Origin of the sequence: Clostridium sp. 1001271st1 H5, assembly GCF_005845215.1 — a bacterium.
Classification (GTDB): Bacteria; Bacillota; Clostridia; order Lachnospirales; family Lachnospiraceae; genus Enterocloster.
The window spans coordinates 57,672-115,342 of sequence record NZ_SPHO01000005.1; the positions used below are offsets into that span (position 1 = coordinate 57,672).

Here is a 57,671-nt window from a genome sequence, read left to right on the forward strand (position 1 = left end):
GCAGATTGCGAATCAGGAAAATAACTATTTGTTATAATCATGGCAGTGGTGGCGGAGTACTGAATATAGAAGCAAATACAGCCTGGGTGAAAAAAACTGTTTTACAGGGAATGAGCAGATTTCCAGGGCAGAGGATGAGGGGAGACTAAATTGTATGAGAGCGAGAGATAATGCACAGAACGGAGCAAAAAAGGGAGATAGAACTTCCAGAGAAAAATTGATCACAGCTATCGTGGCGCTGTTGGTCATTATAGGGGTAGGCACATATTCCAAGCTTCCCGTTTCAACAGGAGAGCCTTTTAAGATAGCAGCGGGGAATGCAGTTTTAGACCCACGAACCAGCCATGGCAAGGACTTTTTTGATAATGGGTTTGAGGTGAAGGAATTTAAGCCGATGGATCAGGGCGATGTCCTGGAACCGGACGACAAGATTGGAACGAAACAGGCAGTTGTTTCCTGCACGCTCAGTTTAGACGGCGTAAAGATGGGAACGGCAGTTTTCAGCCGGACATCGGATTATGGAACCGCTGCCGGGAAATGTTCAGTAAAAAGCATAACCATACATGCAAATAATGAAAACAAGGACATGGTTTATGTAGAAGGGATTGAGGAAGACGCGGTGCGGCTCTCCGAACTGACGATGGAACGCCTGACGGCTGCACTGGGCCAATATACAGATGCCACAGAGGGTCTGGGCAGCAATGATGTCATGGATTATACATGGAAGAGGAAGCATTATTCGTTGACCGTATCTTTTAATGCAGATGATACATTGGACGGAATGAAGGTTGCGTATAAGTAAGCAGACAGTGGGGAGTTTTGTAATGAAAAGAATTGTGTGCTGCTTTTCTCAGTATTTTTCAGAAAGCTTTTCTACGGTTATATAATAGATGTTTTATAACAATCATTAATTGATAGTCTCACCTGTTATGAAATGATATCGTTAGGGTAATGAGCTGGAGCCCTGGGGGCGGCCGTCTACTGTATAATAAAGATGTATATTATACATAAAACAGCAGGAGCAAAATGCTTCTGCTAAGGGGGAGAAATCAAAATGAAACATAACAGATTAAAAAAGGCGGTATCCCTTGCGGCGGCGCTGACACTGTGCGCGGGGCTGCTTGCCGGCTGCCAGAGCAAGGGGCCGGAGGAGACCGCCACCGAATTCTTGACTGCCATGCAGTCTGAGGATTTTGCCAAGGCCAGCACCTATCTTGCGGAGAACAACCATCTCACCCGCGTGTTCACTGCTGTGGGTGGAGAGAGTGTCCCAGAGTTGGACGAGGTCTACCGCGCGTATGCTGAACGAATGGACGAGATGTCTTTTGAGATCTTGGGGGCTTCCGAAGCAGACTCCAACGTACTGAACGTCAGGGTTCAAAATCTGGACTAGGATGCCGCCATCCAGGAAGCCATGAACGCTGCCATTCAGTCTCAGGTCGCCGGTGATAGCGACACCTTTTCCAACTACGCCGGGTGGCTGGGCCAGGGCGTCCAGCAGGCAGTCATGGGTGACGCTGGGGAACGTGAACTGACTATGGGACAGAAAGATGGGATCGACGGGATTGAAAACATGAGGTTTATGAACCTGCTGACCGGCGGCTTTTATGACTACACCGACCTCACCATGTCCACCTGTACCCTCTCTGCTGAGGAGCAGGAGAGTGTATATTATATCGCGGCCCGCGGCGACATCGTGATTGGCTGCCTCATGATCGATTCCCTGTCCTTCGATACCTCTGCACTTTCCGAGGAGCAGCTCGCCCTGTTGATGGCGGAGACTGAGAAGAAGATGCGGGCAAAGGGCATCTATGACAGGCTCGAGGTCGGGGACGGTAAACTTACGACTTACACCGGCATCGATTTAAACCAGGCCGAATCGGTGGACTTACTGGAGCTGGGCCTTATCGATGGCAGCCGTGGCTACAGAGAGTACCCCAGTCTGAGAAAAACCCTCCAGAACTTTGAAGACAGCGGTATGACTGTGGAAACCGTTCCGCAATATAAATAAAAACAAGGAAGCATACGAAACTTGCGATAGGAGGTTGGTTATGCTAATCGTTGTTGTTTTGCTGATGACTGCATATGAGGTTCTAATGGTTGAGGTCGTTAGATTAAATCAAGCTGGGCCTGAATGGGAAGTTCCTATTTCAATAGTAATGAAACTGGCATCACTTGAACCTATTCTAACAGTACTATTTTGTGCGAGTATTGTTTTGGTTTTTATTTTTCGCAAAAGAATGTTGGTAAATCGAACCGGGTGTGTTTTACTATTTATACAACTAACTCTATGCATAATAGGAACAATATTCCTGTGTGCCACGAATGCATTTAAAGGCCAATTTTACAATCCCAGTTTGCTTGTTCAAAACGTATTTTATTGCGTCTATGCTGTAATAGCGATACTTTCCATTATCACATTGGTAATCATTGTGTTACGGAAATAAAAAACGCTGGCTAAGTAAGAAAATGGAAGTGATTCCTGTTAGTAATGAATAAGATTAAGCGATATAGAATTTGGAGCAGGAGGAAGATTGCCATGTCGGCTAATTTAAGAAAATGGACGGGTGTTTTTTTGACGGTTGTCTGCTACTATCTCGTCCATGAGGGAGCCCATTTGATTACTGCACTTTGTATGGGAACATTTGAGCGTGTAAAGCTCGTTTTTCCTGGTGTACAGGTGGCAGCAGATATAGATGCTATGTCGGAACTGCAAGTTGCTGCTTTTTCTATCGCTGGCGGGCTGGCTACCTTCATTGTTGGCTATATGTTGATTTTTTTAACGGGGCGCATCCTGCAGTTAAAAAGCAAAGTTGCAAAAGCAGCATTTTATTATATTACATTGGGCATGCTCCTTTGTGATCCTATCTATCTGTCGGTGTTATGTGGTTCCTTTGGCGGCGGTGATATGAATGGAATTGTCCTGTTCGGCGTACCAGAACTTGCTGCCAGAATTGTTTTTGGTGTGATTGGGGCTGTGAACTTGCGCATGTTTGTGAAGAATGTTTATCCGCTTTATAAAGCGGATTTTTCTAAGAACAGTTAATCAATCATTATGTGCACATTTGAATTTGTGAGGAGAAAAACTTGATGAGTAAATATGATGCTTTATGGAAATATGTACAGGATAATGGAAGCCAGACTTTCACATTGACTTTTGATGAAATTGCAAAAATAGCAGGGATAGCGATAGACCATTCCTTTTTGAAATACAAAAAGGAGCTTACGGAATATGGTTATCAAGTCGGAAAAATATCCATGAAAGAGCAAACGGTTATATTTAATAAAGTTGAGAGCTAAATTTCAGGTTGTCGAGGAGATAGTGCTTGAAAAATCCAAAAACCAAAGGTCAAAAAAGAAAACTAAATAGATTGTTAAATGATGAAGATGGATGTTATAAGTGTGAAATTTGGTTTTATGGCGAAATATAAGTAACGGCCGCATCCAAAGTAACATCGTTGGAATTGACAAGGAACTCATATTTATACATGAAAGGGAGGCTTCAATATGTGTACAAGTTTTGCAGTATACCATCAGGAAAAAGCTATTTATGGTATGAATTTCGATACGAATGAAATTGATTTAAAACTAAAAATCAATACTTCTAATGAAAGGAACCTGTTTTATTTTTCAGCCTTATTAAATAACAGATACAGAGATATCGCTTATTTTAATAGTGAGGGTCTTTTTATCTGCACTCAGGCAGTAGAATATGGTCCAGGTTTTAAATCGGGTTGTGACGAAAATGATTGGGGTGCCTTTGATATTTTTGATGAGGCACTAAAGAAAACAAGAAAATCATCTGAATTTTTTGAAATTTTTGGTAAAAGGGTAATCTCATATCCCAGAAATCCGTTATTCCCGGATTTAGGATTACATACTATGATTGCTGATAAAACTGGTGATGCGTTTATTCTGGAAGAAGGAAATGGTATCAATACAGTAAGCCCTATTCAGAATGATTTTATTATTATGACAAATTTTCCAAATGGAAAGTTTAAGGAAGTAAATTATAATGAAGTATCTGGTGTAGGTGCCGATAGATATATTTGTGCTTATGAATATATTCAAAATAATATCCGCAGCTTTGGAATAAACGAAGCCTTTGATATTTTAAGCAAAACCAGTCAGAAAAATACGCTGTGTTCCATCGTATATGAGCCATTAAAAAATGAAATTTATATCAGCTTAAAAAAAGAATTAAGCAAAAGATGGAAAATTTCTATTAACGAAAAAACAATACAATCATTGGATGGATTTTTAAGCAATAATAAAATTCAATTTACAAATGATGAAATACTAGTGAATGATCTTATACGCTTATATAAGTGAAAAGGAGTTTATAACAAAAAATAAGCATTTCTCATAAGGAATTGTTTTTGAAAAATTGGAATATGCGGAGGAGGTATACAATGTTTAAGGTGATAAAGGAAGAATTTATTGTCATTGGCAAAGAGGGCTCAACATTAGATGGCGAAGGATTTATTCAGAAATTGTGGAATGATGCAAATAGTCATTTTAGTGAAGTAGCACATCTGGCGAAGAAAGACGCAAACGGGAGTATTGTGGGAATATGGGGTGCTATGTCTGATATTTCTCACTCATTTAAGCCCTGGGAAGATGGCTTTCGTAAAGGCTTATATCTGGCTGGAGTGGAATGTATTGATCATGCAGAAGCACCTGATGGATGGACAAAATGGACAATACCAAGTTATGAATATATAGTTGTTGAAAACCATAATGGAGTGTTTGAAGAAACCATTGGTCAAATGAATGAGGAGGGTATTTCTCTGGTCGGAGCAGTTCACGATTATACCGACCCAGCAACCGGAAAGGGCTATATGTATTTTCCGATAAGAGAAGTTTAATAAATCCCAGCTTGGCAGGTAGAAAAATTTAATGGAAAATGTTTTATTAATGTCTGTACTCCAGTGCAGAGGAAAGGAATGATAACATGGATACGCTTTTGATACAATCCGTCCCCCTTCTGGAGAAGTCCGAATCATCCGATATTCCGGAAACCACCGGCTCTCTGCTGGTGCCTGACCCGGATTCGGAATATGGCTATAAGGTGGAGGAGATGCCAGAATCCTATGGTACGACTTTGACGCAAGAGGAGTTTACTGAAGAATTTGGCTCCTATCATGCAATCAATAATGTGGCGCTCTCTAATTATATATCGTTCCTGCTTCCATTTACAGCAAGTATTTGTCTTGTATACCTGCTAAAACGGTTTCTGAAACCCAGACTGGAACGGTTTCACTGGGGGAACCATTTCCTGCTGGCGGTACTTTTTTTTACATTATTCAAGTATCGGTGGTGGATTCAGCTGCCGCGCGGTCTATACTATTTATTCCCTGTTATGGAAATGATTTTCTTACTGGCAGTTATCTGTCTTGCCTGCAAGGGGAAATTCAGCAAAAAGGTATATATTGCGGTTACATTCGAGGCTGTTTTCGGATTGTGCCAGACACTTTACACCTATGGACAATTATTTTTTAAGGAGATCAGCAGTTACCTGGAACTTCCCCAAAATTCAGAGATGCTTTGTCTGTATTCCTACATGAAAGATCAAGCGGCTTCCATAAATGCGTCAGAAATCGTAAACATTTATTTAGATTGGGAGAAATGTCTGATGCTGTTTGTTTCCTGCGCAGTGATAGTCCTCTCTGTCAGAAAACTGGCGCACACAGTCAATCAGAATACAGAAGGAATTCCCCGAAGCGAGTTGTATTTTTTGCTGACGCCGGCATTTGCAGCGATTGTCTATTCTATCTTTACAGGAGCAGCTTATTTCCTGGTGTGGAATTCCGTATTTGTTGACTGGGCAACATGGGACGACCCGCTTCAAAGCATGACGTTATATTTTATGATTCCGCTAATGGCGGTGGCCTCCCTCCTTTGTATCCTGTACGCTTATACAATTTATCAGAAGCTTGTCGGCTATGTGGAGGAAAAGCAGCGGGCGGTTATCCTGGAAAACCAGGTAAATCAGATGCAGGGCCATATCAAAGAGATTGAGGAACTTTACACGGGTATCCGATCCATGCGGCACGATATGCAGAATTGTCTCTTTGATATCAAGAGCTTACTGGCGGCGCAGGGAATTGACGTGGAGGAGAAAGACAGCGAATTGGCAGGCTATTTTTCCGGGATCGGCACCGCGCTGGACACATTGAATTATTCCATCCATACAGGCAATCCAGTGACGGATGTGGTGCTCAACGGGAAAGCCAGACGGGCAAAGGACCGGGGGATACAGTTTGACAGTGAATTCCGCTTCCCGAAAGATTTTGGCATCGATGCGTTTGACCTGAGCATCATTCTGAACAATAGTCTGGATAATGCCCTGGAGGCCTGTGAGATCTTGCTGGAGAAGGATTCAGAGGCCAGGACATATATAAAAATAAGATCTTTCTGTAAAAATAACATGTTCTTAATGAATGTGGAAAATAGCTGCGATGGCGTTTTACTCGAGGCGGAGAGCAGCTCAGGTCCACGTACCAGAAAAAAAGATACAGTTCAACATGGACTCGGGTTTCAGAATATTCTGCGATGCTCGGAAAAGTATTATGGAACTGCGAAATATGTATGCAGCGGGGAGACATTTCAGCTTAATGTTATGCTTCAGAAGGCCGAGGGAGCGAGCGTAGATTGAAATAATAAAGCCAGGGAGTGATAAGTTTGAAAATCCTGATTATAGAGGACGAAGAGATGATCGCAGATATCATATCACGAGGGCTGACCAGAGCGGGATATCAATGTGAATGTGTTTACGACGGAACTGACGCCGCCGGGCTTCTGGAAGAAAAGCGGTATGATTTAATTCTTCTTGATATTATGCTTCCCGGTGTGGTTGGCTATGAACTGATGGAGTATATAAAGAATTTAGGAATTCCTGTTATTTTTATTACGGCGAAGGCCCGTTTGGAGGACAAGATAAAGGGATTTAAGCTGGGCGCAGATGATTATATTACGAAACCGTTTGAACTGGCCGAACTGACAGCACGTGTGGAAGCTGTTTTAAAACGGTACTATAAAACGCAGTCCCGGATTTCGGTGGCAGGAATGGAAATTGATACGTTGTCGAGAACAGTTAAAAAAAACGGGCGGTTAGTGGAACTCACTGCAAAAGAATATGATTTGTTTCTGGTATTTTTAAGAAACCGTAATATTGCCCTTTACAGGGAACGTATTTATGAGGAGGTATGGGGAGGAGAATATGATCCGGACAGCCGGACGGTGGATATTCATGTACAGCGTCTGAAACGGAAGATGGGGTTAGAGGATTATATCATATCTGTAAGAGGGATTGGATACAGATTTGAGGTGTCAGAGACATGAAACTGTGGCAGAAGTTCTGTCTGTGGCCGCTTCTCTTTTTCTTATCTGTATACATGGGGACCGGTATTCTGCTGATTGAGAAGAATGCGCGGGAAGTGTTTCAAATTAATTTAACGCAGCTGCTGGAGGAGCAGAAAAGTATTTCAGAAGGATTAAACTGGTATCTTTACATCAGCAGTTTACGCGATTCCAGGAGAGGGATGGGAAAAGCGAACGCCTATATGAGAGAATATATGGAAAACCGCCCGTCCATTCAGGGAGTTTATTATGAGATTACAGATTATAGAAGGGTGGAACAGCCTGTGTACAGTAATCTGGATTTTGAACTTCCGGTGATGGAGATGCGGGATGTTGTCTATGCTCCTCAATATAAGGTTTTGAAATATAGAGAGAAATATTTTCTCCGTCTGACCAGTCTGTTTTCCGCTCAAGATAACTCATACAGGAATACCAGCTTTATGGATATTACAGTGTTTATCAGGAATCGCAGTCGGCAGTACCAGTACTTTTTTACCCTTTTTTTGCTGTCTATCATTGTTCTGTCCACCGGGATGTACGGTATATCCAGACATTTAACAAAATCAATCCGCCTTTTGACAGATTCAGTCAGAAAAATGGGCAATAGCAATTTTACAGGTCATGTAGCGGTTCAGGGAAAGGATGAGATCAGTGAACTGGCAGAACGTTATAATGAGATGGCGCGGGTCATTGAGGATAAAATAACAGAGCTCCAACAGACGGCAGAGGAACAGAGGCGTTTTATAGACAATTTTTCTCATGAACTGAGGACACCGCTCACAGCCATTGTTGGCTATGCGGATTTACTGCGGTCCTCGGATAATGATGGGGCAGACACACAGGAATTGGCAGAGCGAATTTTCAGGCAGGGAAAGCGGATTGAAAAATTATCGGAGATGATGCTCCAGCTCGTATTTCTGGAACGCCACAATTTTAAGTTGATACCTTTTGATTTGAGGGAGGTGCTGTTGGAGGCAGAAGCTGTGTTAAAACCATCCATAAAGCGGGCACGGATGAGACTGGTATTTGATACACCAGATGAGCCGGTTTATGTGGCGGGGGAGAAAGATCTCCTTTTAAATCTCATCGGGAATTTGGCAGATAATGCAAGGAAAGCTTCCATGTCCGGTGATACAATACGAATTTCCACATGGAAAGAAGAAAATCGTGTGGTGTTGGAGGTTGAAGACGAAGGAACAGGAATACCCGAGGAGGAACAGTCGAAGATTTTTGAGACTTTTTATATGGTGGATAAGGTAAGAAGCAGGCGGAATAATGGGGTAGGGCTTGGACTCTCCATCTGCGCGGATATTGTAAAAGTCCACCATGCTGAAATTATGCTGGAAAGCAGAGAAAATGAGGGAACTAAAGTTAAAATCCTTTTCCCATGTTACAAACATGAAACAATTCCCGGATAAAATAGCGCCATACCAAATAAATGGTTGAAAGAGAAAAGGAGATTGACTATGAGAAGAGAGAAAAAAATGATAGGCGTATTTTGTGCGGGAGTTCTTGTATTCAGTATGTCGGGCTGTGGGACCGTTTCTGCTCAGACACCTCAAACGCAGCAAGTGAATACCGTTACGTCAGAGCGGAATTCAAATGAGGAAGCCAGAAACAGGGAGGAAACCGGTCAAGTGAAATCAGATGATGTTTTTATTGCTTCGGCAAAGGAGGCGTTGAGTAAATATTTCGACGTCAATCTGGTAGATACAACCGGATATTCTGTTGATGTGCAGCATATGGAGGCACTGCCGGAATACGATGTAGAGCAGCAGGTAGCGGTAACTTTCCTTCCAGATGAACTTAATATGGGGACAGTTGACGAAACTACAGTGATTGACATGGAGAATATTGCTACAAAACCTATGTACGATGTGTCCTTTACAGAAGAGGGAACCGTAAAAGGTATCCATCTAAGTTATACGGACTGGAAAAACAGCGAGAAGCCGGTTACAGTTGAATTGGCAAAGGAACTTGCAAAGGAATTTGTGATTTCCCATGGGCTGGCAGAGGAAGGCAGCTTAAACATTTTGGGTGGTTCAGCTACCTCGGCCGATACGATAACGGTAGTAATCAGGCACAAGGAAGGACGTGCTCTGGTGATTGGGGTAGATTCTCAGGCGGGAAGAGTAAGGTTTTTTGAAGATATGCTTGAAAAGGCAGCAGTTAAGTCGGTTACGCCGTTAGAGGAAGGAAAAGGTTTAGGCTGATTATCATAGGTATGAAAGAAGGGAGGTTAGTATATCCGTATTATAATTAAGGGAAAATAGCAAGCAACAATCAGGTAGAGAAGGTGATTTAAACGATCTTCTCTACCTTGATTTGCTACTTGATTGGCTCCTGCTATTAAGATAAGTTATTTTAAATCAAGCATTGTCTGCATTGTGGAAAGTATAATGTTTTTATCTCTGTCACTTAAAAGATGAAACAAACGGGTAAATTGTTGTTCACTTTCAACGAGCAGTTACCCCAATATGTTTAGCTAACTGTTCTTGTGTCATTTCTAGTTTTTGGCGTGCTTCTTTTATAAGAGGACCGATATATTTAAATTGTTTTTCCATCACTGATAGAATAACCGCTCCTCTACCTCCAGCTCATCCAGCGCTTAACCGATATGTATTCAGCAGGCGGATTGTCTGCGGAGAGTGCGCAACAAACTTCCGCAGGCAGAAAATATACATTGGAAAGCCGTATGAGAAGATTCAGTGGTGCTGCTATCAGCATATCAAGGACAGCAAAAAATGCAGTCAAAAAGCGGTTCGAGAGGATTTAATCCAGGCCGCCTTCGTCCGCCTTTGGAACCGCCTGTCCAGCAACTACGAAGAGATACTGATTCCCATGCTGGCCGCCTTAAAAGCGATTCAGACTAATCCGGAGCAGGAGCGGGAAATCGAACAAATCGAAAATCAAATACAGGGAATTAAAATGCAGAAGTCATATGCTGAGTAAGGTACTTACAGAGGGAGGCATAGGCTCTGCTATTTTTATAGAAAAACAAAACCGGCTGGGTGAGCAGTTGGAAAACGCCAGGAAGAGGCTGCGGTAGCTGCAAAATCAAAAAGCCTTTGAAAAGGAAATTTCCCAGACAGAGTATTTAGTGACCATACTCCGCAAGCGGCCAACAATTCTGGACGTCTATGATGAAGAATTTAAGAATTTTACGGCATCCTGGTATCAACGCCTTTCTTCAACAAAAAAGCTCTATACCACAGCCTCTGTTCCTCAAAAAATTCACTCCATCCCACAAGTATCCCTTCTCTATCCATACATTCGGCACATTGAATCGTCTGGAGAATCCGAGTGGAGTATAATCGTTTGTAATTGTCTCCCTTCATTTTTAAAAGTATGAAGGGATATCCAGTGGCGAGGCATTCCGCCAGTTTACAGTAACATTCGCAGACTATGGTACATGGACAATGCTTTGTTATGAATGTTAAAAAAAACATCCACAATAAGATAGTCCTTTTTCTCTTTATAGATTTGATTCAAAGTCTGGAGAAATTCGTATAATGCTTCTTCAGAAACCTGTTCAAAGGTAAAACGGCTAACGTTACTAACTGTTAATGACAGAAACTGGAGACTTTCTAAAAGGCGTTTCAGACCAAACTGAACAGAAACTCGGCTTATATCCACATTTTCATGTCCAAGGCATACCTGTGTTCCCCTCCCCTGATAGGACTTTACCACACCAAAGTCAGACAGAGAGGCCAGGGTACGGCGTATGGTGATGAGTGGGATTTGGTAACGTTTTACCATCTGGCTTAGGGAGGGAAGAAAGCTTCCAACGGGATAGGCTCCATACAAAATTTCCAATATAATCTTCGCTCCCAATGTATAACGGATTTGAGAATGTCTGGGGTAAAAATCCCATTCAAATGGAATCTGGGTAAACTCACCTTCCAGAAATTGTGGGGAGAGCGTTTGGATGATTTTAAGGATATATGCAAAAGCATCTATGTAAACTGTTCCCAATTTATTGGTAAGATAGGCTCCAACTTCATCTTTTGTGAGCGTATCAACCGTTTCTATTATTCCTTTCATAATGTCATGCTCACTGCGCAGATATGGTATACGGGCATGGAAGTTTATTTTTCGGTAGAATGTAAGAATTAAATCATTATAAAGGGAGGATAAGGCGGCCGTGTACAGCCGTATCGAAAGGGACATTCCGTCAAAGTCAATGTTTTTAATTTCACTCCATTGTTTCTCCCAGGTTGCTTCATCCCATTGCTTTATGCCGGCCTCCAGTAAAGGACACAAAAGTAACGGATTCATCTGTCTCATGTCCAGAATGCCGTCCCTATAGGTTGACAGATGAACAGCGATATTGCGCAGATAATCATCGGCGGTAGCCATGTAGGTTACCATAGCTGCTTTTGGAGCCCCAATTTTAATGTAGTTCTTGTCCTCCAGGAGTGCCAGCGCTTTCCTGACAGTCGGTATGGACAGATGGAAATAGGCGCTTATGTTCTACTGTTTTGATAATACCCATAAAAAATAAATGAATTGCGAATATAGACGTATTATGGTAGACTACAGTTAGCACATGAGCAGAGTTAAAGGGCCGAGGCAGGAATGATGGGGAACACAATGGAGGGGTAGCATGAAAAGGTTTACTATAGGTAGGAAACTGTTTGTTTCATTTGCAACGATTCTGATGTTGATGATTATTGGTTTTTGTATCAGCATCATAAGTTTAGTTAATCTGAATTCAAAAATAAAAGCCTTTTATGATGGACCATTTATTGTCAATGAAAGTGCCAACAAAATCCACTCAAATTTTGAAAGAATGCAGAAGGCAACCTACCGTGCCATTGTAAATACAGATGAGGAGATAATTGGGGAGGCAACTGCCAATGCCTTTGATTCGGCAAGTATAATCAGGGACGAACTTCCAATCGTTAAAGAACATTTTTTGGGAGATTCACAAATTGTAGTACGGCTGGAAGACTGCCTGGCCAGGCTTGCGCCAATGCGGGAACATGTTCTCTCATTGGCGAAGGAAAATAAAAATGAAGAAGCGGCAGCTTTTATGGAAAGCAACAATATCCTGGTAATCCAAGAGGCTCAAAAGGAATTGGATGGGCTGATTGTAAGCGGCAACAGAACAGGACTGCAGTTGATGACACAACTGCAGGAACGGCAGGCCAGTGCTGTTACGATGCTGGTAATTTTGGGATGTGTGAGCGTAATCATTAGCATTGGTTTCTGTGTGTATATTACCAGGGGAATCTCGGCAGGGATAGTGGAATTGGAACAGGCAGCGCAGAACATAGCGGCCGGACAGCTTTCAACTACCCGAATTACCTTTCAGTCCGGAGATGAGATGGGAAAATTGGCCGATGATATGCGGAGTATGATTGCCGTACTTACAGCGGTAATCCAGGATGAGACATATCTGTTAAATGAAATGGCAGAGGGGAACTTTGATATCCATAGCCGGGCAAAAGACAGCTACGTGGGTGAGTTGGATTCCGTGCGGTCTTCTCTGGTCAGGATTATAAATAATTTAAAAGATACCTTATTACAAATTAATCAGTCTACTCTGCAAGTGGCAGCGGGGTCGGAACAGGTATCATCCGGAGCACAGATTCAGGCCCAGGGGGCGACAGAGCAGGCTGCCTCTATAGAATTATTGTCAAGTGCAATCAGCGACATATCGGAACAGGTAGAGCACAATGTGAAGAATGCCCAAGCAGTGAATGAACAAACAAAGACAGTGCAGATGGATGCGGAAGACAGCCGCAGACAGATGCAGGATATGCTGGCAGCAATGGCAGAAATACGCCACAGTTCACAATCAATCGGACGAATCATTAAGACCATTGAGGACATCGCTTTTCAGACCAATATCCTTGCTTTAAATGCGGGGATAGAGGCTGCCCGGGCAGGGAATATGGGAAGCGGTTTCGCGGTTGTGGCGAATGAAGTACGTAATCTGGCAAACAAATCATCTGAGGCATCCAAAAGCACGGCTGATTTGATAAAAAAGTCCCTGGAAAAAGTAGAACAGGGTGACCGGATTGCAGACCGCACGGCAGAAGCGCTGATGGACGTAGTAAATGGAGTGGAGGATATAACGAAGTCGATTCATTCCATAACGGAAGCTTCTGTTAGGCAGGAACTATCGGTACGACAAATTACGCAGGAAATAAGCCGCATATCAGGTGTGATTCAGTCCAGTTCCGCTACGGCGGAGGAAATTGCGGCTGCCAGCGAGGAATTATCTTATCAGGCTCAGGTATTAAGCAGAATGGCTAGCCGTTTCCGGCTGGGAAAAAATGTGGAAGAGGGCAATTAGAGTTCCTGATGTTTAAGAAATTTTTTCAGGTATTCATTTTATGGCAAGAGGAGTCAGCGTCATGAATGTTCAAAAAAAGAATAAGAGTGTAAAAGATATTGGATTGGCCCTGGTCTGTGTGTGTGCAATCGGCTTATCAATCTTCAGCATTTTTTCCACTTATCAATTACGTAAAACAGCCACAATGATTTATGAGCACCCCTATACAGTTTCCAACGAATCCAGGGCCATGAGGTCGCGGCTTCTGGACATGAAGGGTTTTTTGCTGAATTTAGTTGCGGATCCGGAATCCGATATAGTCGAGGTAGGGCAGACACTGAATAACCGGTACGACATGCAGTATGCTTCTATTAAAATTATTACCAGCCAATACCTCGGACCGGTTGAAGATACCGAACAGCTGTTATCGGCCATGCAGGATTTGGAACATACGCAGAGTGAGGCATTACCAATCATTGTCCCCATGGGCAGAGAAGAAACTGCTCAATATGTGTCGGAATATTTATATCCTAAATATAATGCGGTAGGGGAGGCTCTGGATACCATTATTTCTTTTGCAGACAGTAAAATTCGAAATTTGGAGCAGAATGCGGCGGATACATCTGCGATTGCTATCATTTCATCAGTGGTGCTTACAACTTTTCTTCCTGCCTTCTTTCTGTTTGTATTTTGGCAGGAACGTAGAAATATCAGAGAGATTCAATACAGGGAACATTTATTTGATATCCTCTCCTCTAATGTGGATGAGGTTTTTCTGATTTATAATCAGGAGAAAGACGTATTGGAGTATGTCAGCGCTAACTGTGAGCATATTCTTGGAATAAAAGATTCCGCCATCATGGAGAAGGCGGAGTTGCTGATGCACCTGGTTATCGAAGAAGACCAGGATGCTTTTGCAGAGTTTATCCGGCGTACAGATACGGAGGACAGCAAGAGCATAGATTTACGGATGTACCTTACAACAGAACAAATACGATGGGTTAAGATTCGGTGCTATCCTGAGATTGCAGGGGGAAAGATAACACGCTATATTGTATCCATTTCTGACCAGACAGAGGAAATACAGAGAGAGCAGGCCCTCAGGGATGCACTGGTTAATGCGCAGAATGCGAACGCGGCTAAGCAGAACTTTCTTTCCCGTATGAGCCATGAAATCCGTACGCCCATGAATGCAATAATTGGTATGACAACCATCGCCGGAGCTTATATAGAAGATCGCAAACGAGTGGAAGATTGCCTGAAAAAAATTGCCTATTCTTCCAAGCATTTGATGACACTCATCAATGATGTTTTGGACATGTCAAAAATTGATGAGGGAAAGATGACCATTGCCTGCGAAAGTTTTAATTTGGAGAGCGTGGCCGAATCTCTCACCTCCATTTTCTATCCTCAGGCGACTGAGAAAGATATTAATTTTTCCATGAACTTGATTTATCTTACCGATACGGTATTGATTGGTGATTCGTTGCGTCTGAACCAGGTTTTAATTAATCTCCTTTCCAACGCTATCAAATTTACACCGGCCAACGGTACTGTCCGTCTGGAAATACGCCAGATACAAAAGAAGGACCAACGGGTACGCCTTCGCTTTATGATAACAGATACCGGAATTGGTATGAGTGAGGAATTTTTGAACAGAATTTTTCTGCCTTTTGAGCAGGAAAATGTATCTACAAGCCGGAAATATGGTGGCACAGGTTTGGGATTGTCTATTACTAAGAATCTGGTCACCTTAATGGGCGGTACTATAGCGGTAAAAAGTGAATTGGAAAAGGGTACTACCTTCACTGTAGAATTAGACTTTGATGTAGATAGAACAAGCGAAAATGCTTTTACCTGCAATCATCAGGAATTAAAAGCACTCAAGGTTCTTGTGTCCGATGATGACCAGGACTGCTGTATCCATACCGCGCTATTGCTGAAGAATCTGGGGATTCTGTCACACTGGGTGCAGACAGGGGCTGAATGTGTGGAAGAGGTTTTATCTGCCCATAGAACCGGAGAAGTATACGATGTGTGCCTCATCGACTGGAAGATGCCGGACATGGATGGGATAGAAGTAACCCGGAGGATTCGGGAGTTCGTGGGTCCAGATACCACGATTATTATTATGACCGCCTATGACTGGACCTCTATAGAACAAAACGCACGGGAAGCAGGTGCTAATGCATTTTTATCTAAGCCTATTTTTGCCTCAACTTTGTACAATATGCTTCTCACAGTGACTGGTATCGAACGTGCGACTGAAAATATCGGGAGCAAAAGAAAGAGCGATATTTTGGAAGGACACCATGTGTTACTGGTAGAGGATAATGAAATCAATCAGGAAATAGCGGTGGAGTTGCTCAAAATGGTTGGGTTAGAGATCGATTGTGTTTGTAATGGGCAAGAAGCGCTGGATTTATTCCTCAGGAAAGGGGAGACTTATGATTTAATACTGATGGATATGCAGATGCCGGTTATGGACGGTTATCAGGCGGCAAGGGCAATTCGCCAGTCCAGCCATCCGTTAGCAAAGACGATTCCGATTATCGCCATGACAGCTGATGCCTTCCATGAGGATATTGTGAAGGCGGGTGAGGCTGGAATGAATGGGCACTTGGCAAAACCGATAGACCCAGCTCGCCTGTACCAGATGATTGAATCGTTTATCGTTGTGCCGGTACCGAGTACATAGTAGAGTCAGTTGGGGCAAAAGATACGAGCTCATGAAAGGGTCAAAGTTGAAGCGGGTTTAGATTTAATTAAATATTCTTGACCATATTTACTATCAGCAGAATGATTTCTGTGTTTAGAGTAGGCCTGGACCGCTGATTCTATTCAAGTTACAGTATATAGTCCGTACCGATACTTCAAATTTTTTGTTAATTCGAATAACATGTCTTTTCAGGATACAGTACACTATTTTAGAGAATCTGCTTTTCAAACCATCAACGCTGATGCCATTATAGCACATAAACCTTAACATTTATTGTCAGGGTTTATGTGCTTTTTTAATACACTTAACTATTCAAAGCCGTTATTTTTTACAATTCCCTTATCTTTTGTGCCACTAATAAAGTACTGTAATATCGTTCCTGTTCTTCAAAAAAAGTTCCCCATTGTTCAATCATTCCGTCGATATCATGGCATTCTATACGTTTGATAACCTTAAGCACCATATTAGGATACATCTGCCTATAGTCTTCCGCTCTCCAATGCTGAAGGGAAAAGGGGAAACCAACCGCCAGGCATTTTCCTAGTTTATGGTAACAATGGCTGACTGCGGCCGCTGGGCAATATTTTGTAATGAAAGTCAGAAAGGCGTCAGTTATCATATAATCCATCTCTTTTTCATGTATCTGGTTTAAGGTCTGGCTAAACGCAAGAAATGTGTTTGCACTAATTTCGCGAAATGTGTATCGACAGACTGAACGAATTGTCAAGGCGAGAAATTGGATACTCTCTAAAAAATATTTTAGGGCAATATGGACATTATCATGAGATAAATTCATTTCTCCCTGTCCAAGACAAACTTGCGTTCCTTTTCCATGATAGGATTTCACCACACCAAAATCTGCTAAGAAGACCAGCGTACGCCGTATGGTAATTAAAGATACCCTGTAATATTTTGCCATCTGGGGAAGGGATGGAAGATAACTTCCCACCGGATAGCGTCCGCTCAAAATTTCCTGAATAATCTGCGCCCCTAGCGAATAACGAATTTGAGAACGCTTGTGATAAAATTTCCACTCAAAGGGTATCTGCTCAACCTCATCTTGGGAAGCTTTCGTTTTTATTATCTGCCTTGTCAAAACCAAATAGGTATTCGCATGTTCATAAGCCAGCCCCAATTCCTCACAAAGATATGCTGCAATTTTTTCTTTGGGAAGTATGTCTATTTTCTTAATCATTTCTTCCATGATTTCATTCCTGTTTATTTCTTTCATAATCTCATGTTCACTGTGTAGATAGGGAACACGCGTGTAGCGGTTTACTTCCCAGAAAAAATTAAGAATCAAATCATTTTTTAATGAGGACAGCGCGGCTATATACAACCGTATGGAAAAAGACAATTCATCAGAATTATTATTTTTGATTTCCTGCCAAAATGTATTCCAGGCCTCTTTATCCCATCGGCTGATGCCCGCTTCTAATAAAGGACCAAAAATCAAAAAATTTACTTGTTTAATATCTGATAGCCCTTCTTTCCGGGCTTGTAAATAATCAGAAATATTTTGAATAAGATTATCCTGAGACGCTTTATAGATAACCTTGGCGGCCTTAGGGGCCATATTTTTTATATACCTGTCTTTTTCCAGAAGTGTAAGCGCTGTTCTGACGGTTGGTATGGAAAGTTGAAATAATTCACTGATTTTTGATATGGTGGGAAAGGTATCACCAAATTTGTAATATCCAAAGAGAATTCTGGTAACGTAGTAATCGTAAATAATCTGATATAATTTATTTTTAGGCTCCATTTAGCTACCTCCTAGTTCCATTTTAACATAAATAACATGTACATTCCATTACTTTCACCCTATGCCGGAATTGTACAATAAAGGAATGGATAGAGGGGATTAATGGATTATTAAAAGAAGAAGGTATCTTAATAGGTGACTCAAAGTTTCATTGGGGTATGAGTCTTTGAACACGAAGGGCTTACAAACTTACTATTTACTTTTGATGGTGTGTGCATAGATGTAGGAAGACTTGCTATGTGGCGAATACGGACACGTACGCAGTTTGGCAGTACATGGCTGTCAGATGATGTCGAGAATCAAATTTATATCTGTGCGGCCATCTGCGGACATATATCATGATACACTCTATCAGGCCATTGGGAATCAATTTTGTGATTCTTTTTTTACTTTATAGGAAAGTGCCTGTTTTGATTTTAGAAAATATAAGTCGATTTTATAAATAGCTGTTCGCCACACATCATAAAGCTGGTTCTCTTCCTTTCTGGTGCGCGTTATAACAGTTCATATATCCCCACATTCTACCAGAGAACCAAGACTCTGTTATATTCTGGAATCAAGGTGCAGGCTAAGCCGGGTCAGGCTGGCTACAGGGAAGTTGTATATATGGATATGTATATATGGATACTGATTCCTTGGATAACTATTTAAGTTATGGTTTGATGAACGGAATATTGGATTTTAAAGATAATCCGCCTGAAGCCTGTAAGTATGTGGAGGATGGACTTTCAAAAACTTACTGTATAATCCTATGAAGATATGCTATAATTTCTATATCCGATGTTGAAAATACTACCGAAAGGAAGATAAGTGATGACCGTAAAAAGATGGATAGCTATGATTACATTTTCAATGCTCTTTTCAAGTGTTTTAATACGGGAAGCAGCAGCCGGTACATGGAAACAAGGAATCAATGGGGATTTGTCTGCATGGTGGTATGATAATGGAGATGGAACATTTCCGTTATCCACATGGATGTGGATTGACGGTAATGGGGATGGGATTGCCGAGTGTTATTATTTTGATGATACAGGACGTATGCTGAGCGATACACTTACCCCTGATGGTTATACGGTTGATGAAAACGGCGCATGGAAGCTGGGATTTGTGCGCCGGAAGTATGTGTTGAATTCATATCAGGAAGAGATTTTTAAAGATGCAGCTGAGGGACTTCTAAACCTATATGAAGATCAGTTTAATGTTCCATCTTTTACATATAAGCAGCTTAGGGATTTAATGTATGAAGACAGACAGAGTTTGATGAATTCCCTTCTGGCTGCGGATACAGAGAAGCATCTGAAGAATTCTTATACAACTACAATGTTCGTTCCGTTGCGTATAGAAGATGGAATTGGATATTATGACCGTGAAAAGACGCTTGATAAATATTATGCGGTGTTTAATATAGGCCTGAATCCTGAAAACATACCACAATCAAGTCAGGGAGAATTAAAAGGAATACCCACTGAAAAAGGAAGTAAGTATAGGATTACTGACTGTGAACAGAGTTCTGATGGAACCTTTTTGTATATGAAATTGAATTATGAAAAAATTGACGCTGAGACAAATGCTGTATTGCGGACCGGAACGCTCTATATGAAACTTTACAAGAATAATTCAGAGGATGTTGGCTATTACATTGACGAAATCAGTAATCAGGAGTCATTTGGCTAATTTGAAAAATAGGCAATTTAAGAGAAGTAAAAAGGCTGGGGAATGTCCCTGGCCTTTTTCGTTCCCATGCCAGCAAAATGAGAAGAATAAAAATGGCGGATGCGAAATTAGCGGAAATTGCACCGGGAACATGGTCGTGGGGATTGAGCGCCGTGAAGCGGAAATCAGTGAATGAGTACAGAGGTAATATGAATATAAGTGAAATCCTTTTGTGCAAAAGAACCAATTCATATTGTGATAATTCAATAAAATTATATAATATGGAAATTGAGTCTTGACTTTTCAAACGTTTTAAATTACACTTTACTTAAGAAAAACAAGAAGGAAAAAAGCAAACATGACAATAAAAGATATCGCCAAAAATTTAAATGTGAGCTATTCCACTGTCTCTCTATCCCTAAATAACGACCCGAGGGTTGCAGAAAAAACAAAAAAACGTGTCATAGAGGAGGCGGAGCGTCTTGGGTTTACATTCAATTCCAATGCACGCAGTCTGGTGACGAAAAAGACAAACCGTATTGGCATTGTTTTTTCAGATAATTTCAATGCACCAGATTACAGATGGTTTTTTAATGAGATTGAAACATATTCTACCAGAGCAGTTGAAAATTGCGGATATGATTTTTTTATACAGCCCAATAAAAATATCCATTCACAGAGCAACATCCTGAGAATGGTCAACGGAAAAATGGTGGATGGTCTGGTTATTTTTTCAAAGACCCTCACAGAGGCTGAATACAGATTTCTTTGTAATGCTGATATTCCTTATGTATATGTTTATTTTAAACCGCCCTACTCTGCAGATATACCGGATAACTTTTTTTGGGATGATAACAGGAAGGGAGGATACTGGGCTACGAAGCACCTTTTGGAACATGGACACAGGAAAATTTTGACGATTCGTTCCAGTGACCCGGAACTGAAGATGTATGATGACCGCACGGCCGGATACATGGACGCCATGGAGGAATACAGTGCAGAGCCGGCTATATTGACAGCCCGGATGGACTTTGAATCCCAGAGGGAGTTTGTAAGTCAGAATATTGAGTATTTACGTGAATTTACCGGAATTTTTTCCCAGCAGGACCTTCCTGCGTTATCCATTGTCCAGCAGTTGAAAAAATACTACGGGATGGATGTCCCGGGGGACATATCAATCGTAGGTTATAACGATATCGAATTGATTTCCTATCTGGATATTCCTCTGGACACCATCGCAGACCCCAGGGAGGAGGTTATAACCAATGCGGTCAACTCCCTTATCTGCCGCATTGAAAATAAGGAGGATTTAAATCCGCGTAAAATCTATCCCCGTTTAATGATACGGGGGTCTGTACAGGATTTGATATAGCCCGGCCCTGTGAAATGGGTGGTCTTTATCGTTTCATACTTAGCCTTGTAAAAGGCTTTGTTTTTGATAATAATTTCAAACGTTTGAAAAGGAGAAGGACGTTATGGCAGTGCAAGAAAAAGAATCTGCTGCGAAAGAAAAAACTGGTGTTGAGGACCAGGTGATTCTGAAAATGGCAGATACAAAAAAGGAAGAGGAGAAAGGAACGCAGATGATGGAAAGACAGCAAATCAATGACAAGATTTATTATGGTGAGACGGAGGAGGTGAATCCGGTCAGACATGCGGATTACAATGATTACCTGAAGCTGGCCGAATCTAAGCAGCAGCTGCCTGGTTTTGATGGGGAGTACCGCGATATTGTGGATTATGTGCTTAAGATAACCCATCGGATATGGGAGGAGAAGGGAATCGGGGTCATTTACGATACGTACCATAACGATGTGACCATGCACTGTGCTTCCACGAATCTGGTGGGAATTAAGGATGTGGTTGCCAACACATTGATGACATTGCATTCATTTCCGGACCGCCGTCTGATTGGTGAGCAGGTTATCTGGTCAAAGCATGATACAAAGGGATATCTTTCCTCCCACAGGGTCCTGTCCACGGCTACGAATCTCGGTGACAGTGACTTTGGCAGGGCAACAGGAAAGAAGGTGAATTTCCGTACGGTCATTGACTGTGCCATTGAGAATAACCGCATTTACGAAGAGTGGCTGGTGAGAGATAACCTGTGGCTGGTGAAACAGCTGGGATTCGATGTCCATGAGGTTGCAAAGAATATGGCCAGAGGGGCAAAGGGAAAAACCCCAGCCCTACAGTCCAGATACGGCCTGGGAGAATCCATGGAGGGACAATTCTTTCCTGAGAAATACAGAGCCAAGGATGACAGTGTCGGGGAAATGATGCTGGAGATGCACAGCCACGTATTTAACTACAAAATGATTAATGAAATCAGGACATACTATGCAAAGGATGCTGTAACCCATTATATATGCGGGAAGGACCTGGTTGGCTATGAGGAAATTCAGGGCATGGTCATCAGCCTCTTAGCTTCCTTCCCCAATGCACACCATAGCGTGGACCGTATTACCTGCAATAGACGGGCAGGTGAGGATGAATGGGATGTGGCTGTCAGGTGGAGGCTGCGTGGACTGCATGAAGGCCGCGGCATGTTTGGCGCGCCATCCATGAAGCCGGTGGAAATGTTGGGAATTAACCATTACCGGATTGCAGGAAACCGAATTCAGGAAGAGTGGGTTACATTCGATGGCTTAGATGTATTGAAGCAGATTTACCTGGAGACAGATGATGCTTATATAAAAACAGATGATAGCATGATAGAGGGGGAGAGATAAATGTCTGCAATAGCACAAGAAGCATTTGGAGCAGAAAATGATATCATTTTAGGGAAAAATATATCGGCTGCACGCAGAAGCCTTGCATTCCTGTCCATCGTCATTGTATACTTTTTTTATTGCTACAATTTCATGGTGGGAACCTTTGTTAAGCCTACCATGATAGCGGAAGCAGCCGCTGGAGGGTTTGGATTTACACTGCAGCAGTCAGAAACAATTTTTGCGGTTATGTCCTTTGGAACGATTCCGGGGACCATTGTATTCGGAATCCTAAATGCTAAGATAGGGAAAAAGTACACATTAATTGTGGTGGCATCTCTGATTGCATTGACCACGTTCCTTCCCATGATGGCACCTGGCAGCTATACGGTGTGGCTGGTGGCCAGGCTGGTTACAGGCGGTACCCTGGGAGGCGTGTTTGGATGTGCAATGCCTTTAGTGACGGAACTGTTTCCGCAGAAATACCGCGGTAAATTAGCCGCAGTTCTGACCAGTCTTTTTTCCTTAGCCATGATATTCGGGGGCCAGCTGTACTCTCTTATGGGAGATTCCAACTGGCAGGTGCTGATGTATACTGCAATTATACCGCCGGCTGTGGGTGCGGTGATGATATTTCTATTTGTGCCAAACGATTATCAGAATACGAAGCAATTAAATGAGACATCAAAGAAACAGAATGAGAAAATCAGCTATCTAAATATGTACAAAGGCAAGTTCCTGTGGATTGGATTGGGCGTCATCCTTCTTTCCGGTGCAAACTTTACAGCCTATTCGGCCTTTTCCAATAATGCCACTACATATCTGCGTAACTCCTTGGGACTGAGTGCAGCAGTTGCCGGAGGCATATACAGCCTTCAGGGAATCGGACAATTAATCGGTTATAACATATGGGGATTTATTTCTGACAAATTCGGACGTAAAAAACCTCTGATTGGAATGGCGCTCAGTGCTGTGTTCGTGTTCCTCTTCATGCGATTAGGAGCCGGGAACATTGTCCAGCTTAAAATAGTATCCGTATTTCTCGGGTTTGCAGTTGGCTTTTCCGGTGCCTGGGGTGCCTATTATACAGAATTGTTCCCGCAAAAGTTCAGCGCCCTGTCTTCAGGGATTTCATTTAATGGAGGAAGAATCATATCCACATTCGCCATTCCGGCCATTGCAGGTCTTGGTTCCACAGCAATGGGGATGCAGGGGATTTTCATGGTCTCCATGGCAGTATTTGTGGCAGGCGCGGCTATATGGATGTTCCTGCCGGAAACATATCAGAAAAAAGAAACAACAGCAGATAAGGAATAATACACAGGAGGTTATAAGATGGGAAAGTATCAGAAAACAAAAGGAGTAGTACTGTCATATTTTGATGCATTGGAAAAGGCCGGCCCGGAACAGGTGCCGCAGGTTCTCCGGGAATTTATGACGGAGGATTACAATTGGAAAGGGGTATATCCATTCCGTGAACAGAATGGCAGGGAAACGGTGGCGGAAGTATTCTGGATACCTTTAAAAAAAGCGCTTCGCCATATGCAGAGGAGGCAGGACATCTTCATCGCAGGTACAAATGAAATCAGCGGCGAGGAATGGGCTATGAGCATGGGGCATCTGATGGGATTGTTTGATGAGGATTTTCTGGGGATTCGCCATACCAGAAAGATGGCAAGTCTCCGTTATGCGGAATTCAGCTGTGTTAAGGATGGTAAAATCTGCAAGAGCGGTATGTTCGTAGATTTAATCGGTCTGATGATTCAGGCAGGTGAAAATCCGCTTCCGCCATCAACAGGAAATTATTTTATCTATCCTGGTCCCAGGTACCATGATGGAATCCTGTTAGAGGACGCGCCGGAAGAGGAAGGGATAAAGACCCTTGCTCTGGTGAATAAGATGGTAGATGACCTGGATGAGCTGAATAAGAGCGGGGCAATGGGATGCCCGCCGGAAGTCCTGGAAAAGGCATGGGCATCGGACATGATTTGGTACGGCCCAGGGGGAATCGGAGCTTCTTATACCATTCCGCGCTACCAGGAACAGCATCAGCTCCCATTCCGCAATAATTTGAAGGATAAAACCTTTAACGGACATGTCTGCCGGTTTGCAGAAGGAAACTTTGCCTGTTTCTTTGGCTGGCCGAATCTGACCAATACACCAATTGGGGGATTCTTGGGATTACCCGGAGGCGGCCGTGGAGATATGCAGGTGGTGGATGTTTACTGCCGCAGGGGTGACAAGCTATCTGAAAACTGGGTTTTAATTGACCTTCCTTATTGGCTGAAACAGCAGGGGCTGGATATCTTTGAGAGGACACGCCAGATTCTGAACCATGACTGATTAAAATTACCCGGGCCATCAGGCCGGACCATATAAAATTACAACAGAAAGGCAGGCATGACAATGACATTTACAATCATAGATGCTGCAATCATTCTCATTTATCTTTTAGGGATGCTTGTGTTAGGATTTATCATGGGAAAGAGCAACAAGACCCAGGAAGATTATTTTGTTGCAAAGCGTTCATTGCCATGGCTGCCGATTGGTCTGTCCATAGCAGCCACCATGATTAGCTGCAACAGTTTTGTGGGAGGACCAGGATGGGGGTATAACAGCGGCCTGCTGCCATTCATGCAGAATATCACAGTACCATTGGCATTGTTCATCAGCACAACTGTTTTTGTCCCTATGCTATATGATTTAAAGCTGACATCTGTATACGAGTATATTGAACTCCGCCTGGGCCCTAAAACCCGCATGGTAGCAGTACTGGGTTTCATTCTGAATTCTCTGATTCAGGTCAGCTCCATGGTATTTGTTCCTTCCCTGGTCCTGCAAAGGTTTATGGGTGTCAGTATCAATACCATAATACCGGTCATCGTGGTGATTGCGGTGGTTTATACGATGGCTGGCGGAATCAAGGCGGTCATTTGGACAGATGCCATTCAGCTGGTGGTAATATGGGGAGGCCTGATAGGCGGGATGATTTTTCTGTTCGCAAAGAGCGATATTGGATTCCTGGATACCGTCCGTATGGCTGGAGCTGCCGGGAAGCTGAAGGCATTGGACACCAGCTGGCAGTTTTCCCTGACTAACGAGAACGGTTTCTGGGCAGCATTGGTGGGGGGACTGTTTATGTGGTCGCGTTATTTTTCCTTTGACCAGGCCCAGGTACAAAGGATGTTTACCGCAAAATCCATTCGGGAATTAAAGCGCTCATTTGTTGTAAGCGGTATTATGATGAATGTCCTCTATTTCCTTTTTATCTTTCTGGGGACATTACTATTCATCCAGTTTGGAGGAACTGCTTTTGAAAATGCCAATGATGTGATGATTCGTTTCATCGGCGGACTGCCGGTGGGACTGGTGGGCCTGCTTCTGGCAAGCCTGTTCGCAGCAGCCATGTCCAGTGTGGATTCCCTGCTGAATTCCATGTCCACGGTATTTACTAAGGATATTTATGAGAGATACATAAAAAAGGGAAAAGAGGCATCCCTGAAGACCTCCATGCTGGTATCAGCCCTTTGGGGTATTTTGATATATATTATTACCATGCTGGCCTTTTCAGGCACTTCAAAATCCATTCTGGCGGTTATCGGCAGTTATATATCCTATATAAGCGGTCCGACCTGCGGTATTTTTCTTTTGGCCATGCTTACAAAAAAAGCCAATGATAAAGGAACGGTATGGGGGGCTGTAATTGGTTTTATCATGACGCTGCTGTTTGGAAGATTAGCTGGGTTTACCTGGATGTGGAATTCTGCATTTGGCACCGTAATAACCTTTTTGTCAGGGTATGTATTCAGTTGTCTGCTGGGAGAACCAGTGACAGGGCAAACGGAGCGCTATACGGTCCAGGGACACAGGGCCTTTTTGAGGGGAGAGGGGCGTACCGAAGAGAATGGCATCAGCCTTTTGCCGTTTACGGTTGATAGGTATAGCATGATTTTGTTTGTGTTCTTTTTATTGCAGCTGGCGGGTGTACTGTTATTAGAGCGGCTTTGATTTTCCAAAGCCGCTGTGTTCATAAAAGGAATGAATATACCGGGTTTCTATTTCAAATCAGTGCTTAAAGGAATAAGGAAACAGCACAATAAATAAGCAGAAGAGCCATGATTGCATTTACCAGTTTGGTATGTTTGGAGAAAAACTTACAAAATGCTGCTCCGAATAACGCCCATGCGAAAGAGCCGGAAGCACCAATTAGAGATAGTATGGCAGTAAACCCTATCAATGGAGCAGCAGAATGATAAACAGGTAAAATATAAAGGGACATAGCCGTAATTGCATAGATATAAATTTTAGGATTGGCAAATTGCAATACCATACCTGAAAGGAAGCTGGCTTCTTTCCCGCCGTCAGCACTTAATTCATTAGAGCTTTTCCAGACTTTCCATGCAAGATGCAACATATAGGCAGCACCCAATATCTGCATGACAATTTTTACTTTCGGAAGAAACGAATAAAGCGTTGCACTAAAGGCGGTACAAATAGACATAACCACTGTAAATCCCGCCAGTATGCCGAGATTAAATCGGACGCTCCGGCGGAATCCCAAGCGTATTGCATTGCTCATGGACAGAAGATTATTAGCGCCCGGCGTATAAGCCGTAATAAAACAATAAATCAGGAAATCATATAAACGGAACATATTAACCTCTTTCTATTTCAACAGTGATAAATAGCCACTTATGAAAATTATAAGTACGATAATTGGCAGTATATAGCTGATGTACTTTCTTGCACAGCCGGGATACGGCAAGCCTTTTCCAATGGACGTTTCTTTGTAAAAATCAGCCCAGCCCCACCCATAACCGCGGGTACAAAACAAAAGGAAAACAAGACTGCCCAATGGAAGCAGATTATTACTTAAAATAAAATCTTCTAAGTCAAGGACACTTGTGCCAGTTCCCAACGGTTCAAACTCTTTCCAGATGTTAAATCCAAACACGCAAGGTAATGACAGCAACAGCAGCAGTAAAAGATTTACAGAAACTGATTTTTTTCTGCTGCAGCCTGTTAAATCCATTCCATAGGTGACTATATTTTCAATTACCGCAATAACGGTGGAAATAGCGGCAAACACCATGAACAGGAAAAATAGACTTCCCCAAAGGCGTCCTCCATTCATTGTATTAAAAATATTCGGCAATGTAATAAACAGAAGATTGGGCCCGCTGTCCGGTTTTACACCAAAGCTGAAGCAGGCTGGAAAGATAATCAGTCCTGCAAGAAGTGCAACCACAGTGTCAAGAACACCCATATACAGCGCGTCACTGGTTAAAGAATGACTTTTATCAATTCGGCTTCCGAATACGGATAACGTACCAATTCCGATACTCAATGTGAAAAACGCCTGCCCCATTGCTGCAAAAATACATTCAGGCAATCCGATTTTCTGCATGGTTCCAAAGTCCGGATAGAGGTAGTAGCGCAATCCTATTTCCGCATGGGGAAGCATGACAGACCTGACAGCTAAAACAATTAATAGGCAAAATAATAGTGACATCATGATTTTTGTAACGCGCTCCACGCCCTTTTGCAAGCCGATTGCACAAATGCCAAAGGAAACAACAATCACAACAAAGGAGCATGCAATCATGGCAATGGGGTTTCCAAGCAAATCAGAAAATAGATAGGAAATATCGTTTGAAGTAAGTCCCTCAAATCTGCCCTTTACCATTTCTAAAAAGTAGTAAAGCAGCCAGCCGCTGATTACCGTATAAAACATCATCAGCAGATAGTTTCCAATGATGGTTGCATATTTAAACCAATGCCATTTTGTTCCTTCCGGCTCCAAAATATTAAATGACAATGCGGTGCTTCGTTGACTTGCCCGCCCCACCGCAAATTCCATTACTACAATCGGCAGGCCCAATATTACTAAAAAAATCAAGTAAAAAATGACAAAGGACGCGCCGCCATACTTTCCGATTATATAGGGAAATCTCCAAATGTTTCCCAAACCGATGGAACAGGCTGCGGTAATTAAAATAAATCCCAGCCGTGATGAAAAATGTTCTCGTTTCATAGTTTCAATCTGCCTTTCTTCTTTACAAATCCAAGTTAAAATTGTATAATGGTACAAAAAGATTATTATATCGCACTAGTACGATATAATAATACATCTAGTACATTATAATGTCAAGAGAGGGAGTGATTTTTTTGGATTCAATGAATATGATAGTCGCTAAAAATATTAAACGGCTGCGTGAAGAAAAAAAATTGAGCATGGACGAGCTTGTAAGGTTGAGTGGCGTCAGCAAGAGTATGCTTGCACAAATTGAACGGGGTGACGGGAATCCGACGATTTCCACATTGTGGAAAATTTCAAATGGAATGAAGGTGCCGTTTGACGCTTTGACTGTTCGCCCAAAAAGTCCGTATGAGATTGTAAGAACATCAGAAATTCAACCCCTGCTTGAAGATGGCGGAAAAGTAAAAAATTTTTCTCTTTTCCCGGATAACGAAAACCGTAGATTTGCAGTCTATTATCTGGAATTAGACGAAGGGAGTTATTGGGAATCCGAACCCCATTTAAAGGGAACCACTGAGTTTATTACAATCTTTACGGGTAAAATTGAAATTCAGGCGGGCAGTCAAAGTTTTATAGTTGAAAAGGGCGAAAGTATACGATTTGGGGCCGATACCGTACATTCATACAAAAATGCCGGCAGCGGAACTGTAATCTTGCACATGATTCTTTTTAACCCCTGATGGGGCGTTTTGTAAAACATAACAGCCACAGGCCCCGTAAGTTGCAGGACCTGTGTAATTTATGGCATAATGTACGCAGTCAAAATATACAAAGGAGGGTACAGCAGGTTGGATATATTATTTGTAGTCCCATATCCGGAGTTGGAACCGGTAGTGCAGGAAGTATATGAGGAATATCCTGAAAAGGACAAGGTCACGGTAGAGTTTAAAGTGATGACGGTTGACAGGGTCCGTGAGTACAAAATGGAGCGGGAATATGATGTTCTTGTGGGGCGTAATTTTACACTTGAGGAGCTAAAACGCCAGTATCCCACAAAGCCCGTTATTAATATCCCAATAACAGGTTACGATATAGTTCAGGCTCTCTATGAAGCAAAGAGGATATATCACTGCAGAAAGGTGGGAATAGTGGGACGGTTCTTTCATATGTATCAATATGAACATATGGAGGGGATTGCCGGAGTGGAAACTTCGTATCATCCGGTTGGCCAGGAGCATGATTTGGAATACTGTGTTGCCGAAGCAATGAAGCAGGGATGTGACTGCATTATAGGGGGATATTCCACCTATCTGTATCTGAAAGACAGTCCGATTCCGGTAGTGACGATAAAGGTCAGCCGGGAAACGATTTACAATGTGCTGGATGAAGTGGTTCACATTGCGGAAGAGGTGAAAAGGGAAAGGGAGCGGTCTGAACTTTTCAGAATCATTACCCAGATTTCAAATGCAGGTATTTTTTATGTTAATACGAAAGGCCGGATTGAAATAGCAAACAGCGAGGCAAGAAGGTTGTTTCCAACCGTACAGGTATCAAATGGGGGGGGGGGTGGCTTATCTGAGGCAGACTGCTCCATTCATGCAGGAGGATGCAGAGCGTTGTTTTGAGTCTGGCGAACGTATTTCGGACAAAGTGTACCTAAGGGAGGGGACCTCGCTTTCGACCGATTTCATTCCTGTGAAAATAGGAGATTCCATGCCGGGACTGGTGATAAGTTTTATGAACGCAACCAGGATACAGCAAATGGAGAATCATATACGCCGCCAGATGAGTGATAAGGGGCTGGCTGCGCGGTATACATTTCAGGATATTATTCATAAAAGTGATATTATGGACAAGACCATTGAAAATGGCAGGAGATATGCGGGAGTAGCCTCCAATGTCCTGCTGGTAGGAGAGACTGGTACCGGAAAGGAACTGTTTGCCCAGAGCATACATAATGCAAGCAAGAGAGCAGGGAACGCTTTTGTGGCAGTAAATTGTGCGGCTCTGACGGAAAGCCTGCTGGAGAGCGAATTATTCGGCTATGTGGAGGGGGCCTTTACCGGCTCAAAAAAGGGCGGAAAAATGGGATTGTTTGAGATGGCCCACAAAGGCACTCTCTTTTTGGATGAAATATCAGAGATTCCTTTGACATTTCAGAGCAAACTGCTTCGTGTGCTGCAGGAGCGGGAAGTGCGCCGTGTGGGAGGTAATTCAGTTATATCCGTGGATGTACGAATTATTGCGGCTACTAATAAAAGTTTGCAAAGACAGGTGAGCGAGGGAAAGTTCCGGCAGGATCTTCTTTATCGCCTGAATGTGCTTAGGCTATACATTCCGCCGCTGCGGAAACGGAGCGAGGACATTCCGCTTCTCTTCCATTACTATCTTCAATATTATAGCAATCAATTTGGCTATGAGCTGCCAATCCTGTCTGAAGGGGCAGAGGAGCTTTTGAAACAGTATGCCTTTACAGGCAATATAAGGGAGCTTAGAAATATAGCTGAACGGTTAAGCGTGGTGCATAGTGGATTTATGATAACAGGGGAAGAAATGGAGGAAGCACTGGGACAGGATGATATTGAAATAACAGAAATCCCGGAACGGGCAGCGGGCGCCAGCCTTTCCTATATGATGTATGCGGAGGGGAAAAGAGAGCAGGAGAAACGATACATACAGCGTCTTCTGGGTGAACACGGATATAATAGGAGTGAGACAGCAAGGGCCATGGGAGTTGACCGTTCAACCTTATGGCGAAAAATGAAAAAGTATGGGTTGCAGTGATGATGCGTTGTAAAAAACAACATAAGCAACAAAATAGTACTACATTTGAAGAAAAATTAACAAATCAAAAAAAGATGCTCATTTTATTGAAATGGGCATCTTTTTTGAGTTGCGCCTGGCGGTGCATGTCGTTAATGGCTGTTGGGACGCAACTGAAATAAAGAAGAAACATTTTAAAACACATATATAACAAAATAATACAAAATGAAAAGAATATTTGCCTCAAACAGGAAGCGTCATATGTTTTTGTTAAAACCAAAAATATAAATTATTAAATAAGCCTGGAAATAGTATATAGATTGGCGTGTTTTTTGCTTCAAAATATATAAGAAAGATATAAATATAAGACAGGAGGAGAGATTCTTGAATATTGCAGTTTTGATGGGAGTATTTTTTTTATTACTGTTTCTGGGAGTTCCGATTGCATATTCGCTGTGTCTGTCTGCGGTGCTTTATATGGCACTTTTTATGGACGTACCTATGATAATCATAGGGCAGCAGATGCTCAAAGGGGTGGATTCATTTACACTGATGGCCATACCGTTTTTTGTAATTGCAGGCGGGCTCATGGAATCCGGCGGTATTTCAAAACGGATTGTAAATTTTGCCAGAACAATAGTCGGCCATTTGCCTGGAGGGCTGGCTATTGTTACGGTTGTGGCCAGTATGATTTTTGCCGCCATGACAGGTGCGGGAGCAGCAACCACCGCGGCTGTAGGCGGAATCATGATTCCGTCCATGCAGGAGGAAGGGTATGACGGCGGCTATGCCAGTGCAGTCCAGGCCGTGGGAGGAATATTCGGCCCTCTCATTCCGCCAAGTATACTTATGGTTTTATACGGAGTTGCTTCCGGGGAGTCAGTAGGGGATATGCTGCTGGCGGGACTTGTGCTGGGACTCTTTCTTGGAGTAATTGTCATAGCGGTAGTGGTGTGGCAATGCATCAAAAAAGGTTACAAGGGAGTAGGGCATTTTAGTTTGAAGCGTGCAGCAAAATCTTTTTTGGATGCCACCTGGGCCATACTTGCGCCAATCATTATTTTAGGGGGGATATACTCCGGATTGTTTACCCCCACGGAAGCTTCTGCCGTTGCCTGCTTTTACTGTCTGATTATCGGGCTGTTTGTTTACAGGGAGCTTGATTATAAAACGTTAGGTTCGGTGGTATTCAAATCAGTCAGGACAGCAGCCGGTATTATGCTGATTGTAGCAGCTACCCAGGCATTTGGATGGGTTCTGACAAGAGCAGGAATTCCCCAGATGGTAGCGGAAGGGTTTACCTCTGTAATATCAAGTCCGACCATGTTTATGTTTGCTGTTGTTTTAATTCTGATTGTGGCAGGCTGTTTCATAGATGCGGTACCGGCATTGCTGATTTTTGCACCTATATTGATTCCTACAGCAACCCAGTACGGAATTTCTTTGATTCATTTCGGGGTGGTTATGGTGGTTACTTTATGTATTGGACTGGTGACGCCTCCTGTGGGGATTAACCTGTTTGTTGCGTCCTCGGTAGGCGGACAGCCCATTCACAAAATCATACCACATTTACCGGTACTCATTGCCTCGATTATCGTGGGGAGCATAGCCATTGTATTGATACCTGGCATTTCAACATCACTGCCGGCGTTAATGAAATAAAATATAAGGAGGATTTTATTATGAGAAAGACTGGATTGTATATGTTGTTGGCGGCAGCTGTATTTACTATGGGGGGCTGCGGCGGAACTAACAAACCGGCTTCTGCTGAAAACGGAGGAACGGAAACATCAATTGAGCTCAGTGTATTCGCGGGTTCTATAGCAGAGAACACACCTACCGGCACCGGATTAAAAGCCATGGTCGATTATATCAATGAAAATGGGGGAGGAACCCTCAAGGCGACCGATTATTACGATACAGCTTTAGGCGATGCTACGTCCATGGTGCAGGGGCTTCAGCAGGGAACAATTGATATTGGCGTGTCCGGCACAGCCTATTTTTCGGGACTGGTTCCGGAGGTGGAGGTGTTCCAGCTTCCATTCTTATTTGATAATCTGGAAGAAGCCAGAGCAGCTGTGGATGGAGAGGCATCTGAAAAGATATTTGAAACGTTTGCTGAAAAGGGAATTGTGGGATTGGCCTTCTGGGAGAATGGTTTCCGTGAACTCAGCAATAATGTAAGGCCGGTTACAACACCAGCTGATTTAAATGGCATTAAGATGAGGACATTGCCTGCAACTGTACAGGTAGAGACATGGAAGGCATTGGGAGCCCTGCCCACAACCATTGATGCATCTGAGCTGTATACAGCATTGCAGCAGGGGACTGTCAGTGCAGAAGAGAATCCGCTTCACGAAATTGTATCCAGGAAGTTTTACGAGGTTCAGCCGTATATAACGCTGACAGACCACGTTTATACGCCGTTTATGATGGGTATGAGCCAGAAAACATGGGATAAGCTGAGTGAGCAGCAGAAACAGGTTGTGATGGATGCGGCTAATGCCGGTAAAGAGGCGCAGAGGAAGGCAAATGAGGAAAAGACAATAGAGGCAAAACAGGTGCTGCTGGATAACGGGTGTGAGATTGTGGAAAATCCTGATAAGGAAGCATTTAAGGAGATTGCAGTGACTGTCTGGACGGTATTCACAGATGAAAACGGAACAGAGCTGCTTGATATCATCCGGAAAAATTAAAGGAGGAACGGAAAACATGAAGAGAATAACGGACCTTACCCTGCCGATTGTTGAACATTGGAGGTATGGAATCAGGTTTGACTTAGCTTCATCCCATGCCAATAAAGACCGTTGGCAGACAACCAAATATAATCTTCAGTCACATTGGTTTACCCACATTGATGCGCCTGTCCATCACGACCCCAATGGCAAGAATCTGGATGCATATCCAATCAGCGATTGGTGTGTCTCAGATTGCCTGATTCTGGATTTATCATATGTGGGTGACAACGAGGCCATTACTGCCCGGATGCTGGAACAGGCAAATGAACCCTTTAAGGATAAACACTATGATACGATTTTACTTCGCTCAGACAGAGGACGAAGGGTATCGTGGGAATCCGTGGAATTTTGGGATAATTCCTGCTGGGTCAGCGCGGACGGAGGAAAATGGATTCGGGACTATAAGCCTAAAGTAGTTGGATTTGACTTTCCTCAGGATTATGAAATACGCAACATACGAACCGCAAAGCCGGAAGACCCCATTGTACAGCCGGTGCATGATTACGTCCTTAAAGAGGGAGAGATATTAATGATTGAATATCTTACTAATTTGTGGGAGGTAGGACAGCCAACCTGTCAATTGATTGCGCTTCCGCTTAACACAAAAAAGGCGGACGGCTCCCAGATAAGGGTAATTGCGGTAACTGAACAACCCTAGGAGGAATAGAGATGAGAAATTTGGTTTCAAAGCTGGATTCAGGGGTAAGGAGCATATTCGGTTATATGGGGATTCTAATGATTTTAATTGAGACATATGCTGTCTTTGCCCGCAATGTTTTGAAGACACCGGCGCCATGGACAGATGAAACGCTGAAAATGCTGTTCGTATGGTCTATATTTGTTTGTTCCAGCCTGGCATTTATGGGAGATGAGTTAATAGGTCTGGACCTTGTTCAGGAAAAGGTATCACATAACAGAAGGGCATATGGCGGTTTAAAAATCCTTCAATATACCCTTGGACTTGTGTTCGGAATACTTACAACCAACTGGGGGCTTAATATTATTTTGATGCAGCTGTCCACAGGTGAGAAAACAGCCGTTGTAAAATATCCGTTGTGGATAATCAACGCAGGCTTTTTGACAGGAAGCGTAATGCTGGTGGTATTTGCCTTATGGAAAATATATGACTGCAGGAAGTACTTTAAGTAGTTTCAATCAGGAAAAGGGATGAAGGGAAAAGTAACGGTGCATTAAAGGTATACGGACCCAGACTGCCAAAGAACCCCTATCAAGCTGCGGCTGATAGAGGTTCTTTTTTGAAACTGTAAAATGGAAACACGCCCTTTACCCAATTCCTGTATCATGTGTTACATGAAACTTAATCGTCAACGTAAATACCCACAATACCCTTGGATTTCGATGTTACAATGCGGAAACCGTCACCGTCCCTGCTTGTTGTATTTGAATCCACAATCTTACCAGAAGCATTAACCAGATAGAACTTAAAAACAGAACCTATGCCCGCGGTATCTCTGGTATCCATATTTGCAGTATCCTGATTATCAGGAAGAGTATAAGCTTCCGACAGGTCTTTATTCTTCTTGGAAACCACACTCCCGAAGGCAGTGCTCCCGGTCTTGTCGTCTACACTCTGTGCTGTTAAATAATCTTGAATAAAGTCCTCTGTACCGACTTTATAATAAAGTGTATACCACTGTACTATTTCAGCAGGATTAAACCCATTTCTATTGTATACGGTTTCTTCTTTTATAATCTGATACTTGTCATCGGAATCTGCCTTTAAAAGCATCCCCGACATATAAAGTCTGCCGTCCTTCTTTCCGCTTAGACCTGTGCCCTTATACTTGCCGGCCTCCGTAAAGTAAAAAACGTAAGGTTCGCCATCAATATCCACCGTGGTTTTTCCGGTTCTTAAAGCTCCGTCGTCGCTTCCGCCGAAGTAATAGGCGTAATAAAGGTTCTTTTCACACCAGACGGAACTGTCAAGAAAAGCGTCCACTCCATCGAAGGGATAATCAGGATTGTCCTCATCCATTACATTCAACCCGTCATAAATCTCATAGAAGCCGGTTTCATTATCAATAATTGCGAAGTTATTCCTCCCAATGAAATGAAGACCATGAATCATACGTCCGTCATCCCTGAAGGCGTAGGTTTTGCCCTTAACAGTCTTGAACTCACCGGCACAGATGTTGCCGCGGCCATCTGCATAATACCAGGAATCTTCGTCCTCATCGTATTTATCTTCGTTGAGATATTCAGCCGGAACAACCTTGAACCATCCTCTGCTTGTCCTGGCGCCATCCTCAACGCTGTTGAAATACTTCCATGACTTTGAATATTTGTAATCAGCCGCCCTGCCCGTAATCACATCACTGTCGCTTACCTTTGAAATTGGATTATCCAAAAGAGATTGATAGGAGGCAACATGAGTGCCCAAATCGCCTTCATCCAGGGACCACTCCGCCACCATGGCGCCGTTCGCATCAAAGGCGTACTTTCTGCCGTTGATTGTTTTCTCCCTGGTACGCTCATCGTTATCCGAGTACACCTTCTTGCCGTTGCTTTTGAAATAGAACCAGCGTGTCTGGTTTTCATCATCATTAAAAGCCGCCGCCGTGTACTTATAATCATCCTCTGTTGCTTCGCTGTAAGTAACATCCATCTGCAGCCAGCCGACAGTCATAACACCGTCATCAGCCCCGCCGAAGTAGTAATCTCCATCCTTGAAGCCCTCGCCGCCGCTGTTGTCTATACGTTCTGCGCTTTCTGCATTGACCCAGCCGAAAAACATCCGGCCTTCTTCATCAAAGGCATACTTCCTGCCATTGACTGTTTTAATGGCGACTTTATCATTGTTTCCGTTGGTAAGAGCCTTTCCGTTAGATTGGAAATAATACCAGTAATGGTCCGGCTCGTCATCGGTACCGGCATCCTCGTTGTCAATTGCCACCCACTGATTAACAGCCATAAGACCATTGGCATCTACATAATAATAGTTATCGCCATCCTGGATTAACCGGTCCGCTGCCATCTGGCCGTCACTGTCAAGATAGAACCAGTTATCACCGTATTTCTTCCACTGGTTTGACGCCCTTGTGCCGTCGCTGTTGTAGTACACCCAGATTCCCTCTTCCTCAGCCCAGCCTGTAGACGCCAGGGAGATTGTGGATGCCCCCATAACCAACGCTGCGGCGGTCATTAATACAACCCCTGATTTTGTCAGCTTTCTCAAATTATGTACCCCCTTTTTTCGTTTGGAACTCATGTGTTTTCTGCCCTGGCCCTTTCCGCGATACGGTGAAGGGCCTGTTCCTCTTTCCTTAAAAACGCCGGACATCGGTCCCGGCCTTTCTGTTCTGATTGGATATTTACTCCTTTACCATAGCGGAAAAACGGGCAGTTTACAAGAGGGTGGCTTCAAACGGCAATTTTTGGCCGCAAAAAGACATATGGACGGCCCTTTTTAGTCATTTTCGTTCTGAAGCCAGTTTTCAAAAAACTCCAGGAAATGCCTGGCGGCCGGGGGCAGGTTTCGCTTTTTTAAATACATCAGGTTTACGTTGATGATAGGGGAGGTATCAATATCTGCCAGACAGATATCAGGGGACTGAATCCGCCGTGCAACGCTTTTAAGCATGACGGCAATTCCCAGCCCCTGTTTGACAAAGTCTATGACAGCGCTGATTGGCAGAGAGGTAAGCTGAGGCGTAAAAAGACATTTTTGGCACAAGCCCACAAAGAGCTTTTGCTCTACAGAGCTGTTGTCCTGTATGATGATAGTCTCGTTCTGCAACTTTTCCACCGGGATGCTTGAAAGGCTGCCGAAAGGATGGGAGGACGGAAGGACGGCGGTCAGTGAATCTCTCTCATATAATAGACGGGAAAATTCACTTTCCTTGAATTCATCCGATGTTTCACCAATCCAGACAAAGTCGGCAACACAGTCATATAATAGCTTCTTAAGATTGCTGTGGGATTCCACAATAACATTTAAGGTGCAGTCCAGGTTCTGACCCTTATAATGGGCCAGTGCATCGGTAATCCCGTAGTAGACCATCTGGGAGGTAGAGGCAATGGAGACAGAATTGCGTTTTTTGATGGAAACAGCTGCGGCTGCACGGTTGTAGTCGTTCATCAGCAGTGTAATTTGTTCTGCATAATGAAGGAGGAGATTGCCGTCAGCACTGAGCTTTACACGTCGTGTGGAGCGGTCAAAAAGAATGACTCCCAATTCCCGTTCTATGGACTGGATGTGCTTTGACAGGGATGATTGGGAAATGTAAAGGATGTCCGCTGCTTCCATATAGTTTTTGGTTTTAGCCAGAGTAACAAATTCGGAAAGATACTTGATTTCCATAGACCCTCCATGTTGGTATTTATTCCATTGGGGATAATTTATAAGACGCCGGATGATTTATTCTGTTATGGAATAAATGGTGGATTTATTCGAATTGCTTATGTATATAAGAAAGCATCCCCAACTGTTTCCGGCTATTGTGCATATAGGGAATCAAAAGTGGCGGGTTCATTAAAAGAAGCAATCGAAAAGACAGGTCTCAAAGATGGAATGACAATCTCATTCCACCATCATTTCAGGGATGGAGATTATATTGTAAATATGGTAATGGATGCCGTTGCACAGATGGGGATAAAAGATATCACCATTTGTCCATCTTCGCTTACAGACTGCCACGACCATATCGTGCCGTATATTGAGGATGGTACCATTACAGGAATGCTTACATCCGGGCTGCGCGGTAAAATCGGAGAGGCTGTTTCAGCAGGCAAGCTGAAAAAAACTGCCTGGATACGTTCGCACGGCGGCCGTGTCCGTGCAATCGAATGTGGCGATATCCATATTGATGTGGCATTTATCGGCGCTCCCACATCTGACGTGCAGGGGAACGCCAACGGTCTTGGAGGAAAATCGAACTGTGGTCCTCTTTCCTATGCAGAGGCAGATGCGAAATACGCAGATAAGGTGGTTATAATTACGGACTGCCTTGTGGCATATCCGAATAAACCAAGCTCTATTAAAGGGATTGATGTGGATTACGTGGTAGTAGTTGATGAAATCGGGAACCCGGAGAAGATTGCAAGCAATATGCTGAGAATGACCAAGGACCCAAGGGAATTAAAGATTGCAAAATATGCAGCCCAGGTGATTGCCAATACAGAGTATTTTAAAGATGGTTTTTCCTATCAAACTGGAGGCGGCGGAATGTCATTGGCTGTATCACAGGTTTTATCCCAGTATATGATTTCTAAAAACAGCAGGATGGGGTTTGCTATCGGAGGCGTACAGAAACCGCTGGTTGATATGCTGCACGATGGGTTGGTGGGCCGGATTGTAGATTGCCAGTGTTTTGATGCCGCAGCAATCCAATCCCTGGAAACAGATGATAATCACAGTGAAATCACTATTTCAGAATATGCAAATCCATTAAATAAAGGGTGCTTTGTAAACCAGTTGGATTATGTAGTCCTGTCCGCATTGGAAATTGACATGGATTTTAATGTAAATGTTACTACAGGCTCTGATGGGGTACTGAGAGGGGCTTTGGGCGGTCACGTGGATACTGCTGCCGGTGCTAAATGTACGATTATTGTTGCACCGCTGGTAAGGAGCCGGATTCCCACGGTGAGGGAAAGAGTGACCACAGTCTCAACACCGGGAGAAACAGTCGATGTATTTGTGAGTGAATATGGTATAGCAGTTAATCCAAGGCGGGGGGACCTTATGGAGACATTAAAGGAATCCGGACTACCGATTTACACAATTGAACAGTTAAAGGAGGAAGCATATCAGCTGGTGGGTAAACCAGAGGAGATTGAATACAGGGACGAGATTGTAGCAATTGTGGAATATCGTGACGGGACAATCATGGATGTGGTCAGAAGACCGGCTCCCTATGTACTTGATGAGATGGTACAGATTTAGAAGAAAGCATGGAACAGCAATTTCTTAAAAAGAAAGAAGGAAAAATATCATGAAAAAAATGCACAGGTTCTTGTCTCTTATAGTGGCGGCAGCAGTAACAGCGTCCGCATTAACCGGATGTTTATCAGGCGGTGGAAATACCGGTGCACAAACCACTGCTGCACAGCAAAATCAGAATCAGCCCCAGCCCCAGGCTGAGGCCAAAGCCAAAGCTGAAGGCAACTCGAAGGCCGCTGGTAAAAACATTAACGTAGCAGCAGCCACTCCCCCCTCAACCTCAGCAGCGTATGCATACGTGATTGGTCTTACCAATTCTCTGATGGCATACAATTCTGACTATAATGTTACGGTAACAGAGACCGGGGGAGCAATGGACCAGGCTAAAATGCTGCTGACACGCGATACTGATTTTGCTATCATCATGAGTTCAACGGCTGACGAACAGGTTAAGGGTACAGGAAGCTTTGAAGGTCATGCTGACGATGGACTGAGAACTATACTATGGTTTGCGCCTAATATCATGTATTGGATGGTAAACAGTGATATGGGCCTCAAGCAGGTAAATGAAATCACGCCGGGTTTTAAATTTGGTCCGTCCGGAGAGGGGACATCCAATGAGCAGGATACCTATCGCATATTTAAAGCTCTGGGAATTGAAGCAGATTATTTTGTGGCATCTCAGGGAGACGCTCTAAATGCGTATCAGGATGGGACCATACAGGGCGTATCAAAAGGCGGCTATTATCCGGAATCTTACGTGCAGCAGGTGTTTGCTTCCAAAGATACGACTATACTTTCTCTTACGGATAAGGAAGTGGAACAGATAATTTCAGAATTTCCGTATTACACCAAATACACAATTCCGTCAGGCGTGTATACCAATCAGGATTACGACGTGACATCTGTTGCAAGTCTGATGGGTATCGGAGCAACGACAGAGACAGACCCTCAGCTGGTTTATGATATCATTATGGCGATGGTAGAAAAGGATGAAATCTGGAAAAATGCTTATCCGACCGGGGCGGATATTGACTGGCAGACTCTTACAACCCAGACCGCGACCAGTGTGAAGCTCCACGCAGGTGCTGTTAAGGCATTTCAGGATTTAGGATACGTGGTACCGGAGGAACTGATTCCACAGGAGTATGCTTCTATATATGGAAACTAAGGATTTATGGGAAGCGGTACATGATGAATGAGGTGTAGAATGGACAGTGGGAAGAACGGAACAGAGGGACAGTTGAATGCCCGGGATATTGAAGAGATGTCTAAGCGGGTTCAGGAAGCAGCAGAGACAGAGGATGGTAAAGGCGGACGAAAGCTTACCGGATGGCAGCATAAATTTGTTTATATATGCTCAATCTTTTTTGTCGCATTTCAGATTTATGCAGCAATTTTCGGCAATCTGAGCACATTGATTCAAAGGGCAATTCATATGGCATTTGCAATCGTCATTATTTATGCGACAACAGGACTGAAAAAGAAAAAAGCAAGTAAATCAATTGCAATCACGGACTGGATTCTGATGATGCTTGGAATTATCACCATGGCTGCTGTTGTTGTCAAATATGACTATATTATGAGTAAGCCTATCTTCTGGGCGATGCCAATGCTGGTATTGGGATTGATAGCGCTTCTTGTATGTATGGAAGCATGCAGACGGACACTTGGATTGGTATTTCCGATTTTAATAGCCATCTTCATGGTGTATGCATTCGGGGGAGCCTATTTTCCGGGAGATTTATGGCATAAAGGGTGTTCGTTTGAGAAGGTGTTTTCGATGATATATCTGGGAACTTCCGGTATGTTCGGAAGCACCGTTGGATTATCGGCAGGAACCATTGCTATATTCACCATCTTTGGCTGTCTGCTGCTATTCTCAGGAGCCGGAGATACGTTCTTTAAGCTGTCGCTGTGGATTGCCGGACGGTTTACAGGCGGCGCAGCAAAGGTTGCAGTTGTCGCAAGCGGTTTATTTGGAATGATTAATGGTTCCGCGGCTTCTAATGTTGCCACCACAGGTATTCTGACGATTCCGCTGATGAAGAAATCAGGGTATACACCGGAATTTGCGGCAGGCGCAGCAGCAGTGGGGGCAGTGGGAGGTCAAATTATGCCCCCAATCATGGGTACAGGCGCATTTGTTATGGCAGAGTTTCTTGGATTGCCGTATCGAACGGTTGCCCTGCTGGCAATAGCACCGGCAGTTATATTCTATATGGGACTTTTTCTCGGAGTACATCTGGAATCCAAGAAGAATCATATAACCACAGGGGTGGCAATACCTGATAAAAAGGAGTTTATGCATCTGGGGAAAATGCTGAATTTACTTTTTCCAATTATCATATTGATTGTTATGTTCATGGTTGGTTTCAGCACAAATCGTTCCGGAATATATGCAATTCTAGCCACGGTATTGCTTCCGGTATTTACAGAAATCATACCGGGAAAGATGAAGATTCGGGAATTTCTCAGCCAGCTCGGCAGGGGGTGTCAATCAGCCGCCGCCACAATGGCAAGTATTGCAGTGCTTGTTACCTGTGCGGATGTTGTCTGCGGCCTGATTTCCATGACAGGAATTTCGGTAAAGCTAAGTAACTTCATTATTGCTTTGTCCGGGAATTCGGCTCTGCTGGCATTGGTTCTTGCCGCAATAGTAGTCATTATTCTGGGGATGGGTCTGCCCACCACCGCCGCCTATGTATTGGGAGCTGCAGTAATGGCATCAGCCCTTATTGGAATGGGAATCGGAACAGTTGAAGCACATTTTTTCATTTTCTTTTACTCAATTTTAGGTAATATAACGCCTCCGGTTTGCGCGGCTGTTTTGATTGGCTCGGGAATTGCAGATTCTAACTGGGTAAGAACAGCAAGACATGCAATCATGCTGGGGATTGCAGCTTATATTTTGCCCTTTTCCTGGGTGTATAATCCTCAAATACTGTTTCAGTCGGGAACCATTGTGGAGTCTGTTATAGCCATAGGAAGCGCTGTCCTGTCGGTAATTCTTCTCGCCTTTGCAATGAAAGGGCGGATGAGGACGGAACTGGGACTGCCGGTTCGGGTTGCGCTGGGAATCCTTTCTGTTGGCTGTCTTGCAAAAATAGGATTTGTAACGGTTGTATGCTGGATTGCTGCCGCTGTACTCTGTTTCGGACATATGAAAGCATGTAAGGCCGTCTGTGAGTAGGCAGATAAGATTGGGTACAAAAATTCATAATGAATGGTTATATCATACATATTGTTAGTCACATTTAAGTCCGGTGCATTGGAACGGTATTTTATGAGCCGGCATAGCTGTATTATCCATTGTTTATGAAGTCAGAAGAATATGGTTACGGTTTTGAGTGCATTTGATTGGCAGATATTCATTTACAACAGATTAAAATAATTATAAATAAAAACTGTTGGGTCACACAGTGATGGCCTGACAGTTTTTTTTATAAATGAACCTATTGGAGGAGCATCCCGGAAACTGTCTTGGCTTTTGCGGCTTTTTTAAACTGGAGATTAAGAGGTCAGCATAAAATTTTGAATGTAGGAAAAATAGAAAATTAGGATATCAACTCGATTGTAAGACGATATGCTTAATGCCTGAATAAGGTTACGAAAAGCAGATTTTATATTTCAGGAATTTGTTTATTAATGATATAATTGCAATGTTCCCTGGTATTGGAGGCGGACAGGAACTGGGGCCATGAGACGCAAAAGGAAACAGGAATAGTGCGGAAAACAGAGCAGAAAAACAAGGAATAAACATACAGAGGGATACGATATGGGAAAATTAATATTCATTGATGTGGACGGAACCCTGGGGACTGGCTCCTCCATAAGGGACTTACATTTTAATATACCTATGCTGGAATACTGCAAAATCGGAGTGGCCATGAACAATGGCGGTGAGGAAATACGGCAGGCCGCGGATTATGTTACGGATGATGTGGAGAAGGATGGGTTATATAAGGCGTTTGTGTATCTGGGGCTGATGGAAGAATAAAGGGTAAATTCTATGGCAGGCTGTGCGGCAATTTGAGATAAGCAGTAAATCTCTGTTTGGGGCCGTGATATTTACTAATTTGCCGAATGAAAATTGTGCACAATGTACAAAAGTGATGCGAGCAGTAAAAAAAAATTGACAAACGCAATAGAGACTCTTATAATAAAAACACAGCTAATGAATACGTATAAATAAAATTAGTAGAAAGATAAGGACAAAACACATAATACATTTATTAATAATCTGTTAATAATTGTCTATAATGCTTATTTTTTATCATAAAAATGAATACGTATTCAAATACAATTGAAATATGGAATGCAATATGATTTGTCATTCAGTTACAAAAGCAACAATACACGGAGGGAGGAAAGGGAGGAACTATAAGAGGGAGAGAGGTGAAAGGAGTTTATGATATATCTGGACAACAGCGCCACAACCCAGGTAGACGAGGACGCAGCCAGGACCGCTTATAAGGTGATGACGGAAGTTTACGGTAATCCCTCGTCCCCGTATATGCTGGGCAGGGATGCACTGGGATGGCTGACAGCGGCCAGACACCAGGTAGCCCAGGTAATAGGCGCCCCCGCCAGACAGCTTTTTTTTACATCCGGCGGAACCGAGGCCAATAACCTGGCAGTAAGGGGAAGCGTCCTGGCAGCCAGGGAAAAGGGGAAGAAACGCGGGAAAATCGTTACCACTGCCATTGAACATTCCTCTGTTCTGGAGTCGTGCAGGTCGCTGGAGGCGGAGGGATACGAAACTGTGTTTATCCGGCCGCGGGATGGACGGATAAACGCCCGGGATATGATTGATGCGGTGGACGGGAATACACTTCTGGTATCTGTCATGGCAGTGAATAATGAGACGGGGGAACGTCTTCCTGTTGAGGAGATTGCCAGGGGAGTAAAACAGAAGAACCCGGATACACTGGTCCACTGCGACTGTGTCCAGGGTTTTGGGAAAATCCTGTTCAGCCTGAATCAGGTGCAGGCCGATATGGTTACCATGAGTTCCCATAAAATCCACGGACCAAAGGGAAGCGGGGCCATTTATGTGCGGGAAAGCGTAAAACTGCACCCGCTGTGCTACGGCGGCTCACAGGAGAGCAGGGTGCGTCCCGGAACCGAGAACGTACCTGGAATCGCTGCATTTGGCTGTGCGGCTCAAAAGGCCCTGCAGGATATCCGGAGAAACTGGGACCATGTGATGGAGCTGAACCGTCTTCTGACTTGCCGGCTGCTTCAGATGGAGGATGTGGTGATTAACTCTCCGGAGGGAGCAGTGCCCTATGTGCTGAATATATCCGTACTTCCTTTCACCACAGAGGAGCTGCTCCATGAACTGCGTATGAAAGGAATCTATCTGTCGGGCAGCTCTGCCTGCGAGAAAGGCGCCAGGAGCCACGTAATCCGCGCCATGGGGCTGGAGGGCGCAAGGGCGGACAGCGTGCTGCGGATTGGCCTTGGAAAGAAAAATACAAGAGAAGAAATAACTGTATTGGCTGAAACATTAAAAGAGATATTAAGGAGAGGGAAAATATTATGAGCAAGATTAATGCGATGAGTACATTGAATGTTAAATTGACAGTGAAACCAATTTTATTTACCATGTATCATGTACACGCTTACATGGGGCCGTGCCGTTACGGTGAGGGATATGCCCTGACCACGGAAGCGGATATGGAAACCACCCAGAAGGAGTTTGAGATATTCAAAAAGGAGATGGAGGAGGAAGCAGACCTGCGCAATGTGGAATTCCTGGAGCCGGTTGTCATTTACTGGCATGAAGATTTTGCCCTCAAGGAGGAGCAGGTACAGAAAGCGCTGGAGGACGATGCCAGTACGGACTTTTATCTGATTCGGGGATTAAGGATTTCCTCCTATTTTGCTGTTGAGCTGTCCAAGAGGACGGATAAACCCATTGGCCATACGCCCAATAAATCCGCTATCTCCAAGTGCGACCATGTGGATATGACGGCCCATCTGTATGCAGAGGGCAAGCAGGGCTATGCGTTCCTGGATTTTGAGGAGATGAACCGTACCTTCGCTGCCCTGAGGGTGAAGAAGGCGCTGGCCAATACAAAGATATTTTTCCCGTTGAAGAGCGCCATGCTGACCTTTGGATGCCAGAGTTCATACCTGAACCTGGAGGATATTACCAGGAAGTTCAAGGTGCGCTTTGCCCATGTGAATTCCGACGAGGTATTCCAGTGGCTGGACGCCCTGACGGATGAGGAGAAGGAGGAGGCGCAAAAGCTGGCTGAAAAGCTGGAAAGGGAATCCCAGGGCGTGCATATGCCGGCTGAGTACATACGCAATGACACTGAATTTTATGAAACAATCAAAAAGATGATGGCTCATTACGACTGCAATGCATTTACTATTCCGTGCTTTGAGGTCTGTGCTACCAGGGAGCTGAACCGCAGGAAGCTTACCTTCTGCCTGGCCCATTCCCTGTTTAAGGACGAGGGAATTGCGTCTGCATGTGCAGGGGATGTGGGTTCTGTCCTGACCATTACCATTCTTATGAATATTGCGGGAAAAGCGCCCTACATGGGAAACACCATGGTTCTGGATAAGAATACAAATCAGTGCAGGACTCTTCACGATGTGGCCTGCGCGCAGATGAAAGGATATGATGAACCGGCCCTTCCCACGGAATTCGTTTCATTTACAATGGATTCCTGGGGTACCACCATGCGTTATGACTTTTCAAAGGACAACGGGGAAACGCTGACCATGATTAACCTGAGTCCGGACATGAAGAAAATCATGGTTGCAAAAGGGACCATCAACGGCTGCGACGATTTCCTCACCCCGGAATGTAAACATGCGGTGCGTTATACGGTGAGGGATGCAAAAAGGTTCCATGAATGCCAGAAATACGTGGGACACCATTTTGCTCTGGTATACGGGGATTACGTGGAAGAAGTGAAGGAGTTTGCAAAGGAATGTGATTTAGAGGTTTTGGAAGCATAAGGGGCGGACGAGCAAAAAGACAGGAGGAGGTGCCCTAATGAAGAAATGGTGCTCTAAGGCAGCGGTGTTCCTGGCCGGTATCCTTACGGTAAGCGGGCTGACGCTTACCGGATGCGGACAGGCAGAGACACCGGATGTAATAACAATCAGGATTGCCCATGACAATAATGTGAACACACCGTTACATAAGGCATTTTTAGAGTTTAAGGACCTGGTGGAGACCGGCTCCCAGGGGCGCATGGAGGTAGTTATATTTCCCGGCGGACAGATGGGAAGCGTGCAGGATACATTTGAACAATGCAGGCGCGGGGATATTGAGATGAGCGGTTCCACCACCAGCAATTTCACCAGGGCCATGCCGGAGTTTGCGGTGTGGGAAAGCTTTTACATGTTCGACGACACGGCTCATGCCAAACGGGTGTTTGAGAGCGAAGCAGGCAGGAAGATGATGGAGCCGCTGAAGCGGATGAACCTTACGGGAATCGGATATATGGAGCTGGGGTTCCGGAATTTCTCCAACAGCAAGCATCCCATACAGACAGAGGAGGATTTGAAGGGCCTGAAAATAAGGGGGTACAATCCGCTGCAGATTAAGGCGTGGGAATCCGTGGGCGTCAATACTACCAGCGTGAGCTGGAATGAACTGTTCACATCTCTTCAGCAAAGGCTGATTGACGGTCAGGAGTGCGCCACCAACAGTTTTTACACGGAGAAATTTTATGAAGCCCAGAAGTACTGGTCCCTGACAAGACATGTATTCACCAATTTCCTTTGGTATGCCAGTTCGGATTTTATGGATTCCCTGTCGGAGTCTGACCAGGCATTCATCATGAAGTGCGCACAGGAGGCCATTGATTATAACTGGGAACTGGCGGACCTGTCTGAGGCGGAGATTCTCAGGGAGCTGGAGGAAGAGGGATTCCCGGTCAATGAGGTGGATATCTCTGTCAGAAGACGGCTGGGTGAGAAAATCAACGCAGTCATCAGGGAAGACATCATTGCCAACTGCGGGACGGATACCTATAACATGCTGATGGACGCCGTGGCCGCTGAGCGCCGTGAGTAAGGGGGGAATAAAATGAAAAGAACATTGAGATGGTTGGACGTGAATTTTGAGGCAATTCTCATGGTGGTTTTCTTCTCCCTGATGATACTGCTGGTGACACTGCAGGTGGTTCTGCGCTTTGTCTTCAAAACCGGTTTTTCATGGGGTGAGGAAGTGGCCAGGTTACTGTTCGTATGGATGGCCTTTTCCAGCTTTGGCTATCTGACCCGGGGGAGCCGTCATGTTCGGGTGGGATTCTTCCGGGAACTGTTTCCGGAGCAGGTGCAGAAGGCTATACTGATTGTCTGCGACGCACTGTTTCTGGTATTTTCCGCAGGCGGACTGGCGGCCATGGTACAGCTGTGCTCCGATGCATGGCGTTTCCGGGATATGCTGACCGCTGTTCCCTGGAATTACAATGCCCTTTATCTGGCCGGGCTGCTGGGCTTTTTTATGATGGCGGTACGCAATGTGCAGATACTGGTGTGGAAATTCAGCCACTGGGGGGACGAACTGGGAAGGTTCGTGAACTATGACGGGGACTACTATAGGAACAACCGTATCTGCTTTGAGCCGAAGGTGAAGAATCCGCTGGAACTGGCGGAAAAAGAAGCGGAAGAACTGTTGGAGAAAGGGGAGTAGAGGCTTATGGTGGCAGTTATATTGTTTGTTTCACTAATCATATTCTTGTTGATTTCCATCCCTATCGGTATCAGCCTGGGCCTTGCCTCGCTGACAGCCATTCATACGATGAACTGTATCAGCATGACTACCTTTGTGCAGTCCATGATACAGGGACTGAACTCATTTCCGCTGATGGCAGTGCCTCTGTTTACCTTTGCAGGGGAGGTCATGGGAAAGGGCGGCATCTCCAGACGTCTCATTGACCTGGCCAGGGTGTTTACAGGCCGGTTTACAGGCGGTCTGGGTATTGTGACCATTGTGACATCCCTGTTTTTTGCAGCCATTGCAGGAACGGGCTCAGCGGCAGTGGCAGCTATTGGCCTGATTATGATACCAGCCATGGTGAAGCATGGTTATGACAAGGGCTATTCCAGCGCCCTGGTTGCAACAGCGGGAACAGTGGGGGTAATCATTCCGCCCAGTGTCTGCATGGTAGTCTATGCAGTGGCGGCAGGCGCATCCATCAGCGGTCTGTTCATGGCCGGCATCATGCCGGGGCTCCTGATTGGCGCCGGCCTGATTCTCTACTCTGTATTCTATTCAAAGAGGCACGGGTATAAGGGGGAGGATAAGCGGTATACCCTGGGAGAAGTGTGGAAAATCATACTGGGGGCCATACCGGGTCTGCTGATTCCTGTCATCATATTGGGAGGAATCTACGGAGGAATTTTCACGCCCACTGAGGCTGCTGCAGTTGCAGGCGTATACGGCGTGCTTGTGGGCATTTTTGTGTATAAAGAAATCAAACCTGGAGATTTGGTCTATATCGTGTACCGTTCCGTGCTGATGTGCGCTCCGGTGCTGATTATCATAGGAATATCCACCGGCTTTGGCCGTATCCTGACCATCACCCAGGTGCCGGTTATTATCGCGGATGCAATTCTTGGCCTTACAAACAGCAAGGTACTGGTCCTGCTGCTGATTAATGTCCTGCTTCTGATTGTGGGAACCTTTATGGAAACCAATGCGGCCATCATCATCCTGACGCCGATTCTGCTGCCCATTGTCACCAGATTGGGAGTTGACCCAATCCATTTTGGAATCATCGTGGTCATGAATCTGTCCATTGGTTTCATCACGCCTCCTTTGGGAGCGAATCTGTTCATGGCGTGTCAGGTGGGGGAGATATCCTTCGACAGGCTGACACAAAAGATATGGCCCTGGATTGTGGTTATGGTTGTCCTTTTAATGCTGGTGACCTATATTCCCCAGATATCCATGGCCCTGCCAAAGGCAATGGGCGTTATATAGAAACCGGCTGAGGCCGTAAAAAAGGCTTCCTGCTGCAGCAATGTGCCGGCAGGAAGCTCTTTTATAGTCATATGGGGTTTTGAATATATCCGGGACAGGGGAAATCAGGCGGTTCCCCGGGTCTTTAAGGTACAGGGAAAGAGGGTGAGGCTGGTGGATTCGGTCCGGGCCTCCTCTGAGAATAGCAGCTCCAGAACCTTGTCAACCATGCTGTCCATGGGCTGTACAAAGGATGTGATGTTGTAGGAGCTGTAGGAGGCCAGCTCAATGTCATCAAAACCAATGATAGCCACATCCTCAGGTACCTTCAGTCCGTATTCATAGCGGGCGCAGTCCAGGACACCGGCGCTTACCAGGTCGCTGGCACAGAAAAGGGCCTTGGGGCAGGTGCCTTCCTGTGCCAGAAGCCTGCGCAGGCCATCCTTTCCTCCCTCGTAGGTAAAGGGGGTGTCGATGACGGGACATTTATGGATTCCACGTTCATCCAGCCTGGACACAAACCCCCTGCGCCTGTCATGGCTGGTGGAAGCGTCGCTGCGGCCTCCGATATAGGCGAAGCTGCGGTAACCTTTCATGAAGAAATAGTCGGCGCAATCCCGTCCGGCCTGTACATTGTCGCAGCATACTGCCTGGATACCGGGTGTGTTCATATAGCGGTTAAACAGGACTACGGGGACGCCGAAATCCACGCAGGTATCCGCCAGGTCCGAGGTAAGGGTTACGGAGGTAATCAGTATTCCATCCACCCGGTACTGGAGAATCTGGTGTATCAGGGACTGCATGTTGTCGGCGTCATCCAGATAGAAGAAGAGAATCTGCTTGCCCATGGAGCGCAGCTGAACCGAGAGCTTGCTCAGAATGGTGGCATAGAATGGGTTGGTGGTGTTCTGCATGATGACGGCCACAATATTGGTGCTGTTGGATATCAGGCTTCTGGCGATGGCGTCCGGCGCGTATTTTAAGGCCCTGGCTGCGTCCAGGACCCGCTGGCGCGTGGAAGGATTCATCTTTGAGTTGGGGGTGAATGCCCTGGATACGGTGGCCTGGGACACTCCGGCCAGTTTGGCCACATCGATGGAGGTATTGTGGATGCGCCCGGTGCCGCGTTTGACGGTATTCTGGATTCTGTCACCAGAATCAGAGCTGTTCATAGGAAGTCCTCCTTGCTGTAATGAGTATGTGCGGAAACCGCATTAGATATAGTTAACAATATCACAAAACAGGCCTTTTTACAAGATGAACCGGGCGGGCATCTGTATTATGAGAGTTGCACAATAAGTAAAGGTATTCATTGACTAAAATAACTAAATTAATAAAAAAACGATAATATGCATTGACGAATCAGTGCAGATAGGAATATAATGAGTCTACAAACAAATGAATACGTATTCATTATGGCGTTAAAAAGTTACATGGATAGTACGGACAGAACCCTTAAACGGGACCATGAAGTGAAAAACGTACAAAACAAACTTGGATAACGGAATAAAATGAATAGGTATACATTGGGGATATATGTATAAGTTATAAGGAGGAAAAAAGGTGGGAAATACAGTATTAATGCGCGGCGAGGCCGTGACTGCATTTACACAGGAACTGTTCCGGAAGGCCGGAATGAGTGAGGAGGACGCAAGCTATCATGCGGAATGTCTTGTGAATACGAATTATTGGGGGATTGACTCCCATGGGGTTATCCGTGTACCGGCCTATTTCAAACGTATGCTGAACGGCGCCATAAACACAACACCCAATATCCGGGTGGTCCGGGGAGAGGGATGTCTGGAAGTCCTGGATGCGGATGCGGCAGCCGGTTTTATCGGAGGCAGGGCAGGCATGGAGCGCGCCATGGAGCACGCGGCGCGGACAGGGATTGGGGCCTGCGGCGTGATTAACAGCAACCACTTCGGCGCAGGCGCGCTTTACGCCCGTATGGCGGCTGAACAGGGAATGATAGGGATTGCCATGACCAATGTAAAGCCGCTGATTGTTGCCCCGGGAGCCAGCGTGCCGGTAACCGGCAACAACCCCATTGCCTTCGGCATTCCCACCTACGGGGATTTCCCCTTTGTATTGGATATGTCATTATCTGTTGTGGCAGGGGGCAAGCTTACGCTGGCAATTAAGAAAAAGGAGAGGATACCCATGGATTGGGCTACGGATAAGGAAGGGCGCCCCACCGACGACCCCCAGGCAGCCTTTGACGGATATCTGCTTCCCATGGGCGGACACAAGGGACTGGGACTTTCCTATGTGGTGGATATCTTGTCCGGCCTCATCACAGGCGGCGTGTTTTCAAAGGATATGAAGAGCATGTATGCCAACCCCAGGGACCCAAGCCTGACCGGACATTTCTTCATTGCATTGGATATCTCCAAAATCATCTCTAAGGAGCAGATGCAGGAGCGGATGGCCCGGTTCAGGGACCAGCTGAAGGCCACGCCCATGTGGCAGGAGGGAGCGGAAATGCTCCTGCCGGGTGAGATTGAGTACCGGAAGGAACAGGAACGCCGCCGGGACGGGCTGCCCATTCCGGTGACAACCTATGAGGAACTGGCAGCGCTTAAGAAGGAATACGGCATTCAGGCGCCGCTGGACATAATCGGAGAATGACAGACGGAAAGGAAAAGGAGAGGTTAATATGAAGCTGGAAAATAAGGTTGCCATAATCACCGGAGGAACCAAGGGAATCGGCTATGGAATCGCGCAGGAATATCTGAAGGAAGGCGCGAAAATCACCATTTGTTCCAGAAACCCAAAGGAGGGGGAGGCTGCTGCTGAGGAGCTTGGCAGACTGGGCCAGGTCCTGTATCTGCAGGCGGACGTTTCATCCATTGAGGATAACCAGAGGCTGGTGGACGAGACGGTTAAGAAGTACGGAAGGCTGGATATCTTTGTGGCCAACGCAGGCATCAATGACCCGGATAAGACCCATTACCTGCACATAACGCAAGAGCAGTACGACAGAATCCTGGGCGTGAACCTGAAGGGGCTGTTCTTTGGCGGACAGCTGGCTGCCAGGCAGATGGTAAAGCAGGGGCAGGGCGGCGCCATTGTAAACATTTCTTCGGTCAACGCGTACCTGGCCCTGGACAGCCAGATGTGCTACACCACCAGCAAGGGCGGTGTAAGTCAGCTGACCAAGGTGCAGGCAGTGGCCCTTACCCCCTATAATATCAAGGTAAATGCCATCTGCCCCGGCCCCATTGAGAGCGAGCTTATGAGACGTGTTGGTTCCGATGAACAGCTGTTCAACACGGTGATTTCCAGGACGCCCATCGGCAGGATAGGGACGCCTAACGAGTGCGGAAGGCTGGCCGTATTCCTGGCCTGCGAGGATTCCGATTTTGTGTACGGACAGTCCATATACATTGACGGCGGCAGGAGCTTCCAGGCATTTCCCGTACCGGGTTACAAGACGGTTACCGATGAACAGTATGAAAAGCTCATGGAGCTGGAGCACAAATAGAGGAGGAATGACCGGTGAAAAAAATGAATTTGCCCAAGGTGGGCATGATTACCTTCAGCGATCCCAGGGAACATGAATACAAGGTGCTGTACCAGGAAAAGACAGCTGCAAGGATGAAACAGGCCGTTGAATATTTTGCGGATTACGGGATGGAATTACATACCTTTGAGGCGGCAGCCAGGTCGCCTGAGGAGATTGACCGGCAGACAGGGGAGCTTAAGAAAATGGGAGTGGAGGTATTCATCGCGAACATCCCCTGCTGGACCTGGCCCAACGGCGTTGTGCGGGGCGTGCTGAATATGGGGCTTCCCACCATTCTCCTTTCCAATGACGATCCCGGCACCCACGGTACGGTGGGACTTCTGGGCTCCGGCGGCGCGCTGAACCAGATTGGTTACAGCCACCTGAGGATTCAGCAGGATTTCACGGATGTACATCCCAACCTGTTCGATACCAAAATGATGCCCTACATAAGGGCTGCTGCTGCAGTGAGAAAACTGCAGGGCAGGGTCTTCGGCTTCATCGGAGGGCGCTCCCTTGGAATCGATACAGGAAGTTTTGACCCTATGCAGTGGAAGAAACGGTTCCAGATTGACAGCGACCACATTGACCATGAGGAAATCATACGCAGGGCGGAGGCTGTTGACGCGGAGCGGATTGAGGCAGCGTTTAAGTGGCTGACGGACAGCGTGGGAGCGGTCAGGTATGATGAGAAGCTGACGGAGGAGCGGTTAAAATACCAGGTTGCCTGTTACCTGGCCACCAAGGACATTATCGCAGAGCGCCATCTGGACTTCGGCGCCATTAAATGTATGCCGGACCTGACCAATTTCCGGGCGCCCCAGTGCATATCCACAGCCCTGCTCAACGGCGGATATGATGCGGACGGAGCCTTCGAACCCTTCCCCATATCCTGCGAGGCGGATGCGGACGGAGCCCTGACCATGGAAATACTGAAGCTGGTGTCCGGCGGAATGCCCACCATGTTTGCGGATGTAAGCCATATCGGCTACAAAGAGGGGCTTATATATCTTCCCAACTGCGGTTCCATGTGCACCTATTATGCGGGACGCTGCTGCGACGGATGTAAGAATATGAAGAACATTGAACTGCGCAGGGCCAACCGCCCTTCCGGCGGAGCAGTCACCTTCACGGTTCCCAGTGCAGGCCAGATGACCATGGCAAGGCTTTGCAGGGTGGACGGCAGATACCAGATGTTTATCATTGAGACGGAATTTGTGGAACCATCCGGTGAAATACTGGATGCCTTCGTAAAAGCCAGGGGCGTACACCAGCTTCCGGTGGCATTTATGAAAGCTGACTTTGATATTGAGAAATTCGTGGATGTGTTTAATTCCAACCACATCAGCGGTGTGGCGGGCCAATATAAGAAGGAGCTCATCCATGTCTGCAGCCTGCTGGATATTGAACCGGTTGTAATCCGGTAGAATACGGGGGGATGAACATGGGACTTACCTATGAGTGTTTTGATAAGCGGCTCCTGGATTTGGTGGATGTGGACCAGAATCTGGAGACGGTCTGCACAGGGTTTACCTTTATCGAGGGACCTGTCTGGAACCATGTTACCGGATGCCTCACCTTCAATGATATCCCGGTGAGCCGGACCTACCGGCTGGGCCCGGACAAATCAGTAAGGCTTTTGCGGGAGAATACCCATAAGGCCAACGGAAATGCCTATGATATGGAGGGCAACATCATTGTCTGTGAGCATGTGCGCAGCTGTATATCCAGAACCGACGATATGGGGCGGAATCCGGAGGTGCTGGTAAGCCATTATGGGGATAAGGAGCTTAACAGCCCAAACGACGTGGTGGTGAGAAGTGACGGGTGCATTTTCTTTACAGACCCGAGATTTGGAAGGAATCCGTCCAGGGTGGGCCTGGCCCGTCCCCAGGACCTGGATTTCCAGGGCGTGTTCTGTTTTCATCCGGAGAGCGGTGAGCTTAAGCTGCTGGCAGATGATTTTGAGAATCCCAACGGCCTCTGCTTTTCCCCGGATGAATCCTGCCTTTACGTCAACGACTCGCCCAGGAAGCATATACGCAGGTTCCGGGTGGGGGAAGACGGCGCCCTGCAGGGCGGAGAGGTATGGGCGGAAACCATTGGACCGGGGGAGGGACTGCCTGACGGGATGAAGGTTGACAGCCTGGAAAACGTATACTGCTGTGCCCAGGGAGGCGTCCATATTTTCCATAAAAGCGGGGATTATCTGGGAATCATCAGGGTTCCGGAGCAGACCGGCAACTGTGCCTTCGGGGGAACGGATATGGATATTCTCTATCTGGCGGCCTCCACCACCCTTTACAGTTTCCGGATTAACGGCCATGCAGACAAAAACGGAAGGAAGATATGAAATGATTAGGGAAAATAAAGTAAAGCAGAAATTGAAAAACGGCGAAGCCGTCATAGGCACCTTTGTAAAAACCATTGACCCCAGCGTGGTGGAAATCCTGGGTTGTACCGGAATGGAGTTCTTTGTGATTGACAGCGAGCATGTTTCCTATAATCCGGAGACCATCACGGACCTGGTAAGGGCGTCGGACTTAACCGGAATCGTGCCCATTGTCCGGGTCAGGGAAGCCACGGCTGTGAATATTATGCAGGCGCTGGATACAGGTGCCCTGGGCTATCACGCCCCGAATGTGGATACGCCGGAGCAGGCCAGGATTGCAGTGGATGCAGGGCGGTACACCCCTCTGGGAAACCGGGGCTTCGCTCCCACCCACAGGGCTGCCAGCTACGGCATGATGGATAAGCAGGAATACATTGACAAGGCCAACCGGGAGGTTTTAAGCATTATTCACTGCGAGACAATGGAGTCCCTTAACAATCTGGATGAAATCCTTAAGCTGGAGGAGCTGGACGTGGTCTTTATCGGCCCCATGGACCTGTCCCAGTCCCTTGGGCGGGACGTGATGGGACAGAGAAACCATCCCAGGCTTCTGGAAGCCATAGACCAAATCATTGATAAGGTAAACAGGGCCGGCAAGGCAGTGGGAACGGTCGCGGATAATGGGCGGATGGCCCGGGAACTGATGGATAAGGGAGTGCGTTACATACCCGTCAGCTCCGACCAGGGCATGATAGGAAACATGGCCAGAAATATCATGAAGGAATTAAATCAATAAAAACATAAAAGGAGATTAGAAAAATGAAAAAGCAGACAGAATTTAAATTAAACAAGAGGGATTCCGTATGGTTCCAGGACAATACCGCAGCCGTAAACTGCGCTTATGCAAAGGAGGTCTGCGATTTGGCCATCCTTCCCATCGGGGCAATCGAACAGCACGGACCTCATTGCCCATGCGGCAGCGATTCATTTAATGCAATGGGCATTGCGGAGGCAGTTGCAAAGAAATCCGGCGCCATGATTCTGGCCTGCCCTATGTACGGCTCCCATCCGGCCCATCACTGGGGGATGCCCGGAACCATCCCCCTTACATTTGAGACACATGTGGGCCTTCTGACCGACATCATCCGGGGGGCAGCCAATGCAGGCTACAACAAATTCCTGATTATTTCTGCCCACGGCCAGACCATGTCCATGTTTGAGGCAGTGCACAAGGCGGGAATCGAGGGTTACTTTACCATCGGAAGCACCTGGTATGACTTCCTGAGGGACAATAAGACCACGCTGGATACCTATATGTGGCATGCGGATGAGGCTGAGACCTCGGTTGCCCTGTCATTGTATCCGGATAAGGTACATATGGATTTGGCCGTGCCGGGCACAGCCCACGGACTCATTGATTCCAAGTGGAAGATAGCGCCAGGCCAGGCAGCCGGAGAGGGTATGCTGTATCACTTTGAGGGAACCTTCTCACTGATGGAAAAGGACGACCTGGATACAGGCGTAATCGGAGATCCCACAAATGCCAGCAAAGAAAAGGGCGACAAGATTGTGGAGCGGTGCGCGGACCTTTACTGCGAGCTGGTGGGTGAAATCATGACCAAGTATCCATGCGGCGTGAATCCGCTGGGCTTCCGCAATCCGCTGGGATACAACGGCACCAATAACATTTGCTACGACGCGATGCACGATGAACACGGCAATCTGAAAAAGTAAGGCATGGCAGTACGTATAAAAACAGACAGGCGGGATGAATATGGCAGAAACCACCAGATTATCAGCAGGACAGCTGGAACGGAAGGCTGACCGGGATGAGGAGCGGATTGACCGGCTCCTCAAGGAGGTAATCCGAAAGAGCAGAAGGAAAATCGTGGTGCTGGACGACGACCCCACAGGCGTCCAGACCGTACATGACGTATCTGTATACACGGACTGGTCCGAGGAAGCCGTGCTCAGCGGTTTTAAGGAGGAAAACAGCCTGTTCTACATACTGACCAACT

At 45.3% G+C, this 57,671-nt stretch carries 52 protein-coding genes (2 of these 52 cut by a window edge); 44 read left to right on the plus strand and 8 right to left on the minus strand.

Features of this window, described 5'->3' with window-relative positions:
- From FGS84_RS08960 to FGS84_RS09010, 12 genes are all read left to right on the plus strand, one after another.
- Window positions 1-37: the final stretch of a YciI family protein gene (locus FGS84_RS08960; protein WP_330640818.1), read on the plus strand. 311 nt of this gene lie to the left of the window's left edge; 37 of the gene's 348 nt are visible here — the last part of the coding sequence; the start codon falls outside the window, past its left edge; it ends in the stop codon at window positions 35-37.
- Window positions 38-154: 117 nt separating this feature from the next.
- Complete coding sequence (locus tag FGS84_RS08965; RefSeq protein ID WP_138307640.1) at window positions 155-802, plus strand: hypothetical protein; 648 nt, start codon at window positions 155-157, stop codon at window positions 800-802.
- Window positions 803-1,054: 252 nt separating this feature from the next.
- Complete coding sequence (locus tag FGS84_RS31420) at window positions 1,055-1,393, plus strand: hypothetical protein (RefSeq protein ID WP_227146815.1); 339 nt, start codon at window positions 1,055-1,057, stop codon at window positions 1,391-1,393.
- A gap of 21 nt (window positions 1,394-1,414) precedes the next feature.
- The gene (locus FGS84_RS31425) at window positions 1,415-2,011 is read left to right on the plus strand and encodes a hypothetical protein (RefSeq protein ID WP_243129924.1); all 597 of its coding nucleotides are present in this window, start codon (window positions 1,415-1,417) and stop codon (window positions 2,009-2,011) included.
- Window positions 2,012-2,539: 528 nt separating this feature from the next.
- Entirely contained in the window at window positions 2,540-3,046 is a 507-nt protein-coding gene (locus FGS84_RS08975; protein WP_138307642.1) for a hypothetical protein, read from the plus strand.
- Between the two features lie 44 nt (window positions 3,047-3,090).
- Entirely contained in the window at window positions 3,091-3,300 is a 210-nt protein-coding gene (locus tag FGS84_RS08980) for a hypothetical protein (RefSeq protein ID WP_138307643.1), read from the plus strand.
- A gap of 207 nt (window positions 3,301-3,507) precedes the next feature.
- A complete protein-coding gene (locus FGS84_RS08985; RefSeq protein ID WP_138307645.1) occupies window positions 3,508-4,332 on the plus strand; it encodes a choloylglycine hydrolase in 825 nt (274 codons plus the stop codon).
- 80 nt (window positions 4,333-4,412) lie between these two features.
- Window positions 4,413-4,868 carry a GyrI-like domain-containing protein gene (locus FGS84_RS08990; RefSeq protein ID WP_138307646.1) on the plus strand — a complete coding sequence of 152 codons (456 nt, stop codon included), beginning with the start codon at window positions 4,413-4,415 and terminating at the stop codon, window positions 4,866-4,868.
- Between the two features lie 86 nt (window positions 4,869-4,954).
- Window positions 4,955-6,658 (plus strand): ATP-binding protein, encoded by a 1,704-nt coding sequence (locus FGS84_RS08995; protein WP_138307648.1) that lies wholly within the window; start codon window positions 4,955-4,957, stop codon window positions 6,656-6,658.
- A gap of 17 nt (window positions 6,659-6,675) precedes the next feature.
- Window positions 6,676-7,344: a response regulator transcription factor gene (locus tag FGS84_RS09000; protein ID WP_347563811.1), complete on the plus strand. Its 669-nt coding sequence runs from the start codon at window positions 6,676-6,678 to the stop codon at window positions 7,342-7,344.
- Window positions 7,341-8,780 (plus strand): HAMP domain-containing sensor histidine kinase, encoded by a 1,440-nt coding sequence (locus FGS84_RS09005; RefSeq protein ID WP_138307651.1) that lies wholly within the window; start codon window positions 7,341-7,343, stop codon window positions 8,778-8,780. The genes FGS84_RS09000 and FGS84_RS09005 overlap by 4 nt, the downstream gene beginning before the upstream one ends.
- A gap of 48 nt (window positions 8,781-8,828) precedes the next feature.
- Window positions 8,829-9,575: a hypothetical protein gene (locus FGS84_RS09010; protein WP_138307653.1), complete on the plus strand. Its 747-nt coding sequence runs from the start codon at window positions 8,829-8,831 to the stop codon at window positions 9,573-9,575.
- 243 nt (window positions 9,576-9,818) lie between these two features.
- Here FGS84_RS09010 and FGS84_RS31430 read toward each other — a convergent pair whose 3' ends face one another.
- Complete coding sequence (locus tag FGS84_RS31430) at window positions 9,819-9,926, minus strand: helix-turn-helix transcriptional regulator (RefSeq protein ID WP_207739884.1); 108 nt, start codon at window positions 9,924-9,926, stop codon at window positions 9,819-9,821.
- 820 nt (window positions 9,927-10,746) lie between these two features.
- Window positions 10,747-11,733: a GntR family transcriptional regulator gene (locus FGS84_RS09020; protein ID WP_138307656.1), complete on the minus strand. Its 987-nt coding sequence runs from the start codon at window positions 11,731-11,733 to the stop codon at window positions 10,747-10,749.
- Window positions 11,734-11,968: 235 nt separating this feature from the next.
- Here FGS84_RS09020 and FGS84_RS09025 point away from each other — a divergent pair, with 235 nt between their 5' ends.
- The gene (locus FGS84_RS09025) at window positions 11,969-13,666 is read left to right on the plus strand and encodes a methyl-accepting chemotaxis protein (RefSeq protein WP_138307657.1); all 1,698 of its coding nucleotides are present in this window, start codon (window positions 11,969-11,971) and stop codon (window positions 13,664-13,666) included.
- A gap of 61 nt (window positions 13,667-13,727) precedes the next feature.
- On the plus strand, window positions 13,728-16,343 hold the full coding sequence (locus FGS84_RS09030) for a PAS domain-containing hybrid sensor histidine kinase/response regulator (protein WP_243129925.1): 2,616 nt from the start codon (window positions 13,728-13,730) through the stop codon (window positions 16,341-16,343).
- A 349-nt stretch (window positions 16,344-16,692) separates the two neighbouring features.
- On the opposite strand, the gene FGS84_RS09035 is transcribed toward FGS84_RS09030, so the two are convergent.
- Entirely contained in the window at window positions 16,693-18,126 is a 1,434-nt protein-coding gene (locus FGS84_RS09035; RefSeq protein WP_138307659.1) for a GntR family transcriptional regulator, read from the minus strand.
- 813 nt (window positions 18,127-18,939) lie between these two features.
- Here FGS84_RS09035 and FGS84_RS09045 point away from each other — a divergent pair.
- The 6 genes from FGS84_RS09045 (at window position 18,940) to FGS84_RS09070 (ending at window position 26,498) form a co-directional block, all read left to right on the plus strand.
- Window positions 18,940-19,800, plus strand: coding sequence for a hypothetical protein (locus FGS84_RS09045; protein WP_138307661.1), 861 nt, complete (start codon window positions 18,940-18,942; stop codon window positions 19,798-19,800).
- Window positions 19,801-20,137: 337 nt separating this feature from the next.
- The gene (locus tag FGS84_RS09050; RefSeq protein ID WP_138307662.1) at window positions 20,138-21,151 is read left to right on the plus strand and encodes a LacI family DNA-binding transcriptional regulator; all 1,014 of its coding nucleotides are present in this window, start codon (window positions 20,138-20,140) and stop codon (window positions 21,149-21,151) included.
- A 103-nt stretch (window positions 21,152-21,254) separates the two neighbouring features.
- Window positions 21,255-22,511, plus strand: coding sequence for an ester cyclase (locus tag FGS84_RS09055; protein ID WP_138307664.1), 1,257 nt, complete (start codon window positions 21,255-21,257; stop codon window positions 22,509-22,511).
- Entirely contained in the window at window positions 22,512-23,807 is a 1,296-nt protein-coding gene (locus FGS84_RS09060) for an MFS transporter (protein ID WP_138307666.1), read from the plus strand.
- Between the two features lie 18 nt (window positions 23,808-23,825).
- On the plus strand, window positions 23,826-24,833 hold the full coding sequence (locus FGS84_RS09065; RefSeq protein ID WP_138307668.1) for a nuclear transport factor 2 family protein: 1,008 nt from the start codon (window positions 23,826-23,828) through the stop codon (window positions 24,831-24,833).
- Window positions 24,834-24,890: 57 nt separating this feature from the next.
- Complete coding sequence (locus FGS84_RS09070; protein ID WP_243129926.1) at window positions 24,891-26,498, plus strand: sodium/solute symporter; 1,608 nt, start codon at window positions 24,891-24,893, stop codon at window positions 26,496-26,498.
- A 64-nt stretch (window positions 26,499-26,562) separates the two neighbouring features.
- Here FGS84_RS09070 and FGS84_RS09075 read toward each other — a convergent pair whose 3' ends face one another.
- Window positions 26,563-27,144 (minus strand): LysE family transporter, encoded by a 582-nt coding sequence (locus FGS84_RS09075; protein WP_138307672.1) that lies wholly within the window; start codon window positions 27,142-27,144, stop codon window positions 26,563-26,565.
- A gap of 12 nt (window positions 27,145-27,156) precedes the next feature.
- Window positions 27,157-28,524, minus strand: coding sequence for a sodium-dependent transporter (locus tag FGS84_RS09080; RefSeq protein ID WP_138307674.1), 1,368 nt, complete (start codon window positions 28,522-28,524; stop codon window positions 27,157-27,159).
- Window positions 28,525-28,658: 134 nt separating this feature from the next.
- On the opposite strand from FGS84_RS09080, the gene FGS84_RS09085 reads away from it, so the two are divergent.
- The 8 genes from FGS84_RS09085 (at window position 28,659) to FGS84_RS09115 (ending at window position 35,120) form a co-directional block, all read left to right on the plus strand.
- Window positions 28,659-29,210: an XRE family transcriptional regulator gene (locus FGS84_RS09085; RefSeq protein ID WP_138307676.1), complete on the plus strand. Its 552-nt coding sequence runs from the start codon at window positions 28,659-28,661 to the stop codon at window positions 29,208-29,210.
- A gap of 108 nt (window positions 29,211-29,318) precedes the next feature.
- The gene (locus FGS84_RS09090; RefSeq protein WP_138307678.1) at window positions 29,319-30,095 is read left to right on the plus strand and encodes a PrpR N-terminal domain-containing protein; all 777 of its coding nucleotides are present in this window, start codon (window positions 29,319-29,321) and stop codon (window positions 30,093-30,095) included.
- Between the two features lie 70 nt (window positions 30,096-30,165).
- Complete coding sequence (locus FGS84_RS09095) at window positions 30,166-31,254, plus strand: sigma 54-interacting transcriptional regulator (RefSeq protein ID WP_243129928.1); 1,089 nt, start codon at window positions 30,166-30,168, stop codon at window positions 31,252-31,254.
- Window positions 31,221-31,415, plus strand: a complete 195-nt coding sequence (locus tag FGS84_RS30770; protein WP_171042576.1) for a hypothetical protein — start codon at window positions 31,221-31,223, stop codon at window positions 31,413-31,415. Before FGS84_RS09095 ends, FGS84_RS30770 begins: the two co-directional genes overlap by 34 nt.
- 202 nt (window positions 31,416-31,617) lie before the next feature.
- Window positions 31,618-32,895, plus strand: coding sequence for a TRAP transporter large permease (locus tag FGS84_RS09100; protein WP_138307682.1), 1,278 nt, complete (start codon window positions 31,618-31,620; stop codon window positions 32,893-32,895).
- 20 nt (window positions 32,896-32,915) lie between these two features.
- On the plus strand, window positions 32,916-33,929 hold the full coding sequence (locus tag FGS84_RS09105) for a DctP family TRAP transporter solute-binding subunit (RefSeq protein ID WP_138307684.1): 1,014 nt from the start codon (window positions 32,916-32,918) through the stop codon (window positions 33,927-33,929).
- Window positions 33,930-33,945: 16 nt separating this feature from the next.
- Window positions 33,946-34,629: a cyclase family protein gene (locus tag FGS84_RS09110; RefSeq protein ID WP_138307686.1), complete on the plus strand. Its 684-nt coding sequence runs from the start codon at window positions 33,946-33,948 to the stop codon at window positions 34,627-34,629.
- Between the two features lie 11 nt (window positions 34,630-34,640).
- Window positions 34,641-35,120 (plus strand): TRAP transporter small permease, encoded by a 480-nt coding sequence (locus FGS84_RS09115; RefSeq protein WP_138307688.1) that lies wholly within the window; start codon window positions 34,641-34,643, stop codon window positions 35,118-35,120.
- Between the two features lie 169 nt (window positions 35,121-35,289).
- Here FGS84_RS09115 and FGS84_RS09120 read toward each other — a convergent pair whose 3' ends face one another.
- A complete protein-coding gene (locus FGS84_RS09120; RefSeq protein WP_138307690.1) occupies window positions 35,290-37,167 on the minus strand; it encodes an argininosuccinate lyase in 1,878 nt (625 codons plus the stop codon).
- Between the two features lie 231 nt (window positions 37,168-37,398).
- Window positions 37,399-38,292 carry a LysR family transcriptional regulator gene (locus FGS84_RS09125; RefSeq protein ID WP_138307693.1) on the minus strand — a complete coding sequence of 298 codons (894 nt, stop codon included), beginning with the start codon at window positions 38,290-38,292 and terminating at the stop codon, window positions 37,399-37,401.
- 9 nt (window positions 38,293-38,301) lie between these two features.
- Here FGS84_RS09125 and citF point away from each other — a divergent pair, with 9 nt between their 5' ends.
- The 9 genes from citF to FGS84_RS09170 all read left to right on the plus strand — a co-directional run bounded on the left by citF (window position 38,302) and on the right by FGS84_RS09170 (window position 49,834).
- On the plus strand, window positions 38,302-39,876 hold the full coding sequence (gene citF / locus FGS84_RS09130; protein WP_138307695.1) for a citrate lyase subunit alpha: 1,575 nt from the start codon (window positions 38,302-38,304) through the stop codon (window positions 39,874-39,876).
- Between the two features lie 58 nt (window positions 39,877-39,934).
- Complete coding sequence (locus tag FGS84_RS09135; protein ID WP_243129940.1) at window positions 39,935-41,044, plus strand: TAXI family TRAP transporter solute-binding subunit; 1,110 nt, start codon at window positions 39,935-39,937, stop codon at window positions 41,042-41,044.
- A 39-nt stretch (window positions 41,045-41,083) separates the two neighbouring features.
- Entirely contained in the window at window positions 41,084-43,066 is a 1,983-nt protein-coding gene (locus FGS84_RS09140) for a TRAP transporter fused permease subunit (RefSeq protein WP_171042577.1), read from the plus strand.
- Window positions 43,067-43,651: 585 nt separating this feature from the next.
- Window positions 43,652-43,873, plus strand: a complete 222-nt coding sequence (locus tag FGS84_RS09145; RefSeq protein WP_138307701.1) for an HAD hydrolase family protein — start codon at window positions 43,652-43,654, stop codon at window positions 43,871-43,873.
- Window positions 43,874-44,284: 411 nt separating this feature from the next.
- Complete coding sequence (locus FGS84_RS09150) at window positions 44,285-45,421, plus strand: cysteine desulfurase family protein (RefSeq protein ID WP_138307703.1); 1,137 nt, start codon at window positions 44,285-44,287, stop codon at window positions 45,419-45,421.
- Entirely contained in the window at window positions 45,418-46,854 is a 1,437-nt protein-coding gene (locus FGS84_RS09155; RefSeq protein WP_138307705.1) for a hypothetical protein, read from the plus strand. Before FGS84_RS09150 ends, FGS84_RS09155 begins: the two co-directional genes overlap by 4 nt.
- Before the next feature lie 37 nt (window positions 46,855-46,891).
- A complete protein-coding gene (locus FGS84_RS09160) occupies window positions 46,892-47,920 on the plus strand; it encodes a TRAP transporter substrate-binding protein (protein ID WP_138307707.1) in 1,029 nt (342 codons plus the stop codon).
- 12 nt (window positions 47,921-47,932) lie between these two features.
- Window positions 47,933-48,541, plus strand: a complete 609-nt coding sequence (locus FGS84_RS09165; RefSeq protein WP_138307709.1) for a TRAP transporter small permease — start codon at window positions 47,933-47,935, stop codon at window positions 48,539-48,541.
- A gap of 6 nt (window positions 48,542-48,547) precedes the next feature.
- Window positions 48,548-49,834 carry a TRAP transporter large permease gene (locus FGS84_RS09170; protein WP_138307711.1) on the plus strand — a complete coding sequence of 429 codons (1,287 nt, stop codon included), beginning with the start codon at window positions 48,548-48,550 and terminating at the stop codon, window positions 49,832-49,834.
- A 104-nt stretch (window positions 49,835-49,938) separates the two neighbouring features.
- On the opposite strand, the gene FGS84_RS09175 is transcribed toward FGS84_RS09170, so the two are convergent.
- Entirely contained in the window at window positions 49,939-50,985 is a 1,047-nt protein-coding gene (locus FGS84_RS09175; protein WP_138307714.1) for a LacI family DNA-binding transcriptional regulator, read from the minus strand.
- Between the two features lie 391 nt (window positions 50,986-51,376).
- On the opposite strand from FGS84_RS09175, the gene FGS84_RS09180 reads away from it, so the two are divergent.
- The 7 genes in view from FGS84_RS09180 to FGS84_RS09210 are tightly spaced (at most 34 nt apart) and all read left to right on the plus strand, a layout consistent with a single transcriptional unit that may run on beyond the window.
- The gene (locus tag FGS84_RS09180; protein ID WP_138307716.1) at window positions 51,377-52,444 is read left to right on the plus strand and encodes an Ldh family oxidoreductase; all 1,068 of its coding nucleotides are present in this window, start codon (window positions 51,377-51,379) and stop codon (window positions 52,442-52,444) included.
- Window positions 52,445-52,472: 28 nt separating this feature from the next.
- Entirely contained in the window at window positions 52,473-53,300 is an 828-nt protein-coding gene (locus FGS84_RS09185) for an SDR family oxidoreductase (protein ID WP_138307719.1), read from the plus strand.
- A gap of 23 nt (window positions 53,301-53,323) precedes the next feature.
- The gene (locus tag FGS84_RS09190) at window positions 53,324-54,748 is read left to right on the plus strand and encodes an L-fucose isomerase (RefSeq protein WP_207739888.1); all 1,425 of its coding nucleotides are present in this window, start codon (window positions 53,324-53,326) and stop codon (window positions 54,746-54,748) included.
- A gap of 17 nt (window positions 54,749-54,765) precedes the next feature.
- A complete protein-coding gene (locus FGS84_RS09195; RefSeq protein ID WP_138307723.1) occupies window positions 54,766-55,674 on the plus strand; it encodes an SMP-30/gluconolactonase/LRE family protein in 909 nt (302 codons plus the stop codon).
- Between the two features lies 1 nt (window position 55,675).
- Window positions 55,676-56,449 (plus strand): aldolase/citrate lyase family protein, encoded by a 774-nt coding sequence (locus FGS84_RS09200; protein ID WP_138307725.1) that lies wholly within the window; start codon window positions 55,676-55,678, stop codon window positions 56,447-56,449.
- Between the two features lie 23 nt (window positions 56,450-56,472).
- On the plus strand, window positions 56,473-57,387 hold the full coding sequence (locus FGS84_RS09205) for a creatininase family protein (RefSeq protein WP_138307727.1): 915 nt from the start codon (window positions 56,473-56,475) through the stop codon (window positions 57,385-57,387).
- A 34-nt stretch (window positions 57,388-57,421) separates the two neighbouring features.
- Window positions 57,422-57,671, plus strand: partial view of a four-carbon acid sugar kinase family protein gene (locus FGS84_RS09210; protein WP_347563812.1) — the 5' portion only. 1,196 nt of this gene lie beyond the right edge of the window; the window shows 250 of its 1,446 coding nt (coding positions 1-250); its start codon is at window positions 57,422-57,424; the stop codon falls past the right edge of the window.

Bases quoted from the DNA above. Each gene is read 5' to 3' on its own strand.
- FGS84_RS09165 (WP_138307709.1), top strand. From the start codon at position 47,933: ATGAAAAGAACATTGAGATGGTTGGACGTGAATTTTGAGGCAATTCTC.
- FGS84_RS09170 (WP_138307711.1), top strand. From the start codon at position 48,548: ATGGTGGCAGTTATATTGTTTGTTTCACTAATCATATTCTTGTTGATT.
- FGS84_RS09030 (WP_243129925.1), top strand. From the start codon at position 13,728: ATGAATGTTCAAAAAAAGAATAAGAGTGTAAAAGATATTGGATTGGCC.
- FGS84_RS09065 (WP_138307668.1), top strand. From the start codon at position 23,826: ATGGGAAAGTATCAGAAAACAAAAGGAGTAGTACTGTCATATTTTGAT.
- FGS84_RS08985 (WP_138307645.1), top strand. From the start codon at position 3,508: ATGTGTACAAGTTTTGCAGTATACCATCAGGAAAAAGCTATTTATGGT.
- FGS84_RS09185 (WP_138307719.1), top strand. From the start codon at position 52,473: ATGAAGCTGGAAAATAAGGTTGCCATAATCACCGGAGGAACCAAGGGA.
- FGS84_RS08990 (WP_138307646.1), top strand. From the start codon at position 4,413: ATGTTTAAGGTGATAAAGGAAGAATTTATTGTCATTGGCAAAGAGGGC.
- FGS84_RS31430 (WP_207739884.1), bottom strand. From the start codon at position 9,926: ATGGAAAAACAATTTAAATATATCGGTCCTCTTATAAAAGAAGCACGC.
- FGS84_RS08975 (WP_138307642.1), top strand. From the start codon at position 2,540: ATGTCGGCTAATTTAAGAAAATGGACGGGTGTTTTTTTGACGGTTGTC.
- FGS84_RS09105 (WP_138307684.1), top strand. From the start codon at position 32,916: ATGAGAAAGACTGGATTGTATATGTTGTTGGCGGCAGCTGTATTTACT.
- FGS84_RS09135 (WP_243129940.1), top strand. From the start codon at position 39,935: ATGCACAGGTTCTTGTCTCTTATAGTGGCGGCAGCAGTAACAGCGTCC.
- FGS84_RS09050 (WP_138307662.1), top strand. From the start codon at position 20,138: ATGACAATAAAAGATATCGCCAAAAATTTAAATGTGAGCTATTCCACT.
- FGS84_RS09055 (WP_138307664.1), top strand. From the start codon at position 21,255: ATGGCAGTGCAAGAAAAAGAATCTGCTGCGAAAGAAAAAACTGGTGTT.
- FGS84_RS09190 (WP_207739888.1), top strand. From the start codon at position 53,324: ATGAATTTGCCCAAGGTGGGCATGATTACCTTCAGCGATCCCAGGGAA.
- FGS84_RS30770 (WP_171042576.1), top strand. From the start codon at position 31,221: ATGGCGAAAAATGAAAAAGTATGGGTTGCAGTGATGATGCGTTGTAAA.
- FGS84_RS08965 (WP_138307640.1), top strand. From the start codon at position 155: ATGAGAGCGAGAGATAATGCACAGAACGGAGCAAAAAAGGGAGATAGA.
- FGS84_RS09175 (WP_138307714.1), bottom strand. From the start codon at position 50,985: ATGAACAGCTCTGATTCTGGTGACAGAATCCAGAATACCGTCAAACGC.
- FGS84_RS09045 (WP_138307661.1), top strand. From the start codon at position 18,940: ATGACCGTAAAAAGATGGATAGCTATGATTACATTTTCAATGCTCTTT.
- FGS84_RS09005 (WP_138307651.1), top strand. From the start codon at position 7,341: ATGAAACTGTGGCAGAAGTTCTGTCTGTGGCCGCTTCTCTTTTTCTTA.
- FGS84_RS09125 (WP_138307693.1), bottom strand. From the start codon at position 38,292: ATGGAAATCAAGTATCTTTCCGAATTTGTTACTCTGGCTAAAACCAAA.
- FGS84_RS09020 (WP_138307656.1), bottom strand. From the start codon at position 11,733: ATGGTAACCTACATGGCTACCGCCGATGATTATCTGCGCAATATCGCT.
- FGS84_RS09075 (WP_138307672.1), bottom strand. From the start codon at position 27,144: ATGTTCCGTTTATATGATTTCCTGATTTATTGTTTTATTACGGCTTAT.
- FGS84_RS09155 (WP_138307705.1), top strand. From the start codon at position 45,418: ATGAGCAAGATTAATGCGATGAGTACATTGAATGTTAAATTGACAGTG.
- FGS84_RS09160 (WP_138307707.1), top strand. From the start codon at position 46,892: ATGAAGAAATGGTGCTCTAAGGCAGCGGTGTTCCTGGCCGGTATCCTT.
- FGS84_RS31425 (WP_243129924.1), top strand. From the start codon at position 1,415: ATGAACGCTGCCATTCAGTCTCAGGTCGCCGGTGATAGCGACACCTTT.
- FGS84_RS08980 (WP_138307643.1), top strand. From the start codon at position 3,091: ATGAGTAAATATGATGCTTTATGGAAATATGTACAGGATAATGGAAGC.
- FGS84_RS09070 (WP_243129926.1), top strand. From the start codon at position 24,891: ATGACAATGACATTTACAATCATAGATGCTGCAATCATTCTCATTTAT.
- citF (WP_138307695.1), top strand. From the start codon at position 38,302: ATGTTGGTATTTATTCCATTGGGGATAATTTATAAGACGCCGGATGAT.
- FGS84_RS31420 (WP_227146815.1), top strand. From the start codon at position 1,055: ATGAAACATAACAGATTAAAAAAGGCGGTATCCCTTGCGGCGGCGCTG.
- FGS84_RS09115 (WP_138307688.1), top strand. From the start codon at position 34,641: ATGAGAAATTTGGTTTCAAAGCTGGATTCAGGGGTAAGGAGCATATTC.
- FGS84_RS09010 (WP_138307653.1), top strand. From the start codon at position 8,829: ATGAGAAGAGAGAAAAAAATGATAGGCGTATTTTGTGCGGGAGTTCTT.
- FGS84_RS09140 (WP_171042577.1), top strand. From the start codon at position 41,084: ATGGACAGTGGGAAGAACGGAACAGAGGGACAGTTGAATGCCCGGGAT.
- FGS84_RS09060 (WP_138307666.1), top strand. From the start codon at position 22,512: ATGTCTGCAATAGCACAAGAAGCATTTGGAGCAGAAAATGATATCATT.
- FGS84_RS09200 (WP_138307725.1), top strand. From the start codon at position 55,676: ATGATTAGGGAAAATAAAGTAAAGCAGAAATTGAAAAACGGCGAAGCC.
- FGS84_RS09080 (WP_138307674.1), bottom strand. From the start codon at position 28,524: ATGAAACGAGAACATTTTTCATCACGGCTGGGATTTATTTTAATTACC.
- FGS84_RS09150 (WP_138307703.1), top strand. From the start codon at position 44,285: ATGATATATCTGGACAACAGCGCCACAACCCAGGTAGACGAGGACGCA.
- FGS84_RS09110 (WP_138307686.1), top strand. From the start codon at position 33,946: ATGAAGAGAATAACGGACCTTACCCTGCCGATTGTTGAACATTGGAGG.
- FGS84_RS09205 (WP_138307727.1), top strand. From the start codon at position 56,473: ATGAAAAAGCAGACAGAATTTAAATTAAACAAGAGGGATTCCGTATGG.
- FGS84_RS09195 (WP_138307723.1), top strand. From the start codon at position 54,766: ATGGGACTTACCTATGAGTGTTTTGATAAGCGGCTCCTGGATTTGGTG.
- FGS84_RS09035 (WP_138307659.1), bottom strand. From the start codon at position 18,126: ATGGAGCCTAAAAATAAATTATATCAGATTATTTACGATTACTACGTT.
- FGS84_RS09145 (WP_138307701.1), top strand. From the start codon at position 43,652: ATGGGAAAATTAATATTCATTGATGTGGACGGAACCCTGGGGACTGGC.
- FGS84_RS08995 (WP_138307648.1), top strand. From the start codon at position 4,955: ATGGATACGCTTTTGATACAATCCGTCCCCCTTCTGGAGAAGTCCGAA.
- FGS84_RS09025 (WP_138307657.1), top strand. From the start codon at position 11,969: ATGAAAAGGTTTACTATAGGTAGGAAACTGTTTGTTTCATTTGCAACG.